This is a genomic window from Psychrobacillus sp. INOP01 (assembly GCF_018140925.1).
GTDB lineage: Bacteria > Bacillota > Bacilli > Bacillales_A > Planococcaceae > Psychrobacillus.
The window spans coordinates 2248419-2306089 of the sequence record NZ_CP073315.1 but is presented as its reverse complement, the minus strand read 5'-3'; the positions used below and the strand labels follow the sequence as shown (position 1 = coordinate 2306089).

The 57671-nt window shown below is 36.6% G+C and carries 58 protein-coding genes (1 of these 58 only partly in view); 20 read left to right on the top strand and 38 right to left on the bottom strand.

Annotated features, from left to right (window positions below; translation table 11 throughout):
* The 4 genes from KD050_RS11710 to KD050_RS11695 form a co-directional block, all read right to left on the bottom strand.
* Window positions 1-541: the 5' end (the start) of a hypothetical protein gene (locus KD050_RS11710; RefSeq protein ID WP_211892541.1), read on the bottom strand. The gene continues 1118 nt to the left of window position 1, outside the view; 541 of the gene's 1659 nt are visible here — the first part of the coding sequence; the start codon lies at window positions 539-541; its stop codon lies beyond the left edge, outside the window.
* A gap of 114 nt (window positions 542-655) precedes the next feature.
* The gene (locus KD050_RS11705; RefSeq protein ID WP_211892540.1) at window positions 656-1885 is read right to left on the bottom strand and encodes an MFS transporter; all 1230 of its coding nucleotides are present in this window, start codon (window positions 1883-1885) and stop codon (window positions 656-658) included.
* A 437-nt stretch (window positions 1886-2322) separates the two neighbouring features.
* The gene (locus KD050_RS11700; protein WP_211892539.1) at window positions 2323-3012 is read right to left on the bottom strand and encodes a GNAT family N-acetyltransferase; all 690 of its coding nucleotides are present in this window, start codon (window positions 3010-3012) and stop codon (window positions 2323-2325) included.
* 14 nt (window positions 3013-3026) lie between these two features.
* Window positions 3027-4139: a mandelate racemase/muconate lactonizing enzyme family protein gene (locus KD050_RS11695; protein WP_211892538.1), complete on the bottom strand. Its 1113-nt coding sequence runs from the start codon at window positions 4137-4139 to the stop codon at window positions 3027-3029.
* A gap of 90 nt (window positions 4140-4229) precedes the next feature.
* On the opposite strand from KD050_RS11695, the gene KD050_RS11690 reads away from it, so the two are divergent.
* Window positions 4230-5474 (top strand): hypothetical protein, encoded by a 1245-nt coding sequence (locus KD050_RS11690; protein WP_211892537.1) that lies wholly within the window; start codon window positions 4230-4232, stop codon window positions 5472-5474.
* A 535-nt stretch (window positions 5475-6009) separates the two neighbouring features.
* Here the strand turns inward: KD050_RS11690 and nhaC are convergent.
* From nhaC to KD050_RS11675, 3 genes are all read right to left on the bottom strand, one after another.
* Entirely contained in the window at window positions 6010-7446 is a 1437-nt protein-coding gene (gene nhaC / locus KD050_RS11685) for a Na+/H+ antiporter NhaC (protein ID WP_211892536.1), read from the bottom strand.
* A 105-nt stretch (window positions 7447-7551) separates the two neighbouring features.
* Window positions 7552-8649: an amidohydrolase gene (locus KD050_RS11680; RefSeq protein ID WP_211892535.1), complete on the bottom strand. Its 1098-nt coding sequence runs from the start codon at window positions 8647-8649 to the stop codon at window positions 7552-7554.
* Window positions 8650-8679: 30 nt separating this feature from the next.
* Window positions 8680-8874, bottom strand: a complete 195-nt coding sequence (locus KD050_RS11675; RefSeq protein ID WP_211892534.1) for a YwbE family protein — start codon at window positions 8872-8874, stop codon at window positions 8680-8682.
* Between the two features lie 205 nt (window positions 8875-9079).
* Between KD050_RS11675 and KD050_RS11670 the strand changes: the two genes are divergently transcribed.
* The 6 genes from KD050_RS11670 (at window position 9080) to KD050_RS11645 (ending at window position 12716) form a co-directional block, all read left to right on the top strand.
* Window positions 9080-9604, top strand: a complete 525-nt coding sequence (locus tag KD050_RS11670; RefSeq protein WP_211892533.1) for a thioredoxin domain-containing protein — start codon at window positions 9080-9082, stop codon at window positions 9602-9604.
* Between the two features lie 2 nt (window positions 9605-9606).
* Complete coding sequence (locus KD050_RS11665; RefSeq protein WP_211892532.1) at window positions 9607-10440, top strand: transporter substrate-binding domain-containing protein; 834 nt, start codon at window positions 9607-9609, stop codon at window positions 10438-10440.
* 65 nt (window positions 10441-10505) lie between these two features.
* Complete coding sequence (locus tag KD050_RS11660) at window positions 10506-11189, top strand: amino acid ABC transporter permease (protein ID WP_211892531.1); 684 nt, start codon at window positions 10506-10508, stop codon at window positions 11187-11189.
* Window positions 11186-11950, top strand: a complete 765-nt coding sequence (locus KD050_RS11655) for an amino acid ABC transporter ATP-binding protein (RefSeq protein ID WP_211892530.1) — start codon at window positions 11186-11188, stop codon at window positions 11948-11950. The genes KD050_RS11660 and KD050_RS11655 overlap by 4 nt, the downstream gene beginning before the upstream one ends.
* Window positions 11937-12089 (top strand): hypothetical protein, encoded by a 153-nt coding sequence (locus KD050_RS11650; protein WP_211892529.1) that lies wholly within the window; start codon window positions 11937-11939, stop codon window positions 12087-12089. Before KD050_RS11655 ends, KD050_RS11650 begins: the two co-directional genes overlap by 14 nt.
* 186 nt (window positions 12090-12275) lie before the next feature.
* A complete protein-coding gene (locus KD050_RS11645; protein ID WP_211892528.1) occupies window positions 12276-12716 on the top strand; it encodes a peptidylprolyl isomerase in 441 nt (146 codons plus the stop codon).
* A 44-nt stretch (window positions 12717-12760) separates the two neighbouring features.
* On the opposite strand, the gene KD050_RS11640 is transcribed toward KD050_RS11645, so the two are convergent.
* The 5 genes from KD050_RS11640 to KD050_RS11620 all read right to left on the bottom strand — a co-directional run bounded on the left by KD050_RS11640 (window position 12761) and on the right by KD050_RS11620 (window position 17280).
* Window positions 12761-13867 (bottom strand): DUF1648 domain-containing protein, encoded by a 1107-nt coding sequence (locus tag KD050_RS11640; protein ID WP_211892527.1) that lies wholly within the window; start codon window positions 13865-13867, stop codon window positions 12761-12763.
* Complete coding sequence (locus KD050_RS11635; RefSeq protein WP_211892526.1) at window positions 13864-14253, bottom strand: GntR family transcriptional regulator; 390 nt, start codon at window positions 14251-14253, stop codon at window positions 13864-13866. Before KD050_RS11635 ends, KD050_RS11640 begins: the two co-directional genes overlap by 4 nt.
* A gap of 115 nt (window positions 14254-14368) precedes the next feature.
* Window positions 14369-15670 (bottom strand): D-serine ammonia-lyase, encoded by a 1302-nt coding sequence (locus KD050_RS11630; protein WP_211892525.1) that lies wholly within the window; start codon window positions 15668-15670, stop codon window positions 14369-14371.
* Window positions 15671-15685: 15 nt separating this feature from the next.
* Window positions 15686-16132: a GNAT family N-acetyltransferase gene (locus tag KD050_RS11625; RefSeq protein ID WP_211892524.1), complete on the bottom strand. Its 447-nt coding sequence runs from the start codon at window positions 16130-16132 to the stop codon at window positions 15686-15688.
* A 200-nt stretch (window positions 16133-16332) separates the two neighbouring features.
* Window positions 16333-17280, bottom strand: a complete 948-nt coding sequence (locus tag KD050_RS11620) for an oxygen-dependent tRNA uridine(34) hydroxylase TrhO (RefSeq protein ID WP_211892523.1) — start codon at window positions 17278-17280, stop codon at window positions 16333-16335.
* A gap of 293 nt (window positions 17281-17573) precedes the next feature.
* On the opposite strand from KD050_RS11620, the gene KD050_RS11615 reads away from it, so the two are divergent.
* Both KD050_RS11615 and KD050_RS11610 read left to right on the top strand, forming a co-directional pair.
* On the top strand, window positions 17574-18344 hold the full coding sequence (locus KD050_RS11615; protein ID WP_211892522.1) for a hypothetical protein: 771 nt from the start codon (window positions 17574-17576) through the stop codon (window positions 18342-18344).
* Window positions 18345-18655: 311 nt separating this feature from the next.
* The gene (locus tag KD050_RS11610; protein WP_211892521.1) at window positions 18656-19111 is read left to right on the top strand and encodes a GNAT family N-acetyltransferase; all 456 of its coding nucleotides are present in this window, start codon (window positions 18656-18658) and stop codon (window positions 19109-19111) included.
* Between the two features lie 129 nt (window positions 19112-19240).
* Here KD050_RS11610 and KD050_RS11605 read toward each other — a convergent pair whose 3' ends face one another.
* The 4 genes from KD050_RS11605 to KD050_RS11590 are packed head-to-tail and all read right to left on the bottom strand — an operon-like array spanning window position 19241 to window position 23493.
* Window positions 19241-20608, bottom strand: coding sequence for an ABC transporter substrate-binding protein (locus KD050_RS11605; protein ID WP_211892520.1), 1368 nt, complete (start codon window positions 20606-20608; stop codon window positions 19241-19243).
* A gap of 37 nt (window positions 20609-20645) precedes the next feature.
* Complete coding sequence (locus tag KD050_RS11600; RefSeq protein WP_211892519.1) at window positions 20646-21458, bottom strand: carbohydrate ABC transporter permease; 813 nt, start codon at window positions 21456-21458, stop codon at window positions 20646-20648.
* A complete protein-coding gene (locus KD050_RS11595; protein ID WP_211892518.1) occupies window positions 21455-22366 on the bottom strand; it encodes a carbohydrate ABC transporter permease in 912 nt (303 codons plus the stop codon). The genes KD050_RS11600 and KD050_RS11595 overlap by 4 nt, the downstream gene beginning before the upstream one ends.
* The gene (locus KD050_RS11590) at window positions 22363-23493 is read right to left on the bottom strand and encodes an ABC transporter ATP-binding protein (protein ID WP_305080215.1); all 1131 of its coding nucleotides are present in this window, start codon (window positions 23491-23493) and stop codon (window positions 22363-22365) included. Before KD050_RS11590 ends, KD050_RS11595 begins: the two co-directional genes overlap by 4 nt.
* 180 nt (window positions 23494-23673) lie before the next feature.
* Between KD050_RS11590 and KD050_RS11585 the strand changes: the two genes are divergently transcribed.
* Window positions 23674-24540 (top strand): glycerophosphodiester phosphodiesterase family protein, encoded by an 867-nt coding sequence (locus KD050_RS11585; protein ID WP_211892516.1) that lies wholly within the window; start codon window positions 23674-23676, stop codon window positions 24538-24540.
* A 2-nt stretch (window positions 24541-24542) separates the two neighbouring features.
* Here the strand turns inward: KD050_RS11585 and KD050_RS11580 are convergent, their stop codons facing one another.
* The 4 genes from KD050_RS11580 to KD050_RS11565 all read right to left on the bottom strand — a co-directional run bounded on the left by KD050_RS11580 (window position 24543) and on the right by KD050_RS11565 (window position 28344).
* Entirely contained in the window at window positions 24543-24989 is a 447-nt protein-coding gene (locus tag KD050_RS11580; protein WP_211892515.1) for a YaiI/YqxD family protein, read from the bottom strand.
* Window positions 24990-25641: 652 nt separating this feature from the next.
* Window positions 25642-26727 (bottom strand): ABC transporter substrate-binding protein, encoded by a 1086-nt coding sequence (locus tag KD050_RS11575; RefSeq protein WP_211892514.1) that lies wholly within the window; start codon window positions 26725-26727, stop codon window positions 25642-25644.
* 11 nt (window positions 26728-26738) lie between these two features.
* Window positions 26739-27518: an ABC transporter ATP-binding protein gene (locus tag KD050_RS11570; protein WP_211892513.1), complete on the bottom strand. Its 780-nt coding sequence runs from the start codon at window positions 27516-27518 to the stop codon at window positions 26739-26741.
* 4 nt (window positions 27519-27522) lie between these two features.
* On the bottom strand, window positions 27523-28344 hold the full coding sequence (locus KD050_RS11565) for an ABC transporter permease (RefSeq protein ID WP_211892512.1): 822 nt from the start codon (window positions 28342-28344) through the stop codon (window positions 27523-27525).
* A 119-nt stretch (window positions 28345-28463) separates the two neighbouring features.
* Here KD050_RS11565 and KD050_RS11560 point away from each other — a divergent pair, with 119 nt between their 5' ends.
* Window positions 28464-29813: a M48 family metallopeptidase gene (locus KD050_RS11560; RefSeq protein ID WP_211892511.1), complete on the top strand. Its 1350-nt coding sequence runs from the start codon at window positions 28464-28466 to the stop codon at window positions 29811-29813.
* Window positions 29814-30721: 908 nt separating this feature from the next.
* On the opposite strand, the gene KD050_RS11555 is transcribed toward KD050_RS11560, so the two are convergent.
* The 4 genes from KD050_RS11555 to KD050_RS11540 form a co-directional block, all read right to left on the bottom strand.
* Entirely contained in the window at window positions 30722-32275 is a 1554-nt protein-coding gene (locus tag KD050_RS11555) for a histidine kinase N-terminal 7TM domain-containing diguanylate cyclase (RefSeq protein WP_235753797.1), read from the bottom strand.
* Window positions 32276-32564: 289 nt separating this feature from the next.
* Window positions 32565-33065, bottom strand: a complete 501-nt coding sequence (locus KD050_RS11550; protein WP_370627062.1) for a nucleoside deaminase — start codon at window positions 33063-33065, stop codon at window positions 32565-32567.
* A 13-nt stretch (window positions 33066-33078) separates the two neighbouring features.
* Entirely contained in the window at window positions 33079-36159 is a 3081-nt protein-coding gene (locus KD050_RS11545) for an AAA family ATPase (RefSeq protein WP_211892510.1), read from the bottom strand.
* Window positions 36156-37319 (bottom strand): exonuclease SbcCD subunit D, encoded by a 1164-nt coding sequence (locus KD050_RS11540; RefSeq protein ID WP_211892509.1) that lies wholly within the window; start codon window positions 37317-37319, stop codon window positions 36156-36158. Before KD050_RS11540 ends, KD050_RS11545 begins: the two co-directional genes overlap by 4 nt.
* Before the next feature lie 134 nt (window positions 37320-37453).
* Between KD050_RS11540 and putP the strand changes: the two genes are divergently transcribed.
* The 7 genes from putP to KD050_RS11505 all read left to right on the top strand — a co-directional run bounded on the left by putP (window position 37454) and on the right by KD050_RS11505 (window position 43901).
* Window positions 37454-38938: a sodium/proline symporter PutP gene (gene putP / locus KD050_RS11535; protein WP_211892508.1), complete on the top strand. Its 1485-nt coding sequence runs from the start codon at window positions 37454-37456 to the stop codon at window positions 38936-38938.
* Between the two features lie 456 nt (window positions 38939-39394).
* Window positions 39395-40447 (top strand): Delta(5) desaturase DesA, encoded by a 1053-nt coding sequence (locus KD050_RS11530; RefSeq protein WP_211892507.1) that lies wholly within the window; start codon window positions 39395-39397, stop codon window positions 40445-40447.
* A gap of 89 nt (window positions 40448-40536) precedes the next feature.
* Window positions 40537-41667, top strand: a complete 1131-nt coding sequence (locus tag KD050_RS11525; RefSeq protein WP_235753796.1) for an ATP-binding protein — start codon at window positions 40537-40539, stop codon at window positions 41665-41667.
* Window positions 41668-41669: 2 nt separating this feature from the next.
* On the top strand, window positions 41670-42269 hold the full coding sequence (locus KD050_RS11520; RefSeq protein ID WP_211892505.1) for a response regulator transcription factor: 600 nt from the start codon (window positions 41670-41672) through the stop codon (window positions 42267-42269).
* Between the two features lie 105 nt (window positions 42270-42374).
* A complete protein-coding gene (locus KD050_RS11515) occupies window positions 42375-42902 on the top strand; it encodes an RNA polymerase sigma factor (RefSeq protein ID WP_211892504.1) in 528 nt (175 codons plus the stop codon).
* A 2-nt stretch (window positions 42903-42904) separates the two neighbouring features.
* Complete coding sequence (locus tag KD050_RS11510) at window positions 42905-43648, top strand: hypothetical protein (RefSeq protein WP_211892503.1); 744 nt, start codon at window positions 42905-42907, stop codon at window positions 43646-43648.
* Between the two features lie 64 nt (window positions 43649-43712).
* Window positions 43713-43901 carry a CsbD family protein gene (locus KD050_RS11505; RefSeq protein WP_211892502.1) on the top strand — a complete coding sequence of 63 codons (189 nt, stop codon included), beginning with the start codon at window positions 43713-43715 and terminating at the stop codon, window positions 43899-43901.
* Window positions 43902-43948: 47 nt separating this feature from the next.
* On the opposite strand, the gene KD050_RS11500 is transcribed toward KD050_RS11505, so the two are convergent.
* The 7 genes from KD050_RS11500 to KD050_RS11470 all read right to left on the bottom strand — a co-directional run bounded on the left by KD050_RS11500 (window position 43949) and on the right by KD050_RS11470 (window position 48473).
* Window positions 43949-44746 carry a metallophosphoesterase gene (locus KD050_RS11500; protein WP_211892501.1) on the bottom strand — a complete coding sequence of 266 codons (798 nt, stop codon included), beginning with the start codon at window positions 44744-44746 and terminating at the stop codon, window positions 43949-43951.
* Window positions 44747-44756: 10 nt separating this feature from the next.
* Window positions 44757-45383: an NAD(P)-dependent oxidoreductase gene (locus tag KD050_RS11495; protein ID WP_211892500.1), complete on the bottom strand. Its 627-nt coding sequence runs from the start codon at window positions 45381-45383 to the stop codon at window positions 44757-44759.
* 130 nt (window positions 45384-45513) lie between these two features.
* Window positions 45514-45786 carry a hypothetical protein gene (locus KD050_RS11490; protein WP_235753795.1) on the bottom strand — a complete coding sequence of 91 codons (273 nt, stop codon included), beginning with the start codon at window positions 45784-45786 and terminating at the stop codon, window positions 45514-45516.
* 91 nt (window positions 45787-45877) lie between these two features.
* A complete protein-coding gene (locus KD050_RS11485; RefSeq protein ID WP_211892499.1) occupies window positions 45878-46582 on the bottom strand; it encodes a CBS domain-containing protein in 705 nt (234 codons plus the stop codon).
* 16 nt (window positions 46583-46598) lie between these two features.
* Window positions 46599-47381 (bottom strand): ABC transporter permease, encoded by a 783-nt coding sequence (locus KD050_RS11480; protein ID WP_211892498.1) that lies wholly within the window; start codon window positions 47379-47381, stop codon window positions 46599-46601.
* Window positions 47374-48279, bottom strand: coding sequence for an ABC transporter ATP-binding protein (locus KD050_RS11475; protein ID WP_211892497.1), 906 nt, complete (start codon window positions 48277-48279; stop codon window positions 47374-47376). The genes KD050_RS11480 and KD050_RS11475 overlap by 8 nt, the downstream gene beginning before the upstream one ends.
* Window positions 48276-48473, bottom strand: coding sequence for a PLDc N-terminal domain-containing protein (locus tag KD050_RS11470; protein WP_211892496.1), 198 nt, complete (start codon window positions 48471-48473; stop codon window positions 48276-48278). Before KD050_RS11470 ends, KD050_RS11475 begins: the two co-directional genes overlap by 4 nt.
* Before the next feature lie 148 nt (window positions 48474-48621).
* Between KD050_RS11470 and KD050_RS11465 the strand changes: the two genes are divergently transcribed.
* Entirely contained in the window at window positions 48622-49194 is a 573-nt protein-coding gene (locus KD050_RS11465) for a GNAT family N-acetyltransferase (protein ID WP_211892495.1), read from the top strand.
* Window positions 49195-49207: 13 nt separating this feature from the next.
* Window positions 49208-50110 (top strand): EamA family transporter, encoded by a 903-nt coding sequence (locus KD050_RS11460; protein WP_211892494.1) that lies wholly within the window; start codon window positions 49208-49210, stop codon window positions 50108-50110.
* Window positions 50111-50172: 62 nt separating this feature from the next.
* On the opposite strand, the gene KD050_RS11455 is transcribed toward KD050_RS11460, so the two are convergent.
* The 7 genes from KD050_RS11455 to KD050_RS11425 all read right to left on the bottom strand — a co-directional run bounded on the left by KD050_RS11455 (window position 50173) and on the right by KD050_RS11425 (window position 57573).
* Window positions 50173-51078: a phosphotransferase enzyme family protein gene (locus KD050_RS11455; RefSeq protein ID WP_211892493.1), complete on the bottom strand. Its 906-nt coding sequence runs from the start codon at window positions 51076-51078 to the stop codon at window positions 50173-50175.
* A gap of 65 nt (window positions 51079-51143) precedes the next feature.
* Entirely contained in the window at window positions 51144-52346 is a 1203-nt protein-coding gene (locus KD050_RS11450; RefSeq protein ID WP_211892492.1) for an alpha/beta hydrolase family protein, read from the bottom strand.
* A 160-nt stretch (window positions 52347-52506) separates the two neighbouring features.
* On the bottom strand, window positions 52507-52995 hold the full coding sequence (locus tag KD050_RS11445) for a DUF4306 domain-containing protein (RefSeq protein WP_211892491.1): 489 nt from the start codon (window positions 52993-52995) through the stop codon (window positions 52507-52509).
* Window positions 52996-53088: 93 nt separating this feature from the next.
* Window positions 53089-53490 carry a hypothetical protein gene (locus KD050_RS11440; RefSeq protein WP_211892490.1) on the bottom strand — a complete coding sequence of 134 codons (402 nt, stop codon included), beginning with the start codon at window positions 53488-53490 and terminating at the stop codon, window positions 53089-53091.
* 2 nt (window positions 53491-53492) lie between these two features.
* Window positions 53493-55457 (bottom strand): MMPL family transporter, encoded by a 1965-nt coding sequence (locus KD050_RS11435; protein ID WP_211892489.1) that lies wholly within the window; start codon window positions 55455-55457, stop codon window positions 53493-53495.
* Between the two features lie 74 nt (window positions 55458-55531).
* Window positions 55532-56899: a sensor histidine kinase gene (locus tag KD050_RS11430; protein WP_211892488.1), complete on the bottom strand. Its 1368-nt coding sequence runs from the start codon at window positions 56897-56899 to the stop codon at window positions 55532-55534.
* A complete protein-coding gene (locus tag KD050_RS11425; protein WP_211892487.1) occupies window positions 56896-57573 on the bottom strand; it encodes a response regulator transcription factor in 678 nt (225 codons plus the stop codon). The genes KD050_RS11430 and KD050_RS11425 overlap by 4 nt, the downstream gene beginning before the upstream one ends.
* Window positions 57574-57671 lie beyond the last annotated feature (98 nt).

Here is a 57671-nt window from a genome sequence, read left to right as displayed (position 1 = left end):
TGAAAAGTCCCGAAAATTCTACTGGAGCAATATAAACATACTCATCTTTTACTTTTTGAATTTGTAAGTTACCTAATTCATAATAACTCGTATTTGGTACTTGCCCAAAAGCTTTTTTCATTTTATTACGTGCAAATTTTGGTGGTACGCTAGCAGGTGTCTTCGTTTCGTCAAATGCTTCAATTTCAACCTCTTGCTGCATTTCTGCCACTTTGTATTTTTCATCTGCATTCCAAAAAGACGCCGTTAACATGAAGAGAGCTAATACCAAACTCCCTAAGAACAGAATACCTTTTGCTTTTTGCTCTTTTCCTTTTGCTAATACCATCCCTGCTAATGTTGCAATAACTAGCAATGGCCATAACGCTGTCCAATTACGATCTAAGTTCGTTACATAATATATAATCGCAAGTACGATAAAAGTTAAAACCGTTAGACCAATGATGGAAGTTACCATGTCTTTTCTTTTAGCTGTCAACGGGACTACTAACAATGCGGTAAGTAACGCTGCAACTGCCGAAATAATAAATACGCTGGTCATTTTCTCAAACCCTCTCTTTTTTTCTGTCTAGTTATTTTACGGATGAGAGGGAAAATGGTTTCACAAATATATAAAAGATACGATAGCACAGCAACCACCTAGCGCTACCTCTCGCTAGGTCTTTGCTATGACGGGACAACTTTTCTCTTTTACCTTAAAACTCTTTTTCCATGATATAACTACGAAGAATAATGATGCTAATAAAATCCCACTTAACACGATAAAACAATAAATAATGAGGTCTGAGGATACCATTTCGGTAAATAGTGCAAGTAGTAGAATTCTTATTAAGAGGCCTAATGTACGAAACAAACTATCGACCCTCCCTATTATGTTGTTAGGAATATGGTCCATTAAGAAAGAGTTTCTAGCAACCCTAGTACTGCTATTACCTATCGCTAAAAACAACATTAATGATAGATATACCGGTAAATTAACGAAGACAATTAATGATATAGCAATCGTATAAACACATACTCCTAAGATAATCGTCTTTTCATTTCCAAATTTACTTGATAATGTCGGTACGAATACCCCTGCAATTATAGCTCCTATTGCATAAATCATTCCTTCAATTCCATAGACGCTTGCGTCCGCTTCAAGTACATCCACTAAATAGACAGGAAATAAATAATTCGTTAGCATCACTCCAATGAAAGGCATGAAAGAAAATAATAAAAAAATAAACACGGAAGGGCGTGCCATCATATATCTAAGTCCTTCGCTTACTTGCGATTTAACGACTTTTCCTGTTTTTTCAATCGATAATCTCACATACGGTAACTTCAAGTAAAAATAGATGGCAGCACCGTAAGATATCGTATCTAGCAATAAAATGTAGTGTAAATCCCATTTTAATAATAAGATACTAGCTAAAGCACCCGCAATCATACTAGAAAGCTGCCCCTGCACTTCCATCGTTCCATTTAGTGATTTATATTGGTCCTTCGTAAATATTTCTTGATTTAAAGCAAACATCGTTGGATAAAAAATGGTGTAATATAAACTACCGATCATATAAATAATAATATAATGCCAAATTTCATATGATAAACCGATAAAACCTATTATAGAAAACATAAACAATAGAACAAAACATATGATTTCACTTACTATTAATAGCTTCTTTCGAGATACGCTATCTACTAGATTTCCTATAAATGGTGTAAGGATAAAACTCAATATGGTCATACCGATCGTTATATAGCCAAATACCTTATTACCGTTTTCACTTGATACAAGCATCCATGGAATCGCAATCATCGTTATTCCAGAACCAATTGAGGAAGCAATATTAGCGGATATAATGAGCCGAAATCGGGAGTCTTTGTATAGATCTTTCATTTGAAACACCCCTTAACTTATTCTTATTATTTCACTATAATTGAAAATTCATCCATTTAGTTCAGTCATAGGTCTTGAGTCTTTCTCATACATTTGACGGAAGAAATTGATTAATCTAAAACGTGAGTCAATTTCGTAATAAAGTAATTTGTAGTAAAATCGGAACAAAGTTGATTGGAGCGCAAGGAAGGACGCTTTCCGTGGGCTTGGCTTCAATCTCCTCGTCACTTCGTTCTTGCAGCGCTTTCAGCTCGTACTGTTCCCACTGGAGTCGCCGCCTTGCGCTACAATCAATGAAATCCAATTTAAATAAAGGAATAATCGAATGTAAAACAATACGAATGTTCGCTTACATTATTGAAATGAGTAATTATGAAATTGAATAACGTAAAAATAAAAAAACACTCAGTGAATTTAACTCACCGAGTGTCCTTGGTCTAGATGTATGTTCCTTTTTCTTCAAAAACAACATACCAGTTGTTCTCTTTTTGTAGAATAGCTGTAGCGATCCAACCATCCGCAATTAGCTGTTGCTGTTTTTCAATAGCATCCATAGGGATTTCTAAAAGCTTATCTTCACTAATACGATCCACATGAATTTTTTTATAAAATACGTATCGTAGCATGCCCCCGTATTTCTTTTTTAATGCGCCTATTACCATTCCTTGGCTTAGCTTGTCCTTTAAGCTAGCAATGTTGAATGGTGCAACCGTTGCACATACATGTGTATATGGTGATGCGTCTAGGAGCTCCATGACAATAACCCCAAGTTTCTTTTGCAAACCAAACCCACGATAATCAGGATGAACATTCGTGATTTCTTGATAGACTACCTTCTCAAGCTGCTCTGGAGAAAGACCAATATCATATCCTAAGTGGTGATCATCAATTGGTGGTAATGCCAAGGCTCGGAAGGCGATTAGTTCATTGTCTACGAATGCTCCAATCATTAAGTTATGAGCTATCGAATCCTCAAATTCTTCTATTGTTAGTGGAGATAAGAAGTTCTCATCTTCCATTGATCGTAAAACGATATGCTGTAAACGTAAAATACTATCCAGATGCTCTAGTGTCAATTCATGGACAACATATTCTTTCTCTCCAAGCTTACCTTTCCATTCTTTCATGCAAACACTTCCTCTTATTTTGTTACCTTTGTAGAGAACTCAGTTAGCTCTTGTAGTATTTCTTCATCTACATCAATTCCTAATCCAGGACGTTCATTTAATTGTATAAATGGAACGTCATAATGTAAATTCCCAACATCTTTAGAGAATTTCAAAGGGCCTGTTAACTCTACGCTAGTAAACACTTTTTTAGAAAATGCTACTTGAAATCCTGCCGAAGATCCAATAGAGGATTCCACCATAGAACCGATCTGACACTCGATACCTGCCATCTCTGCCATATGAGCTAGTTTCATCGCTGGATAAATCCCGCCACATTTCATCAGTTTAATATTCACTTTGTGTGCAGCTTGTTTCTCGATCAACTCTCGCATATCCCGAAAGCCTCTTAAGCCTTCGTCCATCATAAGAGGAGTACTTGTTTTTGATTTTACTTCCATCATTCCGTTGAAGTCATCGGCTATTACTGGTTGCTCCAGCCAATCTAGCCCCTCTTTTTCTAGCTGACGCATTGCCGTAATGGTAGTAGCACTATTTTTCCAGCCTTGATTTACGTCTACACGAATAGCAATTTCTTCCCCAACTCTTGCTCGGACTGCTTGTATACGTCTCACATCAATCTGTACATCTGTTCCGACCTTCATTTTAAAGGAGGAATATCCTTCTTTCATCCTTCTTTCTGCTTCTTCTGCCATGTCCTCGGGATTTCCTATACTTAATACATGTGTGACAGGGAACTTTTCGTGATAGCGTCCACCAAGTAGTTGGTACACAGGAACACCAAGTTCTTTTCCTGCCAGATCGTAGCAAGCTATATCTATTGCCGCTTTTGCTGCAGGTGCTTGATAAACCGCTTTATTCATTTTTTCATGTAAGCGCTCAAACTCCATAGGATTTTCTCCAATAAGAGCCGGAGCTAACGTGTCTTTCAATAATGCATATGTACTTTCCCAAGTTTCTCCTGTTACATGTTCATCTGCAACAGCTTCCCCGTATCCCACTAGCCCATTATCAGTGATGATTTTAACAATAATAGATGGCATATCATCGTAAGTATGGTAACTTATGATAAATGGGTCAACTAATGGTAAGCGGATTGCATAAATATCTATTTCTTTAATTTTCATGTTAAATTCCTACTTTCTTTACAATTTAATTTATCTTCGTTATAGTTGTCGTTAAATAGTCGTTAAAAAACTAAAAAAAGAGGTGATTAAATGTTAACACGCATTGCAGTACTAGGATCGGCTAGTTTCATCGAACGTTTAAGAAGTTTCGAACATGAAATTCCATCCACTCGATTGGATTATTATACATATAAAATACCTTCAGATGCAAAGGATATTGTACCAACTATAAAACCTTGTGATGCAGTATTTTTTTCAGGTTCATTTCCATTTAACTATGCAGAGGATTTAATCGCAAAACTACCAATTCCATCTTTTTATTTGAAACAAGATGAAAACGCTATCATGACTACTCTACTATCACTTAGTTTTACTAACCCAACTGCCATACATAAACTATCCATTGATTTAGTTCACCCAGAAGGTGTAAAGAGTGTATTGGAGGATATAGGACAAATCGGTGAAACACCTTTTTTGATGAAAATTGATACCTCCTTTGATTTGGAAGAAATAGTTGCATTCCACACTGATTTACAAAAGAGTGGTGCCTCTTCGCTAGCCGTTACTAGTATTCATGCTGTGTATCAAAGATTGCGAGACAATGGTTTGTCTGTCATTCGAATGATTGATCCAAAAAGCTCCATTATTAAGGGAATAGAGGATACAAAATCACTTGCTCTTCTATTCAAAAGCCAGTCTGCTAAAATAGCTGTTGGTTTTATCCAAACAAATAAAGAGCTCTCCATTTCTGAAGCAAAAATTAAACAAATTGCAGCCTCTATTCAAGCAAATATCGTAAAAGAAGCCGACAATTTGTATACCTTATTTTCCACTCAAGGTGATGTACAAGAAGCTTTAAACAGTAACTTGATTACTACTTGGATGAGCCCATCTTCTCCTGCGGTTAAAATTGCATTTGGCTATGGAAAAACAGTTTTAGAAGCTACTCAAAATGCAAGAGATGCCCTATCCTATGCAACTGATAATACGGCATACTTATTAACAGACTCTAAGGAATTACTCGGACCGTATCCGAACAGCCATAAACAGGTTCGTTTAAAAAATAATGAACCACAGCTTGTGCAAATAGCGAAAGAAACTACATTAAGTCCAGCAAACTTATCCAAGGTAATACAGTTTAGCCGTTCTAGAAAGTCCACAGAGTTTACTGCATCTGACCTAGAAGTCTATTTACAAGTTAGTAGACGTACGACCGAGCGTATTTTAAAAAAACTTGCGGATCATGGATATGTAGAAATCGTAGGGGAAGAAATGACCTATCAACAGGGTCGCCCCCGCGCTATATATGAGCTAAACTTTCCAACCTACAATTAACATCAAAGTAAGAAAAACCGGGCAAAAAGACGCCCGGTCCTTTATGTTCAAAACCTGTTTCTATCGTTTTCGAAGGGCTTTGGACAGACGTTTGCTATATTTATTACCGAGTGAATTTTTAGTGATATTGGTTGTGACCTCCGTCACAACCAATATCACTTTTTTCGGTAATCTTATGGCGTTTATCTGCCCGTCGCCATCCTACAACTTTTAGAAACAGGTTAGTGCGTTTTTGGATAACTAGAGAAAAGATACTTTCTAATTTAGAGAATAAGCTCTCGAAGATGCAATTTCGTTCGCTATTTCGCTTCTTTATGAGTCAAACACTTATTACTTTTCTTTATTTCCACTAGAATAAAAGAAAATCTGCTTTCTCCATCTATTATTGGATAATAGCATTTCTAATTCAAAAGAAAGTCCAAGTCCCAAGAGCCAAGTGTTCACGGGACATTTTTATATACTTTCTTATCTTTTTAAGAAAAGGGAGTTCCATGAGAACCCCCCTTTTTTATGTTTAGTGCTTGCGCTTTTCTAATTATGCTTCTAAAGTTTCTTTATTTAATATCGCCATCTTTTCAGATTCCGATATTTTTTGAATCGTAAAGCCTGTCATTGCATAGATGATAGAAATAACTGGTACTACAAAGTTTAAAATTGCAAATGGTGCATATTCTGCTACCCCTACACCTAATGTTCCTAAAATGAACACTCCACATGTATTCCAAGGAATGAAGACCGAAGTAAGGGTTCCTCCATCCTCTAATGCACGCGATAGATTTTTAGAATGTAGTCCCATTTTCGTATACGTCGTTGAAAACATACGAGCTGGTACAACGATAGAAATGTATTGCTCTGAGCAAGTAGCGTTTGTTGCAAAACAAGCAACAATTGTTGATGCAATAAGTGAACCTGCTGATTTAGCAAGTTTTAAGATTTGGTTCATAATGGATTGAAGCATTCCAGAGTATTCCAAGATACCACCAAATGTCATGGCAACTATTGTCATGGATACCGTGTACATCATCGAATCTAATCCACCACGATTAAACAATTCATCTACCATTGCATTTCCAGTATCAATAACATATCCACTTTGTAGAGCTCCAACTGCATCTGCAACGCTTCCACCTTGGATGAGTATTTGAGATAAAAAGCCTAATAATATTCCAACAATTAATGCTGGTATAGCTGGTACTTTAAGTGCTACTAGTACTATTACTGCAAGTGGAACTAATAATAACCATGGAGAAATGACAAAGCTTTGATCTAACATGGATATTGTTTGGTTAATACCTTCTTGGTCTATATTACTTGATTTATACCTATTTCCAAGGAACCCATATACTCCAAGAGCTATTAGTATTCCTGGTATCGTCGTAAATAACATATGTTTAATATGTACAAAAAGATCTGTTCCCGTTAATCCTGCCGCAAGATTTGTTGTATCAGATAATGGGGACATCTTATCCCCAAAGTATGCGCCTGAAATTACGGCACCAGCGATCATACCAGCTGGAATTCCCATACTAAGTCCAATACCCATTCCCGCAACTCCGATTGTTCCCATAGTTGACCAAGAACTACCGATTGCAAGAGAAACAATTGCACAGATAATGCAAATAGTCACTAAGAAGAAGGCAGGAGTAATAATTTTTAGTCCATAATAGATCATCGTTGCAACAACGCCGCCACCTATCCATGCACCAATGATTAATCCTACTAAAATAATAATAACTACTGCCGGTAATGCTAGTTTAATACCTTTATACATCATTTCTTCAATATCAGACCATTTGAATCCATGCTTCCATGCAACAATCGCAGCAACAGTTGTTCCAACGATTAATGGAATATGTGGTCCCTGTTCTAAATTTATAATCGTAATAATCATTGTTAGAACCATAATTGCTAATGGTGTAATTGCCCATATCAAAGACATCTCTTTTTTAGTAACCGCTTTCTTTTCTTCCATGTCATTTCCCCCTTACGACCCTTACGATATTAAGACAATTCTAAAATTGACGTTTAATAGTCGTTAATAGAGTAATAATAAATGGAAATGAGGCTCTAGTCAATACTATTTCGATATGATTGAAAGCGTTTTCGATATGACTTTAGCCCCCATAAGTAATGAATCTCTGTTAAAAGTCATATTAGGATGATGTAATCCCGGTGTCAAATCAGCACCAATACCAATCATAGCTGCCTTCACTTCAGGGTGTCTAATTGTATAAAAATGAAAGTCATCGCTACCCGAAGTAATCACTTCTTCAGCCAAGTTTTCCATGCCTACAGTTTCAATAATTGCAGCCTTGGAAATTGCTGCAGCTTCCATCGATACTTCCGCTCCTGGTGTAATATCTTGAAATTCCCACTCGATTTCTATATCAAATAGCTGTTGAATTGTATTCAAATCTTTATCAATTCGATCTTTCAGTTGAAATAAAACGCTATTCTTTGCCGCTCTTACATCGATAGAAAACGTTGCAATACCAGGAATAATATTCGAATTTTCTCCACCTGCTTGAATTTTCGTTAGCTTCGCAGAATATGATTCGAATGGAGAAAAATACATATTTTTCAACGCTTGATGAACGGCCATTACTACATCAATCGCATTATTGCCCTGATGAGGTCTAGCACCATGTGCATCAATTCCTTTTATCTTACCTTCTACAAATAATGCTGCTCCATGATGTATAGCTGGCGCAACTTTTCCGAAAGGAAGTTCCTCAATCGGTCGTAAATGCACACCAAAAAGATGAGTGACATCCTCCAGCGCTCCACGATCTATCATGGAATTTGCCCCATTACCTTTCTCTTCTGCTGGTTGGAAGATAAAGCGAATTCGTTTGTTTAGTTTTTCATCCTTTAATAGCAATAACGCTCCCAATACCATCGAAATATTGGCATCATGTCCACAGGAATGATTGGCGCGGAACTCCCCATCTACTTCTTGCCAAAGTGCATCTATATCGGCACGAACAGCAATTACTTCTGGTCCTTCACCAATTTCTGCTAGCAATCCAGTTACATCATCAAATCTTCGGTAGGAAATACCTAAATCGTCTAAAATTTCCGCCAGCTTATTCGTAGTTTCATATTCCTTCCAGCTAACTTCTGGATTTTGATGAAAGTGGTTAAACCACTGCAAAATTTGAGTTTCTACTTGCACTTTAACTACACTCCTTTTTCACCCTATAATTTATCCTATGATTTCACAAACCCGTCCTATTTGTCCATCTGTTAATCGAACTTTTATGCCATGTGGATGAAAGGATGAATTCGTTAATAAGTCTTTCACGACTCCTTTTGTTTTCTCCCCTGATCTTTGGTCTTTTTTTAACACTATATATACTTCTAAACCTGGTTTTACATCATTTCTATTTTGTCCATTCATTTGGTTTCACCTCTTTTTTTATCGTACCACTTTCATGGTCTATAGTTACACTATAAAACTTCATTTTACAATTTAAACCTGTCTTTAACCTTTTAAAAACCTTTAAAATACTTTCTGAAAAAAAGGTTTACAATTCCTATCTGTTTAGTTAGAATTGAGATGTAAATTAGAATTTTCAAAAAATAACAGAGAGAAGGTTTATATATTGGTAACACTCAAGAATACACATTTAACGTTAGGCAATGCAGCAGCACCGATAAAAGTGGAGGTGTTCTTAAACCTAGCTTGCCCTTATTGCGCATCCTTCTATGAACTTGTAGATGGTGCACTTCTACAATACATAAATGAGAACAAAGTTGAATTAATCGTGAAGCATTATGATAAACCACGAGAAATGCTCTTACCAGGAACACTAATTAACCTCAACTTAGACTATGGCAATCCTGCAAAAACATTAGATAACATTAAGTCGTTATTTAAAGAGCAGGAAACATGGGATAAACTTTCAAGTCACGGTATCAAGGAATACATTAAAAATAATTATGGATTGAAGGAAGAAGAGCCAAATATTGAAATTAGCCTTCAAGTCACTGCAGAAGCAATTGAACGGAGAGTCAAAATGGTTCCAACTGTATTTATTAATGATTTAGAATTCCAATACCCTCGTGAAATTTTCTCTGAAGAATTAATACAAGTGTTAGACCAACAACTGTCTAAGGAGAAGGTATAAGTATGAAATTAAAAAAGATCTTGTCGTTATTATTTATACTTTGCATTTCTATTTTACTAGCAGCCTGTGGAGATGATTCGGAGAAAACATCTGCAGGTAATAAAGATGGTGTATCTACTGACAAAAAAGTATTAAGAGTAGGTTCTTCAGGCATTTATCCCCCGTTCATCTCAGTTGATGATAAGGGAGTTCCGCAAGGCTATGACGTTGAAGTGTTAGAACTAGTAACTGAATCACTAGGTTACGAGATTGAATGGACATTTGCTGAGTTCTCAGGTATTTTCGGGATGTTAGATGCAGGTAATATTGATACAGTTTCAAATCTAATTGCAGCTACAGAAGAACGTCGAGCAAAATATGACTTTTCTTCTCCTTATGCATACTCTGGAGCATCATTAGTTGTACCAGAAGATAATACTGATATTAATAGCATCGAAGATTTGAAGGGGAAAAAAGTAGGTGTCTTACTCGGCAACAATCTACATCAATTCCTAGAAAAATGGAATGAAGAAAACGGAAAAGAAATAATTATTACTCCTTACCAAGACGTGAGCGGTACGTATAATGAAGTGGCCCTTGGTCGTCTAGATGCTTTTATTGATGTAAAAATTACTGCCGCATCACGGATTAAAGACGAAGGTCTACCTTTAAAACTTTATGGTGAGGATTACTTAATCGACTTCGATTATGCTTTCCCATTTGTACGATCTGAAGAAAATAAGGAGTTTTTAGCAGATTTCAGTGCTGAAATTGAAAAGTTACAGGAAGATGGTACCTTAAAAAAACTTTCAGACAAATGGAGTGCAATTGACGTAACCATTCCACACGAGAAATAAAAAGAGAAAGGCTACTCGCGGCAGAGTAGCCTTTCATTATTTACATAAGAAAGGTTGCCTACTTTATGAAATTCGATTTTGAGTATATGATCAGTCTCTTCCCGAAAATCATTGAATTTTTACCAATTGTTATATATATAGGGACTTTATCATTTCTATTAGCAATTTTGTTTGGATTAGTTTTTGCATTCCTCACTAACAATAAAATTAAGATATTATATCCTATTTTAAAAGTCATCATATCCTATTTCCGAGGAGTTCCAACCTTAATTCAAATTTTCATTTTATACTTTGGAGTGCCTCAAATATTCCCAAGCTTCAGTACAATGAATGCAGTCACTGCTGTCATTATTGCGCTCAGTTTACGTAATGCTGCCTATTTATCAGAGGTTTTCCGTTCTGCATTCTTAGCAGTTGATAAAGGGCAATATGAAGCATGCTTATCCGTTAGTATGACTAAATGGCAAGCCCTACGAACGGTTATTTTACCGCAGATGGTCCGTATTGCTATCCCACCATCTGGTAACTACTACATTATGATGATTAAAGATACATCTTTAGCCTTTACGATTGGAGTAATAGACATGATGGCTCGTGCAAAACTTGAAGCTGCCGTAACATACAAGTTTTTAGAAGCTTACTTGATGGTTGGTCTTATTTACTGGATGATTTCTATCATACTTTCTTTCCTGCAGTCTAAACTCGAGTATTATGTTGAAAAGCCATATCGGAAGGAGGAAGTTAAATGATTAAAATAACTAATTTACATAAAAGCTATGGCCCTACCAATGTTCTAAAAGGACTTGATGTAGAAATTGCTGAGGGAGAAGTTGTAGCTATTATTGGACCATCTGGTTCAGGAAAGTCTACATTTTTACGTTGCATCAACTTTTTAGAGGAAGCACAGGTAGGTTCGATTGAAATTGATGGTGCCAAAGTAGATTTAGAGAATTATACAAAGAAACATGTAAGTCATCTTCGCAAGAAAACAGGCATGGTCTTTCAAAACTACAGTTTATTTAAAAACAAAACTGCACTTCAAAATGTCTCTGAACCTGTACGCTTAACACGTAATACACCCCGACAAGAAGCTGAACAATTAGCCTTTAAACTCTTAGCAGAGGTAGGCCTTCAAGGTAAGGAGCATCATTATCCGATTGCGCTCTCAGGAGGACAACAACAACGGGTAGGAATTGCCCGCGCTTTAGCACTCGACCCATATGTTATTTTATTCGATGAGCCTACTTCTTCTCTCGATCCAGAATTAGTCGAAGAAGTTTTAAATGTTATGAAGTCTGTTATCGTCGATAAAAAACGTACAATGATTGTTGTGACACATGAAATGGATTTTGCACAGAGCGTAGCAGACCGCGTTATTTTTATGGCAGATGGTATCATAGTAGAACAAGGTACACCGAAGGATATTTTCGAAAATCCACAAAATGAAAGAACAAAAAGATTCTTAAAAAACTACCTAAAAAATCAGAATAAAATTAGTGAAGTACATTAATGTTGTAAACCTATACAAACTAAGTCAACGACGCTTAGAAGTCAATATACCAGATGATTTTGCGGAACAACTATTAGAGAGTATGATTGCAAAAGGTTTAAGCGGAAGAGCAGCTATTATTTATTTGGTTGGGATTTAATAATCATATCTGAAATCTCTTCCCTTATTGGAGATCAACTAACCGTTATTAGTAGATGAGCATTTGAGAACACCGGGTTTACTCTTCCTGACAACCCATCAAACACTTGTGAGTCTCTGTTTTTGGAAAATGCTTTGGGTACATGCTATACTATTGAAGGATTTATATGAAAAAGGAGTGTTTTAAATGACAAAAAAAGGTTATTTTTTAATGGATTCTGGAGAAAAAATTGAATTTGATTTATTCCCAAATGAGGCACCAAACACAGTAGCAAACTTTGAAGAGTTAGCAAACAGCGGATTTTATAACGGAGTAGTATTCCACCGTGTAATTCCTGGCTTCGTAAGCCAAGGTGGAGATCCAACTGGTACAGGTATGGGCGGTAGCGGAAAAAACATTAAATGTGAGACAGCTGGAAACCCACACACACACCAAGCAGGAAGCCTTTCTATGGCGCATGCTGGTAAAGATACAGGTTCTAGCCAATTCTTCATCGTTCATGAGCCACAACCACATTTAAACGGTGTTCATACTGTTTTCGGTCAAGTAACAAGTGGTCTTGAAGTAGCAAAAGCTATGAAAAATGGCGCTAAAATGGAAAAAGTAGAAGTTTTCGACGCTGAATAATATATAAATAAGAAAAGCAGCTCCCAACTTGGGTAGCTGCTTTTCTATAATAAAAACGTTATTCCAAATATAAGAATTAGAGGTGCTAGTAATACAATCCAGCTTATAGGATGAGCAAAGTTCAGTGTCCAACCTACGCCAAATCGCTTTTCGACCATGATGCTCGGATCATTTTTGTTCATGTAAAATAATCCGCCCTTCCAATATTTGTCCTCGTCTACGGCTATTTTATTTTCTATGGTCGGACTGTTTTTTTCTACCTTTAGGCGAGATCCACTCTGTCCTACTTTTATAGTATAAATGCCGACAACTGCAAGTGTTAATAGTAAGAAACTCAGAGGTAGAGCCCACATGATAATAGAAGAGGATATTTCTGGATGAATTGTTTGTAAGTGAAAATACCCCATCATGAGCGTTATACCAATTGTGATAAAGAGCGCTAACAAACTTGTATATTTTCGAAACGCGAGTTGCTGTGCAAGAGAAGTTTTTTTATTGGCTGGATTAAGGCGCGCACCTGAAAACTTCATCCCCTCACTCATTAAAAGGAACATCCCCTGCATCACTAGTAAAATTAGTGGCATTGCAATTACACTAAAATATGTTTTTTCGCTAAATGCATCTGCTTCTCCAGTAGGTCCCCAATGGGTAGGAATCATCTCTGGCATTTGATCATACTTCATAAATGTATAGATAATTAAAGCTACAGTAACAATCATAGGAATGATAAATATTACACGAGGTATTAGTTTGAGCTTTTCCTGAAACTTTACATCGACAACTCTCACTTCACTTTTACCACTTAACCACCCTTGTGTTTCCTTCCGTTTTTTCACTCGAAGGCGCATCATAAAATAATAACCAATGCTCACAAACATAGTGGTAAATTGAACACCCACACTAACTAGAGCCAGCTTTTCCTCTGCTGGATTTTGTGTTAGCCCCCACCATAGATACCCTCCAAAAATAATCATGCCGAATGTTAACACAAACATTGTGTATTTATTTTTTAGTTTCATCACCACTGGATCTTTTGTGTGGTTATCTGGTACATACACACCAAATGCCTCTGTTGTCTTTAAAAATTTTGGCGTAAATGCTTGTAGAACAGTGATAAAAAATAAGATGAATCCAAATAGCACAATAGTCATTCGTTCCCCTCCTCAATATTTTGCACTAGCCTACGTACCATAACTACCAGTTCTTCTTCCGAGAGCTTTAGGACTAACCCTTCTGTTATAAATGGTCTCAGTTGAGCTCCTAGTTTTTGCTTTTCTTCCTCTGAAGCCTTTGGAACACCGTTTGGTTGAATAATAACACCTGATTTTGCCACTATTTTTATAAAATCTTTTTCTTCTAGATAATGATAAGCCTTATTTACTGTATGCATATTCATCCCAAGATCGCTTGCAAATGCTCTTACAGACGGTAGCGAGTCACCTGGCTTTAATTCACCTCGTACCATCCCTTCCATAAGTTGGTGGGCCAGCTGCAAATAGATGGGGACATCAGAATTAGATTTTATTTCAATAAACATGAAGTGTCCCTCCCTTATTTTTGTTCTATATATAGCATAACACATTTGTTATATATATAGTAGAGCAAGAAGAAATAAAAAAAATCCTACTTTTAATAAGTAGGATAGGGATTTACTACATAAGATATTGTTTGCCTTTTTCATAATAATTCTTCATTTCCTGAGAAGGAACCATTCCTCCGCCAGTTGCCCAAACAATATGCGTTGCATTATGTAAGGAAACTCCATGTTTAGCTAAATGAATTGGACCTATCATTCCTGCAAGTGCAGATGGTTCTAATAGAATGTTCTCTGTGTCTGCCAATAAAGCTAATAGCTCATACAGGGATTTATCATTCACCGTGAAGCTTCCACTAATGAGCTGCTCTAGAGTTTTCCCAACAAATCCGGATGGTCGACCAACAGCTAGTCCGTCCGCATCCGTTTTGTTATCAAGTCCGATATCAGCAACTGAAACATTTTCATGCAATCCGGTCATTAACCCAAGTAGCATGCAAGGCGAGTTCGTGGGCTCTGCAAAAAAGCAATGGACATGATCACCGAATAGTAGTTTTAGTCCAAATGCAACTCCTCCTGGTCCACCACCGACTCCGCAGGGTAAGTATACAAACAGTGGGTGTTCGGCGTCGACAATGATTTGCATTTGTTCCAATTGATTTTTCAATCTATCTGCTGCAACGGCATACCCAACAAATAAGTCAACAGAATTTTCGTCGTCGATAAAAAAGCAAGACGAATCCTTTTCGGCTTGTTTCCTACCTTCCATTACCGCAATACTATAATCAAAATCGTATTCTATGACTGTTACACCTTTTGAACGAAGCATGTCCTTTTTCCATTGCTTCGCATCGCTAGACATATGGACAGTTACTTGAAATCCAAACTTTGCACTAATTATCCCTATGCTAAGTCCTAGATTCCCAGTCGATCCTACTGCAATTGAATAGTTAGAAAAAAATTGTTTGAACTTATCCGTTGAGAGTCTCTCATAATCATCTGTCTCTTTCAATAAACCTTCTCGTATCGCAAGCTGTTCTGCAATTTTAAGTACCTCATAAATTCCACCACGAGCCTTTATGGATCCCGAAATCGGTAAGACATTATCACATTTTAATAGCAATTTCCCGTCAATCTCTGTTTGATAGAATTCCTCTAAGGTGGATTCCATAGTTGGAGTCTTCACAAGTGGCGACTCAATGATACCTTTTGTTTTTGCTGTCTCTGGGAAGGCAATACGCAAATAAGATGCAAAGCGATCTAAACGATCGCTTGCATCTTGTACCATCTCAGCAGTAACAGATACGTTTTTTATAGCATCTGCTGAATTTATTTTATTTGGGTTGAACCATATTATTTCTTCTTTGTTTTGCATATTTGAGATTAAAGGAAATCTAATTTCTAATTGGTGTTTATCCATTAATGTAAACCCTTTCTATTCTAGGCTCATCACATGAGTGACGTCCGGTGATCGTTCATCAAATAAAAATCCATTCGCACGGTAAAAAGAATCTGCCTTTGCGGATTCTGTTTTAGTCGTTATTTCCTTAAAATAACCTTTGGCGTTTTCAGAAACCACCTTTAAGAGTTCACTTCCTACACCTTTTCGACGATACTCTGGTAAAGTATAAAATCGGTATAGTCGAGCCGAGTTGTCTGATTCACTAGCGGTATTTCGAAACAAACCGCCAATTGCTACTAGCTCATCTGCATCCCAAGCGCCATAAATTGCTTCTCCCTGTTCACTGAAACGATGCGTTCCGTCTTCATATTCCGACGCTAACCTTGATACGAAACGATATCCTTCTTTTTCACTTTCTTGAATTAGTTTGGATACGTTGACTGCGTTCAAATCTGAAATATTTTTCACTTCGATTGACATATACGTTCCTCCATTCTATTTTTGAAAAATGAACTCTTTGTTACTTTCTATACAGGAAGGTAAATCCCCTCTATACGTTTAATATATTTCAATCATTCCAGTATTATACTGTCACATGGTTGTTACAACTTATTTTACGCTAAAGGATTAACTTTACAAAATAAATCCCATGCCAGTAAATCGGCATGGGATATCATTCATTATTTTATAGCAGCTAGTCTAGCTTCTACTTCTTCTTCAGATAGTTTATGTTCTACGATGTAGCGGTTGCGTGGATGCTCACGGCATTCATCGGAACAGCTGCGTAGATACTTGTGTTCGTTTTCCTCTGAGCAAAGAATTTTATCATTACAATCAGGGTTAGCGCAGTTTACATAACGCTCACATGGCTCTCCTGTGAAATGATCCTTACCAACAACGACATGCTCTACTTGGTTGATCGGCACAGCTATGCGCTCATCAAATACGTACATTTGACCATCCCATAGCTGTCCACGTACTTCTGGGTCTTTGGCGTAAGTTGCAATTCCACCGTGTAGTTGACCTACACCCTCAAAACCTTCCCTAACTAACCAGCCAGAGAATTTTTCACAACGTATTCCACCAGTACAATACGTAAGTACTTTTTTACCTTCGAACATTTCTTTGTTCTCTATCATCCAGTCTGGTAGATCACGGAAGTTGCGAATTTCTGGACGGATTGCTCCGCGGAAATGGCCTAGGTCGAATTCATAATCATTACGAGCATCAATAACAACCGTATCTTCTGCTTGCATTTGTTCAAAAAACTCTTTTGGAGAGAGGTATTGACCTGTTAATTCATTTGGATTAATATCATCTGCTAATCCTAAATACACAATCTCTTTCTTAGGACGAACATGCATTTTTTTGAAGGCATGTCCTTCTGCTTCATCTATTTTGTACACCATGTCGGCAAAACGTTCATCTGCCTTCATCATGTTCATGTATGCGTCAGTTTGTTCAATCGTTCCTGAGCAAGTTCCATTTATTCCTTCGTCTGATACTAAAATACGCCCTTTTAACCCAATTTCCTTACATGCTGCAAGATGTTCTTGCGCAAAAGTTACCGGATCTACAATCGGGACATATTTATAGTAAAGTAATACTCTGTATGCATTTGTTTCCATTTTTTACTCCACCTTTTCTAATTTTGTCCACCGTCTAATATACCAAAAAACAAGTCAAAAGTTAAATAGATTGTTTCTTTTTATAATTTAAAAAACCGTAGAAAGACTTGAGATAGAAAGTTCTCTTTTAGGTTCTCTGTTTAAATGAGCCACAAAAGAAGTTACTGAAACTAACGCAGGTTAGTAAGAAGGTTTTACAGTATCAGTAGAGAATTTAATAAAGAGGTATTGAAGATTATTTTAAATAATTGGCGAAGTAGATAATAACAATTTTAGAAGTAGGTGATTTTATTATGTTGGCCCCCAAAAGCATTCTGAATACCTGGATGAAGTTTGATGATTTCCCTATGGAGACATTAACAAAAGCATGGTTTTATAGCAAAGGTAGTGTTACAAAACAAAGAGATGTTTCTCTTATAAGAGAACACCGACATCAATTTGGTTTATCGGGTAATTGCTTTGACCTTGCAATTTTTTTACTTGATGAATTTCAAAAAGATGGAATCACTGCCTATCCGATAGGTCATAACTTAAATTCCCCTAACGCTCATGTCGCAGTCATTGCTTTAGACGAATTAGGTAACCGTTTCTTATGTGATTTAGGAGACCAATGGTTAAGACCAATCTTAATTGATACAGATACCCAAGAATATACCGATGAAAAACTTAATGGTTTTTTTCCTGCTGCAACGATTCAAGTGAAACCAAATGAAGGCAGTACAGAGATCCTCTACCACAGACCAAACGGTAAAATATCGAAACAAATATTTGATACTAAACCAATAGAAATGAGTTACTTTATGCAGGCGGCTGAGTTCTCTCAAAATTTAATTAAACCGCGACCTTTATTAGAATGTAGAATCCCTTTTAAAACTGAAATTGCACATTGGGAATTCTATAACTGGGAAAGTTTTCTAAGTACAAGTGAAGGGTTGTTTAATGAACCAAAGTTGGAGTCAATAGAACATTGGGCTGTAAAAATAAATCAAAAAACTGGTTATGACAAGCAGTTTTTGGTGGATGTTTTAAAGTTATATAAAGAATTATCTACTCTGGAATCATAGAATTTTTGTTGAACTATCGTGGTGCTTCAGTGAAAGAGGGTGGAGTAGCTTAGGTAGATCTATTTTTTCTTTCTCCAACGAGTAGGTTAGTTAAATGAGAAAGTAAAATTATTGTAAGAAGGAATTAATCGGGGAAAATTAGTATAATTAAAAAGTCTATAAATTCATTGATATAATTTTTAGGCAATAATTGTTAGAGGAGGCGTTCATTATGACAAATAAAAAAAATTCTATTATTAATGACTATAAGGGGATAACGACTAGTTAACAAAGTTGTTTAGCATTTCCCCAAATCTTGAAAGGGGAAAATTATGAGTACAGAAAATGTGAAAATCGTAGAATTAAATGCAGAAAACTGGTACGAATGTTGTGAATTAGAGGTATCAACAGAACAGAAAGAATACATGGAACCCAATGCTATATCCATAGCTCAGTCAAAGTTTGAGCCTACATTAAAGCCATATGCTATTTATGCTGAAGATAAGATAGTAGGCTTTTTGATGTACAATTCTGTTCAAGAAGAACTTGATGCCTATTGGGTATATAGAATAATGGTGGATAAGGAATTCCAAGGCAAGGGTATAGGTAAAGCTGCAACTAAGTTAATGATTTCAGAAATGGCTAAATTACCTAATGCGCAAAAAATTGTTGTAGGTTATCATCCTGAAAATTTGGGGGCACATAATTTATACTCGAGTTTGGGATTTGTTGATAATGGTGATAGGTTCGGTAAGGAAATGGCAGTTATAAAAAATGTAACTGATTGATAGGGCGATAGAATATTTAAATAAGAAGGAACCATACTTTGGACCATTCTTATGGTGCTAACGGGGGCTTTAGTAAAAAACGAACAAGAGAGCAAATGAATGCCTCTTGTTCGTAAAGTACGTTCTATTCTATTTTGTCTTATTGGCAATTTCTATTGCACGATTGGTTCCTTCTACTGCTGCATCTAGTGCTTCTTGTGGATCCATTCCTTGATATAGATTTTCTAAGGCCGTTACAATTTGTTGACGTGATTCAGGGAATACTGATATTAAAGCACCTTGTGTTGCAATAGAAGCCTCAGTATTTTGCAATTGATCTACAGTTACTTTTAACTGCGGTGTAACATCCCATGCATCCTTGACGATTTGTTCGTCATATGCCGATGGGTTGATTGCAAAATAGCCTGTTTCTAAATGCCATTTTGCTTGAACCTCTGGAGTAGTTAAGTATTTCATAAATTCCCAAGCTGCCTTTTGTTCTGCTTCTGCAATACCTTTAGACATCCAAAGAGATGCTCCACCAATGACGACCCCGTTGCGTTTTACTTCGTCTGCATACGGAATATATGCTGCACCGACTTCAAAAGGAGCGTTATCAATAATTCCTTTTACCCCCGCAGAGGAATCCATGTACATCGCAACCTTTCCAGTTTGGAATGCTGCGCGGATATCATCCCAGTTCGTTCCGAAGTTTCCGAAAGTCCCTGCTTTGTTCATCGTATCTAACAGGTTAAATACGTTTAGTCCTTCAGGTCCATTAAAGGTTGCTTCTGTTGCATCCCCAGCACGACCATTTTCTTCATTTACATATAATCCGCCTTGTGTCGCAACCAATTCTTCAAAAAACCATCCATATGTTAGCATGGAGAAACCTTTCATTTCATCTGTTTTCAATTTTGCAGCTGTATCAATAACCTCTGAAAATGTTTCTGGAGCTTTCTCCGGATCAAGTCCTGCTGCTTTAAATGCATCCTTGTTATAAAGCATTACCGGTGTAGATGAGTTAAACGGCATAGAATATAACTGATCATCGACCGTGTAGTAATTTAAAATATTTTCTTCAAGCTGTGAAATGTCATAATTATCTTCATCGATAAATTTTTGGATGGGCTCTACAAAGCCACTATCAATCATATACTTTGTTCCAACTTCAAATACCTGCGTTATGGCTGGGGCATCCTTTGTACCTCCAACACTACGAAGCTTCGTTAATGACTCTTCATATGATCCTTGGAATTCTGCCTGCACTTCATATTTATCCTGAGATTTATTAAAATCTGCAACAATTGCATCTAAGGAAACCTGACCTGCTCCAGACATTGCATGCCAAAAAGAAATGACTGTTTTGCCTTCTTCATTGGTAACTACTTCTTTTTCTGTTTCTGCCTCATTACCATCCGTTTCAGACGAACTACTATCACTGTTGGTACATGCTACTAAAGCAAAAAGACTAAGTAATAATAAAGCTAAAAATGCAAATTTCGATGATTTCCTCATATTTAACGTACACCTCTTTTTTAGTTTTGAACAACCGTTATTTTAGAGCTCCTTGCGTTAACCCTTTTTGTAATTGCTTTTGACCTAAAAATAATAGTAGTAGTGTTGGTATGATAACTACAATTACTCCTGCCATAACCACCCCCCATTCTGTTGCTACTTCTTGCGATTGAAGTTGCTTTAAACCGATTTGGACGGTCCGAACAGAATTATTGGTCGTCACTAGAAGTGGCCATAAATACATATTCCATGTCGTCAAAAACCCATAAGCACCTAGTGTAACAAGACTTGTTTTAGAAACAGGTAAAACTACTCGAAAGAAAAATCCAAATTTACTTAGTCCTGCTATTTGCGAAGCCTCATGAAGCTCTTTCGGGATAGTTTTAAAATGCTGTCTTAGTAAAAACGTACCAAATGCCAATGCAAAAAACGGCAATGTCATTCCTTGGTAGGTATTAATCCAATCTAGCTTTTGAATGGTAAAAAAGTTAGGGATCATCGTCGCTTCCCACGGAATCATCATCGTCGATATAAATAAGAAAAAGATAAAATCTCTACCCTTAAACGGGATAAATACGAATGCATACGCAGCTAAACTACAAACGATTAACTGCCCAATCATTACCCCAAGTGAAACGACGAAACTATTGATCAAATAATTAAATAAAGGAAGTCGATCAAACACCTTTACATAATTATCTAAACTAAAGGTTGACGGTAGTAATTTTCCTGATAAAATCTCTCCGCCAGTCATAAAACTTATCATAAATGCATAAATAATTGGAAAAAAAAGTATTAACGAAGTGGCAGTCAATAAGAAGTAAAGAATTAGCTTTTTCCATAATCTCATTGGTAATGCACCTTCTTTTCGCCAAGCTTAAATTGTAAAATCGTTACGATTAAAATACATATAAATAAGAACACGGCCTGGGCACTTGCGGTTCCGAATTGATAATTGATAAATGCTTCCCTGTATATGGAGTATACGATTAAATTAGTAGACTGAGATGGACCACCTTTAGTTAAAATATCTATTTGTCCAAACGTCTGAAATGCATTAATCAGTGATATGGTAATGATGAAAAACAAAGTTGGAGAGAGCATTGGAATAGTAATTCTCTTTAAACGATACCAATAGCTAGCACCATCAATACGCGCACTCTCATATAAATGCTCATCTATATTTTGCAAACCACCAAGTATTATCAGGAAGGAAAACCCTGTATTCAGCCATATAGTTGAGAGTGACACTGAAAATAATGCCCATGTTGGATCTAATAGCCATTCAATTTGTGGAAGATTAAAGATATTTAATAATTTGTTGAACATCCCTACACTCGGGTGAAATAAGAACAGCCAAACGACAGAGGACGCTGCAACGGAAACCCCCATTGTGGATGCGTAGATGGTCCTAAAAAAACCAATTCCTCTCAGTTTTTCATTGGCAAGTAGTGCTAAAACCAGCGCAATTATAATCCCTGTTGGAACTGTATATAAAACAAATAGGAACGTTGCTTTAATACTATTGCGAAATGCATCAGATTCTAGTAAATAAGCATAGTTTTCTAAACCTACGAAAATTGCAGCTTCACCCGCTTGATCCGTTAAGTAGAAGCTCAAGTAAATGGTCCGAAACATCGGATAAAAAACAAATACAGAAAATAATATAATAGAAGGCAATAAATACAATAGGGCGGTTCTCGCGTTAGAGGAACGTTTCCAATTGCTCATCTTTCTAGTTTTACTTACAGTCGTCATACAAATACCTCTTTGCCAAATACATGGTTTTCAACTTCGGAGGGAGTTTTAATAATTTCCTTTGTTTCACTATCAAAGAAACAAAAAGATTCATAGTTCATAATTAAAGGGATTTTATCACCTATTTCTATTTGCCACTGCCCGCTCCATTTAACTTGCCAGGATTCCTCATTAAGTAAAAATGTAAAAATTGTTTCATTCCCTAAAATTTCCACATTTGAAACTTCCACCATAACTTTGTCTTTCTCTTCTGACTCTTTTGTTGCTGCTTTTATATGTTCAGGACGTATGCCTACAAATACTCGCTCTGTTAAATAATGTGCATCCTGTGTTGGAACCGGAATTACAATAGAATCACTTAACCGAATCGTACTTGTCAATTTGTCCCCAAAACCGGGTGCTAGATTCATAGGAGGTGATCCGATAAATGTTGCTACAAAAGGGTTGGATGGGTTGTTATAAATCTCGATAGGTTTGCCTATTTGCTGAATAGACCCTTCATGGAGAATCATAATTCGATCACCCATAGTCATAGCTTCGATTTGGTCATGTGTTACATAAATCATCGTAATACCTAAGCGCCTTTGAATTTGTCTTATTTCAGAACGCATATGCGCTCGTAGCTTTGCATCTAAATTAGATAGTGGTTCATCCATTAAACAAATAGGCGCTTCGCTCACAATTGCTCGAGCTAATGCCACCCTTTGACGTTGACCACCAGATAACTCTCTAGGTTTTCGCTTTAAATAATCCGTCAAACCAAGCATTGCTGCCACTTCATTTGTACGTTTCGCTCGCTCTTTTTTATCGATTTTTTTTACATGTAATCCGAATTGAATATTTTCTTCTACCGATAAGTGAGGATATAATGCATAGTTTTGAAATACCATCGATAAATCCCTTTTACTTGGTGGTAAATCATTCACTTCTGTATCGCCAATTTTCAAAACTCCACCTGTTATATCTTCTAGTCCTGCAATCATTCGAAGCATTGTACTTTTACCGCAGCCAGAAGGACCGACGAGAACAAAAAATTCCCCCGGTTCAATTGTTACGTTAATATTAGAAATAACATTAGATTGTTTATCATACGATTTGGAGATATCGATCAGTTCCACCCTTTTCAAGCACTTCATCCTCTCTACCAATCTTCAAATTATAGTGTTATCAATCGAACATACTAAGTAATGCCTCTAGCAATTTCATTTTACAAGACATACCGTTGATGTATATAGAAATACTCAACTTTTACATAATATTTACATTTTAACTAAAACTTATAAATTCTTTACAAGAAGGAGTCTCTCATGCGGTTATTATTTTTTATACTAGTTATTTTATGTTTAGTTGCAGGCTGTGATAACCAGGACAGCAATACACAACCTATTGCCAATGACAAGTTTTTAATCATCGCGCACCGTGGGGCTTCTGCCTTTGCACCCGAGCATACGATGTTTGCCTACGAAATAGCTCATCAAGCAGATGTAGACTATATTGAAATTGATTTACAAATGACGAAGGATGGAGTCCTAGTTGCCATGCACGATGAAAAGGTGGATCGTACAACAGATGGAACTGGATTTGTGAAGGAGTACACTTTGGAGGAATTAAAACAGTTAAATGCAGGGAAATGGTTTAATGAAGCTTATCCAGGATTGGCTAATAGAGAGTTTGAACAAGTTCAAGTGCCTACTTTAGAGGAAATCTTTCTGCATTTCGGAGATGAGGTGAACTATTATATCGAATTGAAGTCACCACGTATTTATGAAGGGATGGAGGAGGAACTTTTTGCTTTATTAAAGAAGTATGATTTAATTCGAAAAGACCAAGACCTACCAAAAGTAATTGTGGAGTCGTTTAATGAAGATAGCTTAACAAAGTTTCATGCTCTAGAGTCGACGCTTCCTCTTATTCAACTATTTAGTTTCAAAGAGAAAGCCGCTTTATCCCATTCTGATTATAAACGATTACAAACTTATGCTAGTGGAATTGGGGTCAATATAAAATCAGTTGATCAAGACTTTATCCATGATGCACAATTAAATGGATTGCAGGTTCATCTTTATTCTATTAAAACTGAAATAGATATGAAAAACGCGTTCCGTCTTGATGCAAATGGGGTCTTCGTAGATAGTCCAACCTTAAGTGAGCTCCTATTGAAAGAAGAAAGTTAGTTTCAGACTTGAAGTGCATGCTCGCATAGTTTATGGAAGCTTGCTTCAAATTTTTCATTGTCTTCTTTTTGACGTTTTTTGGGTCCCTTCAAACGACCACCAGCCTGCCTAATTTTCTTGGATATATGGCGACTATCGAGAAGCTGGTCAATATTTTCTGGAGTATACCATCGTCCGTTTTGATCGATAGCAAAACCTTGTTTAGCTAAAACCATCGCAGCTAAACCATAGTCCTGTGTCACGACTATATCACCTTTTTTCACTCTATTAACTAGAACAAAATCTACCGCGTCTGCTCCTTTAGATACCATTATTGTATCCGCACCTTCTCGTTGCATATAATGAGCCGTATCACATAGTAATGTTACCTTCATTTTAAACTTTTTTGCTACATCAATAGTCAAATCAACTACTGGACACCCATCTGCATCCACTAAAATATTCACCATTTTACGCACCTCTTTTTTTACTTGCTTGCCTTCCATTGTATTATATCCAATCTATTAAAGTACAATGTATGAGGAAAAACGAAGTGCTTTGGGAAGATTTGACGCAATATTATTACCCACTGAATTTTTAGAGAGGCAGATCGTGACTGAAGTCACGATCTGCCTCTCTTTTTTCAGTAATCTTATGGCGTGTATCTATCCATCGTCCTTCTTCAATTTTAAAAACAGTTTTAGCACATTTTTTTATAATGAAAGAAAAAAGACTTTCTAATATATAGAACAAGCTCACGAAGATACAATTTCGTTCTCTATTTCGCTTCTTTACTTAATAAATACTTACTATTCTCATTATATTTCCACTACTAACAACAGCATCCGTATTTAAACAATGATTACTTTATATGATAACCACTACACACTTCTTTGATTGTAGTGAAAGGTGGCGACTCCGGGGGGATGAGTGAGACAAGTGAAACATCAAAACGCACCCGAAGTGGCGGTGGTGTTTCATCGCTCACCCCATGGAACGCGTCCACCTAAACGGAATTATATTATTGATAGTTCATCAAAATACCTAGAACATTGGATTTTTGGAATGGAAAATTATAAACTTTCTTATCATTTGAAATAAACGTCCAAGATTCTGGACGTTTTACTTTTCGTATGCTCCTAATATTTCTACCGCTTTTTCTGTCATCGACGTATCTACCGCCTTATCAAAGTCTACTTCACCACTAATAGCTCCATTTTCTTTGTATGCATTGTATTGCTTTAATACATCATCTAAAAACATTTTTCCATCTGGGTTTAATCCAGTTACATATACTTTTTCCCAAAGCTCAGAATCTTTTAGCGATGTATGCTTTGTCATAATTTCTATAATTTCAGCTTTATTTTCACCTTTGATAAAGGCATCGTTGTAGTCTCGAACCCCTTTTAAATAGGCAGCCATAAACCGGAGAGATACCTCCTGTTCATCACTCATAAATTGTGGAGAACCTAAAACCATGGCAATTTGAGATTCTGGTGCATAATCCGTTGCATCTCCAAAACGTTGGTGAAATCCATTTTCAATGCCTTGTGCTATTAAAGGCTCAATTTGTAACGCTGCATCAATTGATCCATTTTCAATTGCACCTAGCATACTTCCGAAATCGGCAAGTAATACAAGCTCTACATCCTCAGAAGTTAATCCGGCATGCTTTAGCATTTCCAAATAGATATATTCATCAATTGAGTTTTTAGAGGATATAGCAATTTTTTTACCCTCAAAGTCTTCGTAATCTTTTATTTCATCTACCATTTGATTTCCAATAACAAATGAAAAATAGGATTTTCCTGGAACATTATGCCCTTTGTCTGCGATAATCTTCACGTCAATTCCTTGTGCAATTGCATTGAAGAATGACGCAGTCGATACCCCTCCTGCGATATCTACATCTCCAGACGCAAGGGCTGGCAACATCTCATCACTATTCGAGAACACTGCAAACTCAACATCTATATTGTAATCCTCAAAGTATCCTTTTTCTTTTGCAATATAAAATCCAGCCCCAGAGGCTGAGCCATCCTCCGCAATAATAACCTTCACCTTCTTATTTAACGGTGCAAGATCTCCTGAAGGATTGTCTTTACTCACTTCATCATTTACTTCAGAGGTACCTTCCTTATCCTTAGAACTACATGCACCTAGTAGAAGTACAATAGATGCTATAATTATAATCCACCATTTTTTCACATATTTCCTCCTTACTTTCTCGACTTTTGAACTTCCTGTTGCAGGTGATTCCAGATCGCTATAAACTGCTCCGCCATTTCTTGATTCGCACGAACTTGCTCCATCGTGCGTGGTCTTGGAAGAGGAACTTTTATTTGTTCTACTATTTCTCCTGGGTGAGCGCTCATCAACACTATCCGGTCGCTTAATAGCAAAGCCTCATCAATACTATGCGTAATAAATAACACAGTTTTTTTCGTTTCGGACCAAATAGAAAGTAGTTCCTCCTGTAATATGAATTTGTTTTGTTCATCAAGTGCAGCAAATGGTTCATCCATTAGTAGTATTTCCGGATCATTTGCAAATGCCCTTGCAATGCTTATACGTTGTTTCATACCACCAGAGAGTTCTTTTGGGTAAAGCTTCGAAAATTTAGTAAGACCGACTTTTTTCAAATAATAATTGGTTTGCTTACGAACAAATTCTTTCGGCAAATGACGCATATTAAGTCCGAATGCAACATTTTCTTCTACAGTCAACCAAGGAATGACTCCCTTTTCTTGAAAGACCATCGATTGTAGCGGTCGAAAATCTGTATCCGATTCTATTGAGAATGTACCCGAGCTTGGCTGCTCCAGCCCGGCTAGTATTCGCAATAAAGTGGTTTTCCCACATCCACTTGGGCCAACTATACAGACAAACTCACCTTCTTCTACATTTAGAGTAATGTTTTGTATAGCTGTTACACTATTGTTTTTCTTATAAAATACTTTCGTTAGACTATCAATAGAAATTTTCACTGGTTGGTCCATTTATTCACCTCCACGGGACAATTTTTCTTTGTATCCCACGTAAGAAAAGAGAAAACAAAAATCCAAAAAAAGAAATGAGTATTAATCCGACAAACATCTCTTTCAACATAAATGCTTTATAGGAGGTCCAGATTAAATATCCAATACCCGATGTAGCTCCCATCATCTCAGCTGCAACAATCGTAAGAAGTGCAATCGCCTGCCCCATTTGAATTCCTTCTAACATAACGGGAAGTGCACCTGGGAATGCAATCCTGAGAAAGAAATCAGTCGGACTCGCTCCATAATTTTTGGCTACATCCAAATGAACCTTTTCTATATTTAACACACCTGCGACAGTATTGATGACTACCGGGAAAAATACACTTCCTGCGATGGTAACAACTTTTGAAAAATCTCCAATACCAAAAAGGATAATTATGATTGGAAGTAAAGCCAAAGTTGGAATAGGCATAAATGCCATGACAATCGGCGAGATAAAATGACGGATCGGAGCGTACAATCCCATTAGAAGCCCAATAATTATTCCTGGTATTACCCCTAATAAAAATCCAGCGGCTATTCTATATAAAGAGACGGAAATATGTGTCCATAACAACCCACTTGTCATCAATTCGAAAAACGTAGAAACAATGGCAGATGGTGGTGGAAAAAATCGTATATCGAGTACACCTGTTCTTGAACAAATTTCCCATAGTAAAAGAATGAAAATAGGAGAAATAATAGTTAGTAACTGCTTTCCCCGTTCTTTTACCTGTCGCTTCTTCCATTCCTGTTGTTCCGTTTCGTAGGGATTGTATAATTTGCCCTCTTTTTCTTCGTGCATTTTTCACCACCTCTTGTAAAAATAATATGACGACAGAGGAAATTGTGTGAAAAACATCCATTTATTAAATTGACTTAAACTGTATCATTTGGTAACTTAATGAAAGTGGGAGGTAGAATATGACAGATACACAGTTAAGATCGAGTCGCGAAATACCATATTTTATATTAAGTATTATATTCAGTGCTCTAATTTACTTTATTGCAATTGCATCTTTAGTTGGAATAGCTATTTTACTAGTAGTTTTTTTAATAAGTATTTATGCACTTTTCATGTCGTTAGGTTATATTCGGGCAAATGGGATTCGTATTAGTGAAAAACAATTTCCCGATGTATATGAACGAGTTATTCATATTTCTCAAGAGATGGGCTTAAAAAGGGTGCCGGATATATTCGTAGTTTACTCGGAAGGGGCATTCAATGCTTTTGCGAGCTTTTTTTTAGGAAAACATATGGTTGTTCTTTACTCAGAAGTTTTTGAGCTTGCTAGAGAGCAAGGTAATGCTGAACTCGATTTCATCATTGCTCATGAGCTTGCGCATATAAAACGCAATCATATTTGGAAAAACATGATTATCATGCCTGCACGTTTAGTACCTTTTTTATCACAAGCGTATAGTCGTTCCTGTGAGTATACTTGTGACAGACATGCAGCATTTTTTATACGAGATGGAGCTGCTGCAAAGCGTGGGCTAACCATTTTGAGCATCGGGAAAAAATTGTATAAAGAGGTTAATGAGGATGCTTACTTAGAACAAATTACTACCGAATCGAATGTGATTGTCTGGTTGAGTGAAGTACTGTCATCTCACCCGACTACTCCAAAACGGGTCCAAGCAGTGGGGCATTTCATGCAAGTAGAGGGAACTCCACATCATTATCCTAATACTTCAAAAATCGCACTTGGCATTGGTGCCCTAGCTGGTATTTTCATCATTGGATATATAGGAGTAATAGCAATTATGGTAACTGGTGCAGTAAAGTATGAACGCTTCTTTTCTGGGGACTTATTGCAGGAAGAATCGTTTTTACCGGAGACCACTACAGAGACTTCCACATTAGAGAGTACTAATCCTTTAGCTGAGGAGTCACTTAATTTGACACCACTTATGGAAGCAGTTTTAGCTGATGATGAGGAAGCGGTCCGTGAACTTGTGGCTAATGGGGTAAATTTAGAGGAAAGAGATGCAGAAAATACGACGGCTTTACACCATGCGGTTTATACGGATAATAATGCAATTGCAGAGTTATTATTAATATCTGGTGCTAATCCAAACACAGAAGATCACTACACAAATGCATTAACTGCTTCCTTTTATTATGAGAATTATGACATGGCAGCTACACTATATAAGTATGGTGCTAATCCTGCATCCATTGATCCAGAAGGATATTCAGGTAACAACATAATGGGAGTCAATAGTGATGAATTTCTCGATTCAATAAGCGAATTTACCAGCACACCTTAGTAGAGTTGTCTGTCTTCTCCATGTTACGACTTTCTTTTGGGAAATTTAAGGTTAGACTCATTCTTAAGTATAAGAAAACTAGGCAAAAAACATGCCCAGTCCTCTAAGGTAAAAACCTATTTCTATCGTTTTCGAAGGACTTTGGACAGACGTTTTGCTATAGGATTACCGAGTGAATTTTTAGTGGGTATTGGTTGTGACGATTGTCACAACCAATACTCACTTTTTTCGGTAATCTTATGGCAGTTGCTGTCCGTCACCCTCCTACAACTTTTAGAAACAGGTTAGTGCGTTTTTGGATAACTAAAGAAAAGACACTTTCCTATTCATAGAGTAAACTCTCGAAGATACAATTTCGTTCGCTATTACACTTCTTTATTCGATACATACTAACTATTTTTCTTTATTTCCACTATTAAAAGGAAAATTGTCTGCCACCATCTATCATTGAATAACAGTATTTCTACTTCATCAGCGATTACAAATCATTCCCTACATTCACTTGAGTTAATCTTATTATCTAAGTGATATGCTATGCCAAATCTTCTAATGTAGTACTACGCGCCTAATTGATTGTATTGCAAGGTGGTGACTCCGGCGGGAACAGCGCGAGCTGAAGCCGTGCCCGCGGAAAGCGTCCACCTGAAATGAAAATCATAGGATTATTCGTTCTCTTAAGTTTCATGAACCCAGTATTCATAGGACATTTCTATATACTTTCTTAATCTTTAAAAAATCCCCCCAAAAAAACACCCGTTCCTTTAAGGTCAAAACTTGTTTCTACTGTTTTCGAAGGGTTTAAACAGACTTGTCGCTATATAATTACCGTTTGATTTTTTATGAGGTTGGTCATGACTGCGTCACGACCGGTCTCCCATCAATAAACACTTTAAGGTGAGTTGTTTATACTAAGTTTGCATAAAGATCTCATTTGCCTCATAGACCTCCACGCAATTTCTACCTTTATGTTTGGCAGCATATAAAGCTTGATCAGCTTGTCTAATTAGCTGTTGGACAGAGTATCTATTCTCTCCTGCTTCCATGAGAACATTGGATACCCCAAAACTTGAAGTTACAAGAATTTCCTCTTCGTTGAAAATCGTAAAACTTTCTTCTACCATTTGCCGAATTCTATTCGCTCTATAAGTAGCCTCCGTTAAAGAGGTTTCAGGCATGCATATTATGAATTCTTCCCCGCCGTATCGGCCTATAAAGTCTATAACTCGTAGGTTTTCCTTTGCAATACTTGCAACATTAGTCAATACTATATCTCCTGCCGCATGTCCAAACGTATCATTTACCCTTTTAAAATGATCGATGTCAAACATTATTATGGAGACACTCCCCCCATCCAACATCAAGTCATCAAATATCATTTCAGATTTTCTCATAAAGAATGTGCGATTAAACAACTGTGTTAAGCCATCTAAACTTGCCAACTGCCTTAACTTTTCCTCCATCCGCACTTTTTCAGTAACATTGACAAAGGTAATAATTTTACCTACATGTGATCCATTTTTATTCACAACTTCTGAAAAATTAATCCGGAAGTGTGTAGCCCCCGACTCTAGAAGATTGGTGTAATCGCACTCCTGTTCCTCTTCTAACTTCTCTGTAAGTAAGGGATTATGAACGAGAACTTCAGCAATTGGTTTACCAATATAATGCGAGCTCATGGTGGGAATCACATTTAATACGGCTTTATTATAGTCAACTACTACCCGATTTTGGTTTAACACAATCACGCCTTCTTTTAAACTTTCAAATACACTTTCCCTAGCTATAGGTGCCACATTGAACATTTGTAAGGTTAAAAGAGCCACACCGTGGAACATAAAAGTGATACTCAATGATATTGGTCCAAGATCAATGCCATTACTCCAATCATTTAGATAAAAATAATTTGCTATGATTGGAATAAGCAAACCTGCCACCATCAATAAAATTTGCATGCGGAACATAAATAAGGATTTTTGAAATTCCTTTAGCAATATTAGGACCGATATTATTAAGCATACAAATAGGAAAATGGCATGAACATAAAACCAAGGACCCCATTCTAAATCTAGTACAGGGAATAGACCACTCCTATCTACCTTTATCGTTCTGTAATAAAAATGATGTAGTTCATTTGTTTGCATCATAAAAATCGTAGTGAGGGGAATGACAAAAAGTCCATAATTCCACGTTTTTATTTTATGCCCGACATACTCCATACACATGAATAGGACAAATATTGGTATAAAAGGCATAACAAGATACTCGATACCAAGCCAAAACTTCATTTCTTTTAAGGATGTACTTGCTAATTCAAAAGCATAAGCATAGGTGAAGATCGATGATAAAAATGTAACTCTAATATACGACTTTCCGCCAGGAGCATCTTTAGCTTTTACTAGTATGTACAAGCTAAGAAATAAACTTATTGTGCCCGCCAATATAACTACTAGAATGTATGACAAGTATATTTCTCCATTTCCAACTATTTCATTTTTTAATACTTATTATATAGCAGATTATTGTCCAATGACTAGATAGTTTAATACAGGTTCTAGCCACTTGCACCAGTTTTTCAACCAGGAATTAGGATTCCTTGGTTAGTAATAGATATTGGATCTTCTACTACAGGAAACGTGCAATCTGCAGTATTATTCATTTGTTAAAGTCCCATGAACTCAATGTTCATGGGACTTTTCAAATACTATTATTCTTTAAAAATAGAAGTAATTATCTTTATAAGATTAACACATCCTATTGCGCCTTCTTACGTAGCGAAATCACATTGTTAGGATTCGTTGCCCAGTTAGCCATTAAATCTAGCTGTCTCTTTTTCAAATCTTCCCATGGTTCTTCAATCATTTCAATACGAATAAACTTTTCCCCAAAAATGGAGGAATCTTTAATCTTCTTATATCCACCAAACCCTTGGTCGTCATTTAGTAGCCAAACGACTCGTTGAATTTTAGCAAATAAAATTCCTCCCGTACACATAGGACAAGGTTCCAGCGTGCTATAAAGCGTGAACTTTTTGTTGTTAATTTTGGCATCAAACATAGTGGACCCTGCGTTTCGCATAGCATCTATTTCAGCATGTGCTGTAATATCTTGGCTAGAGTGCACTCTATTTCTCCCTTTTCCGATCACGTTGAAATCTTCATCTACAATAACCGCACCTACAGGATACGTGTTCTCCTGCAATGCTTTCTCCGCTTCTTCCAATGCCAGCTCTAAAAAGAATCTATCCTGATCCATTTGAATATCTCCTTTATTTAATGACAAATTTTGTTCTACTATAGCCTTCTTTTTGTTTTTCTACTTCTAAAATGGCAGGGATTGCTGCTTTTAGCTCTGCTACATGGGAGATGACGCCAATCATGCGACCTGACTTTTGTAGATCAATTAATGTATCAATTGCTTTGTTTAGAGATTCTTCATCCAGAGACCCGAAGCCTTCATCGATGAACATTGTCTCGATGCGGATGTTACCTTGGAAGCTTTGGATAACATCTGCCATTCCTAGTGCTAAACATAAAGAGGCATTAAACTTTTCGCCACCAGACAATGTTTTTACGTCTCGTTTTTGACCAGTATATGCATCGTATACATCTAACCCAAGACCACTTTGTTTCCCATGCGTTTCCTGTCTTTCACTTCGAAGCAATTGGAATTGGCCACTCGACATATGTTTTAAGCGTTCGTTTGCTGCCTGGACAATTTGCTCTAAGTACTCAATTTGGACATATCGCTCAAATGATATTTTTAGCTGGTTATGTCCTCTTAATATGTCATAAAGGTCCATAATTCGATATACTTGTTCCTCCAACAATGTAATTCGATCACTTGTAGTTGCAATCTTTTCTTCTATCTCTCTTCCTGCTTTTTCGTATTCCCTCGTACTATTGCATACTGCTAAAGCTTGCTCATAAGCGGCTTTCAACTGATGCAGTTCTTCTTCTAGGGGTGTCAGATCCACTTTTGTTTTGTTTTCCAGTTGGACTTTCCCTTCTCTTACTTGTTCCGTTACTGTATGAAGCTGTTGTTTGTACTCTTCACATTGTAATTTAAGTGCTTCCCGTTCTGATTCAGCTAGTTTGGCAGCTATATAAGAGTCTATCGTTGCAAAAGATGCTTTACTTAAAGCTTTATAAAACTGCTCTAGTGCCTTGTCACGCTTTAGTTCTATTTCCTTTAAAGATGCTTGTGTATGCTCAAGTGACAACTGTGCTTTTGTACTTGCATCTTGGGCAATTTTCATCCTGTTTTGTGCTTCTTCCCAAGCTTTTTCTAATTGTTCCTTTTGTTTCGTTGCCTGAGTGATTTCTGATTTTAAATGCTGTAAGGTTGGTATATGACTAGGTATTGAGGCTAGCTTTGATGCATATACCGCTTTTGCTTGCTTTGCTTGGCTAGACTGCTCCCTGTATAATGCATCGACCTCTAGTTTTTCCTGTTCTAGCCTTTCAATCTTGGCTAAGGTCTCTTTAAAAGGTTGTTTCAATGAAGATAGCGTATCTTTTTCTAAACGAAGCTGTTGTACTTCTCTTTGCATATCTAGCAGATCCGTTTCTACCTGCTCCACTAATCCAGCATCTACTTCGTATTCCTCTAATTGAACGAGCACTTTTTGTATTTGCGCTTCCGCTGTCTCTTTTTTCGCCTTAAAGGTTAATAGTGTAGATTCTTCCTTATTTAACGTTGCTTTTGCCATTCGAAGCTCACTTTCATCAACCTTCAGCTCCCCTTTAGCGATATGTGAATTTGAATGATCCTTACTTCCACATACTGGACAGGGCTCTCCCATTACTAGTTTAGATGCTAGTATACTTGCTTGATTTCCTATCCATTGTTGTTCAATGACTTCATAAGTTTCTTTACATTGTTGGAACTTATTTTGCTGTTTTGTTTCCTCCGTCATCAGCATATGTAGTTCCTGATCAACCACCTTATACTCCTGTAACTTACTATGTTGTGTTTGTAGCAAAGCAAGGTGTTGCACTCTGTTGTCTAATGGTTCTACACGTTCTTCTAACACCTCTATTTGTAGCTTTTGTTCTTTACTAGATTCTTTTTGACTTTGAAGACTTGTCGTAATTATCTCAAGCTTTTGTTCCAACTGGGAGCTATTTTTTTCTAAATTTAGTAGCTCAGTTCTTTTCGTCTCTAACTCTTCCAATGTAGGCAATAGGCCATTTAAGTGAATAAGCATCTCTACACTTTTTTCTCGCGCTTCCTTATTATTAGATTCTTTTATAAAGATAGCCTCTACTTGTTGTAACGTTTCTTCTGCAACTACCTTTCCTTTCTTGGCTTTCTCAAATAAATCCTGTTTCCCTTTAACCTCTAGCTCTAGCTCATTGAAATAACTTTCGACAGGCTCTATAATGCTTGCACGGTCTGCAGACTCTAATTGTTGTTGCTTCTGTATGAATTCATCCTCACGTTCTCTTAAAGCTTTAAGTTGTTTCTCTTTTACTTCTAGCTCAGTAAAGCGGTCATTGATAGTTTTTGATTCATGGTAAGCCTTTTGCTTGTTGATATGTTTTTCATACGCTTCTTCACATTTACGTTCATCTAGTGTGATCTTCTCTTTATAAAAGCTAGTCTCTTCTTTTAATGCTTCTACTAATTGAAAAGTATTAAAGTTATTTTCTTCTATCATTTGAAAAAGATTAGACTCTCTATTAGGAAATGAAGCAATAATTTTTTCCGTAAAATTATTCTGCGTCAATTGTTCTTTTTTTAGTTCTGCCTCTGCTACTAGTTTTTTTTCTTTTAACTTTTCGTGAATCATTTTATATGGTTCTGTTTTAAAAATCTTACGTAATATCGCCTCTTTGTTTTCTGTAGTAGAGGTTAATAGTTTTCTAAATTCACCCTGTGGTAGCATGACAATCTGACTGAACTGATCTAAAGTCAATCCAATGATTTCTTCTATTTTTTTATTAATCTCTGATACAATCTGTCTTTCAACAGCAGGTACTTCTCCATCTGCTTGTACCTTAAAAAATTCGTATCGTTCACCTGTTGCACCTTTATTACCTTTTTTCACATGAGCTAACTGTCTCAAAATACGGTAACGTCGATTATTTATCTCAAAGATTAACTCAACAGATGTATGTGTATCATCTGTTGCGAAATCGCTACGCATCATTTTCGTATCGCGACGATCCTCTCCGCTTCCTGCCCCATAAAGCGCAAAACAAATCCCATCAAATATAGTCGTTTTTCCTGCTCCAGTTGCTCCAGAAATAACAAATAGCTGATTTCCGTTTAGCTCCGTAAAATCGATCGTTTCGGTAAATTTATAAGGACCAAATGCACTCATTTTCAATTGAATTGGTTTCAATTAGTTTTTCCTCCTTCCCGCTCTTCCTGTGCTAGTAAAGTTAGTACGTCTTTAAAAATTTGTTCAGTTTCTTCAGATGCTTCTTTTCCACTGACCTCTGTATAAAACGAACGAAACAATGTAAATTCATCCTTTTTCGTCCGTCTAATTTCTTGTTCTTCTGACAAACCTATTAATTGAAACGCTTTTCTTTCCACATGCATAGCGTTGGGATAGACAGTACGTATTTGTTCCATTGGTGATAAAATTGGCGTGTCATCCAATAGTTTCACGAACACATAGTCTTCACTAACTGGTTGTTTTAAAATATCCTGTAAGAATCCCTCTACTGTTCGCATATCCCGAGTAGGTTCAAGTAACCTTTTTTCTACAGTCGTTTTACCTTCTGCATCCATCTCCACGATGAAATAGCCTTTTTTATGGTGCTCCTCCGAAATTGAATATTTCAATGGAGATCCCGAGTACCGGATTGTTTCGTTTAATACATAGTGTGCTTGATGTAAATGACCTAGAGCTGTGTAATGAAACGGTTGGAATAGATTTGCATCTACATATTCTGCTCCACCTATAGCTAAAGGACGTTCAGAATCACTCGTATTTTCCTCTTCTTGGCCATGGGGAGTTACAAATGCATGTCCTATAAATACATGTCTTTTCGTTTTGTCCATCTTCTCTTCTATTGATTCTATTATTTTTTTCATGGCTTGGTTATGTGTAATAATTGTCTCTTCTTCCATAAGGTATCGGACTTGAGAAGGATCTGCGTATGGCACAAGGTGGAAATGCACCTCTCCATAAGTATCATTTAAAACGATAGATTGCATATTTCGACTTAATTGACCCACAATATGTAAGCCAGCTTCTTTCATCAGCTTGCTACCAAAATTTAAGCGACCAGGACTATCATGATTTCCTGCAATAGTTAATAAGGGGGTTTTGCGTTTCAACACAATCTCTTCAAACATTTCATCTAGTAGATTAACCGCTTCCGTTGGAGGAACGGCTCGATCGTACAAATCTCCTGCAATAATTACTGCATCTGGTTTTTCTATATCGATTGCTTGGAGAAATTGTTGTAATACAGCACGTTGATCCTCCGTCATGTATACACCCTGTACCAATTTACCAAGATGCCAATCAGCTGTGTGAAAAAACTTCAAAGAAATACACTCCCTCTTTTTATATACGTTTAATTGATAATTCTAAAGTAATAGGAAATTATGGATATTGCAAAATTTTTGATGCACCTAGTTAATCACCATGTTATGATGACAAGAAGGAGGAGGATGTTAACATGTCAGCAGAAAATTATCAACTCGCGGCCATTATTATATATATGATCGCTATGTTAGCAATTGGCTGGTACTCTTACAGAAAGACCGCCAATTTAACTGATTACATGCTCGGCGGACGCTCACTAGGTCCCGCTGTTACTGCACTTAGTGCCGGAGCTGCAGATATGTCTGGTTGGTTACTTATGGGTTTACCAGGCGCAATTTATTTATCAGGTATGGGTGAAGCTTGGATTGCAATCGGTCTTACAATCGGTGCATATCTAAACTGGCTTTACGTAGCACCTAGACTTCGTGTATACACAGAAGTATCAAGCAATTCTATTACAATTCCAAGTTATTTAGAAAGCCGTTTAAAGCAATCTTCTCGATTATTACGTGTTGTATCTGGTTTAATTATTTTACTATTTTTCACGTTTTATGTATCCTCTGGAATGGTAGCAGGAGGAGTTTTCTTTGAGAGCTCATTCGGTCTAGACTATCATACAGGACTTTTAGTCGTATCAGGGGTAGTTGTAGCCTATACATTATTTGGAGGATTCCTTGCGGTTAGTTATACAGATGTGATCCAAGGTTTACTGATGTTCCTTGCTTTAGTATGTGTACCAATCTTTGGTGTATTTATGACTGGCGGAATAGGTGAAACAGTAGAGTCTATTAAAGCTGTGAACCCTACTCACTTAAGTCTTATTGCTGGTACAACAGCAGCAGGTATCATTTCCTCAATAGCTTGGGGACTAGGCTACTTTGGTCAGCCACATATTATCGTTCGCTTTATGGCTATTAGCTCGGTTAAAGAAACAAAACAAGCTCGTCGAATCGGTATCGGTTGGATGATTTTAAGTCTTGTAGGGGCAATGGCAACTGCGTTAGTTGGAGTTGCTTATTTCCAACAAAATCCGGATGTAGCATTATCAAGCCCTGAGGCAGTATTTATCGTACTAGGACAAATTGTGTTCCATCCATTTATTGCTGGTTTAGTATTAGCAGCTGTTTTAGCAGCTGTTATGAGTACAATTTCTTCTCAATTAATCGTTACTTCTTCAGCTCTAATAGAAGATTTATACAAAGCAGTTATCAAAACAGATGCATCTGATCGAACATACGTAAATTATGGTCGTATTGCCGTTCTAGTCGTTTCTATTGCGGCTGCAATACTTGCTTGGGAACAAAATGAGACAATCCTAGGTCTTGTAGCATTTGCATGGGCAGGTTTCGGTGCAGCATTTGGTCCAGTTATCTTACTAACACTTTACTGGAGAAAAATCACTGCTACTGGGGCATTAGCAAGTATGTTCGTAGGTGCTGTAGTTGTAGTAGTTTGGGGCACAAATGATACACTTTCAGGAGCATTATATGAAATCGTCCCTGGTTTTGTACTAGCATTGATCGTAGCGGTTATTGTCAGCTTAATGACGTACAAACCGAATGCGGAGATTGAGAAAGAATTCGATGAAACATTACGTTTGTTGAAAAAAGATCGTTAATACGAATATTTAACAACTGAACCACTTTTAGAGTCTCATGAATCTCACTTTACTACTAGGTAGTATTAGTAAGAATCATGGGGCTCTTTTTTAATTTATGAAATGCATTTGAAAAGGAAAATCATACGATTTCTTATTTCGAAATTAGTGTTGTTTGGCGAGTATATACAATGGAAGGTAAGACCAAAATAATGATTGGGAAAATTCCGAGAGATTTTCGTCTGGCAAAAAACTAAAATGAAGTCGTAGCTTCAAGTACGCCTACTACAAAGCCCCTATTATGCCTCAGCAAGCCACCTTTGGCTGTTCATTCAGTCGATTTTTACTTCCTTCATTTTGGTATAACCTATATGTCCTATATGACACTTGTCATACTTATGACTTGACGTTTATGCCTACTACTAATTTGTAATTTTCCTTATTATTAAGATAATAATTCACATCAGGAGGAATAAAATGAGCAGAGAAAAAACACTCGCATTACGTAAAAATGTAAAACCCTTTGAAAACTCCGAGCTTAAAAAAAGTATTATTCAACTAATCAACACTATCCCACCATTTTTTATTCTATGGTTTTTAGCATATATAAGTTTAGATGTATCTGTATGGTTAACCGTTGGGTTGTCTGTCATCGCAGCTGGATTTGTCGTTCGGATATTCATCATCTTTCATGATTGTACACACGGTTCATTCTTTAAAAATAAAAAAGCCAATGATATTACTGGTACAATTACAGGGATTATTACGCTCTTCGCTTATGAAAAATGGAAACGTGAACATAATATCCACCATGCTACTAGTGGAAATCTAGATAAACGTGGTGTCGGCGATATTTGGATGATGACCGTCGAAGAATATATTGAAGCATCTCCAATGAAGCGACTTTCTTATCGACTTTATAGAAATCCGATCGTTATGTTCGGTTTAGGACCTGCGTTACTTTTCTTAGTTAGCAATCGCTTTAACCGTAAAGGTGCTCGTGGTAAAGAACGTAATAATACGTATTTCATCAATATTTCTGTAATTGTTATTTACGCGTTGATGATTTGGTTAATCGGATGGCAAGCTTTTGCGATTATTCAAGGCACCATTCTATTCGTAGCAGGCGCTTTAGGTATTTGGTTATTTTACGTACAGCATCAATTTGAGGATTCGTATTTTGAAGATGAATCGGAATGGGACTATGTAAAAGCTGCTATAGAAGGAAGCTCTTATTACAAGTTGCCCCGTGTTTTACAATGGGTAACTGGAAATATCGGATTCCATCATGTGCATCACCTAAGTCCACGTGTTCCTAACTATAACTTAGAAAAAGCTCATAATTCTACACCACCTTTACACAAGGCTACTACGATTAACTTACGTAAAAGTTTAGAGTCGATCCGTTTCCGACTATTCGATGAAGATAATAAAAGTTTTGTAAACTTCAAAGAGATAAAACACTTATTAAAGAATCCTAAGCAACCTGTTAAGTTAAATTCTAAAAATACAACCTTTGAAAGTAAGTAAAAATTCCGCAAAAACCATTCCAATAATTACTTAGGAATGGTTTTTGCATTATAATGGAGAAAGTATACATAGGTAAGAAGGTGAAGCAAGTGTCCAAATGGTATCAAATATTCCCCAAATATCCTTGGCTAAGTATTTATGCATGGATTGTTTTTTGCATCTTCCCGTTCTTTTTTATATTCAAATCCACGGGGCTTGTAGAGATTGTTGTAGGGTTAGCACTGACACTACTATTTTTTATTGCCTACCGATTATCTTTTTCAAGTAAAGGCTGGTTATTATATTTCTCCTTTGCATTAGAAATTTCCATCAGTGTTTGGATGACTTATTTATATGGTTACATATATTTCTCCATCTTCTTATCCTTTTTAATCGGGAATATAAAAAGACGATTGAGCTTCTTTGTTATTTATAGTATTCATTTAGTAGCGACCATTGCCGCTGTTATTATAGGGTTTTTCATACAAACTGAGTTATTCCTCTCTCACCTACCGTTTCTTATTATTTGTTTGATCGGGGTTATCTTGTTGCCCTTTAATACATATACTCGAAACCAGCGTGAGGCCCTTGAAGGTCAATTAGAAGAAGCACAAATGAAGATTTCTCAGTATATTATTATTGAGGAAAGAGAACGTATTGCAAGAGATTTGCATGACACACTTGGACAAAAACTCTCACTAATAGGACTGAAAAGTGATTTAGCTAGCCGATTGATAGAAAAAAATCCACAAGCTGCTAAAACAGAAATAGTGGATATTAACCAGACGGCACGTTCTGTATTAAAAGAGGTTAGAGAACTCGTAACAAATATGCGAGGAACGAAACTAGAGGATGAACTTTACCGGATCAATCAAATCCTAAACGCCGCACAGATAAAATGTAATGTAAGTGGCACACCGGTCTTGGTAAATACTCCTCTACTTGTAGAGAACGTACTAAGTATGTGTTTAAAAGAAGCAGTAACCAATGTCGTTAAGCATAGTGGTGCTTCTACCTGCTCGATTTCTATTAAACAATCGGCAAAAGAAACATTGCTAAAGGTATATGATAATGGCAAAGGGTTAGAAGAGAGAACAAATCGTTCAAAGGGGCACGGTCTTCTCGGTATTAGAGAACGACTAGAATTTGTGAATGGAACGATAGACATTCATTCAAAAAATGGGACTACTTTGAATATACGTGTCCCTAATGTTATTCAACAACCAAGTCAGGAGGAATAGACATGATACGAATTGTCATTGCAGAAGATCAACGAATGGTGCTAGGTGCTCTAGGCTCGCTACTCGATTTAGAAGAGGACATGGAAGTTGTCGGAAAAGCTAATAATGGGGAAGAAGTGTTAAAGCTAATTGAACAGTTGCAACCAGATATTTGTATCATGGATATTGAAATGCCTATTAAAAGCGGGCTAGACGCTGCTGAAGAGTTAAAGGAAAATGATTGCAAGGTGATCATTTTAACAACATTCGCAAGGTCCGGTTATTTTGAGCGTGCACGTAAAGCTGGTGTTAATGGGTACTTATTAAAGGATAGCCCAAGTGAAGAGCTAGCAAATTCCATTCGTGTAATTATGGATGGGCGTCGGATATATGCCCCTGAGCTTGTTGATATGGCTTACGAAGAGGAAAATCCACTTACAGACCGTGAAAGTCAGGTACTCGGGTTAATCGCAAATGGAAAAAATACAAAAGAGATTGCCAATGAGCTATTTATCACAACAGGTACTGTCCGTAACTATATCTCCGTTATTTTAGATAAACTTGACGTTGGAAATCGAATTGAAGCCATCTCTAGGTTTAAAGAAAAAGGATGGTTTAAATAATAAATGTACAAGCTTAAAGCAAATTGCTTTGAGCTTTTTTTTATGTTGATAAAACTTTTTGTCAACTTGGTGGGTATATATAGTGAAAGGAGTGAAAAAGCGTACATGAATGATGACATCTTAGAAAAAATTAGAAATGGCAGTCGTGATGCTTTTAAACAGTTTTACGATATGTATGAAAATTATGCGATTCGAACAGCAAAAGCAATTACGAGAAATGATGAACATGCAAAGGATGCTGTTCAAGAAACTTTTATAAGAGTTTACCGCAATATATCTTCCTATAATTCCACTTTATCGTTTGATGCATGGTTTTATCGTATTTTAGTAAATGAGTGTTATCGTATTTTAACTAAAGAGAAGAAAAATATCGCAGTGGATACTTCTATAATGGAAAATAACGAACTACTGACAGAGCATTCAAAAGAGAATCTGTCCGACTTGTATAGCATGATTCAAAATATGGCTGACTTATATCGCATTCCTATATTACTGAAATATATAAAGGGTTTTTCTGAAAAAGAAATTGCCACTATATTAGAATTGAATCAGAATACCGTAAAGTCTAGGCTGTTTAATGGTCGAAACTTGTTAAAAACTCAATTAGAGATGATGGAAATGGAGGGAAGCTAATAATGGACCAATTAGATAATCGAGTTAAAAAAGAAATTTTAGTCCATACAGAGGACACTCCTTCTACATTAAAAGATGATATTTGGAACCACATAGATCAAGAGCTTTTCCAAACGAAAAGCAGAAAGGAGAAAAAGATGAAAAAGAAATCCAAGATAATTCCAATTGTTATTGCAGCAGCTGCAGCGGTAATGATTCTATTTAGCACACAAACGGAAACAGGTAGTGCTTTTATCAAACAAATTAAGGATATGTTCGTTCCGGAGAAAGAAATTATTCAAAGTATCGAAGGAAACGAAGAAGAAACTAATGTAAACCTGCAGGAAGGTAAAGATTCCGATTATATTATTTATATCGATGAAGAACGATATAAGCTTGTGAAAGGAGAAGAATCGGATATTATCACAACTAAAGAGCCATTGGAAGAAAGGTATCCAGAAGTTTCAATGGAAATTAAACAATTTACAGATATTGCACCACAAGAAATGGTCTCAACCCTAGAAACAGAGCTTGCTTCAGAATATACAAAGGTGACAGAGACAGAATCTGTTACAGAACCATTAGAAGGCTTTAAATTACATGGCATTAGCGGATCGGAATGGAATAGTCCTGTAACAAACGTATATGTTGTAGATAATCTTAATGGCGGAAGCTTTGTCATTACAGAAAAGTATTTTTTAGAAGCTGCAGAAGGTCATGGTGCAAGATTCTATGCTATGTTGCAAGAGTTTGAAATAATAGAGTAAGTTTAGACTTCCTCTTCCGGGGTAAATATACAGTAGAGTTAATAAATTCGGAGGAGGAATATACATGAGTGGATTATCTGACAAAGTAAAAGGTGCAGTGAACAAAACTAAAGGTGAAGCAAAAGACCAATTTGGTAATGCAACCGACGACCATAAATTACAAGCAGAGGGTAAAATAGATAAATTAAAAGGTGAAGTTCAAAAAGAAGTTGGAGAATTAAAAGATCGCTTCGACCGTAAAGATGAACGTTGATAAAAGCAGGACCGCTGACAATGTATTCTAGTCAGCGGTCCTTTCATTTACAAACTCTTTAAGGTTACCAGGACAATCTCCGGTGAGTTAAATACTCTTACAGGAATAACACTATTACCTAGTCCCCTACTCACAATCATATGTGTAGTGTTTTCGGTGTACATTCCCGCTGTATAACTAGGAAATAGACCCTGTCCCGGAGCAACTAGTCCGCCTAGACCTGGAAGTCGAAACTGTCCGCCATGTGCATGTCCAGAAAAAACAACATCCATTTCATAGTCTACGTAATCTTGAAAGGTCTCAGGTCGATGGGATAGCACTAAAGTGAACAAATCATTGTCCTCAAATTGACTTAAAGCCTCATTCACTAGAATCCCATTAAGAGGATCTTCAATACCAATAATACGAATTTGTTCTCCATTATGCTCAATTATTTGTTCCTCATTAGAAAGTACATTTACCCCTAGTTCAGTTAAAGAATTCTTTATATTCTCGGTATCATTAGTAGCGATTTCGTGGTTTCCCGTCACATAGTAGATGGGAGCAAGATCCATAATCTGTCTTACCAATTCTAAACTTTGATCTAAGTTATATCGGTTACTATCAATAAGGTCTCCAGTTATAAAAATAAGGTCCGGGTCTGTGTTCTTTATTTTCTTTACTAGTTTTTCCTGATTGTCTCCGAAGGTTGCATCATGTAAGTCGGAAATTTGCAGAATCTTTACCCCATCGAAACTAGCAGGAACTCTATCTGACTCTACGGTAATTTCAGTAGTTTGAATCCAACTATTGCTTATGTACAATAACACGATAACCGCTATGACAAACATTAAAAATTTCTTCATTTATTTTCTCCTAATATTGTGGGCTCATGATTCCTACTCGGTAACCAGTATGTTCATTTTTCAAAAGCTCATTTACGGTGAATAAAGCAGTATCACCTGTTGTAGTTTGCACCGCATCTTCTGGCAGCTTATCTCGCAATACAATAAATTCATCCGTTGAAGTTCCCGTTGGCAAATAGGTCGGGCAAACAATAGTCCAGTCAAGTAAAGTATCTTTTAATAAATCATACACTTTATGGTGTTCCAGCGCAGCCGCTATGGATTTACGCTTTGATTCGGATGATTGATAACGAAGTAATCCCGGTTCTGCTCTACTATCCAATATTCCCGCAGTACCAATTGTTATAATTCGCTTTAGCTGCTGCTTTTGCATAATAGAAATTATATGTGTGATGGATTCTGTTAATACGTTTGTTTTATCGGTGCCGAGTGCACTTATAACTGCATCTACTCCAGCCAGTGCTCCTTCTACATCTGCAGTATTTCTTGCATCGCCTTGTAGGACGGTTAAACCAGCCTGAGGTTGCATCTTTTTAGGGTTTCTTACCAATGCAGTAACTTGTATATCTTTTTCTAGTAATAACGTGAGTATAGCATGTCCCACGCGTCCAGTTGCTCCAAAGAGTGCTATTTTCATCTAGGTCAGCTCCTTTTATTCATTATGTGTCTATCTCCAGCGCTTTTCTTAGTATAACATCAAAAAGAGCGTTCCTTGCTTTACAAGGAACACTCTTTCATGTCGAACTATGTTATTTCCCAGGAAATAATTAATAAGTATTTAAAGAAAAAATAAATGCAAATACTGCTCCGTAAAAAATAATCATTAAAACAATGCAAATCGCCATCCAAATCAATGAAGCTCGCGCATAATTACGTCTTGGATCGGAATTTCCAAACCCCCAGATGAACAGCATGACAATATTGACGATTGGGATGATCAAAATAAGCATTGTAATTAACCAATCTCCAACTGTCATGTCTTTAGCTGACTTTTCATGGGTATCATATCCCTGTTCTTGAACCTTTTCTAAAGAATCCACTATAATCCTCCCTTTTTCGACTTTCCTTAGACATTTTAGTGCCTACCTTAATATTATGATAGTTCTCAAGAAAAAGACTACCTTATATTAATTATTCTACCTTTAATAAACTCAAAGGAGTTACAATTCCAATTAATTTATCACTTGCTTTTCCATCTTCCGTTATCAAAAGTGCTTCTAAGCGCCTCCCACGTATTACTGAGGACTTAAATATTTCTACTGCCTCAAATACAGATGCCTGAGCCTGTATAAATTGATGATTATTTCTATTACTTTCATGTGCTAATATTTCCGATAACATTGTTCTTTTTCTCGAAAAGGATTCAGAATCCACTTTACTAGCCATCCACATAGTAATGCCCACCGGTGTGATAAGTCCTTTAAATGTTCTCCCTTTGTATACGGGAAATTGATTGTACTTTTTATCTTTTATCACCTTTAAGGCGTAGCATAGTGAATCCGTCTCTTGAAAAATCGTTACATTCGTATGGAACATTTTAGCAACTGTAATCGGTTTAACTAATGCGTCTTCAATTTCCTCCATTTTTGCCACAACTTCATCATGTGGTTCAGCAATGGCAAATTCCAAAGACGTACGATGATGTATAATGGCGTTTCTTAGATCCCCATATTCTCGTAAATCTGCCTCGTACCTTCTAATAACGGCGTTTTTCTTTTTAGCAAAATCAATTAATCGAAAAAACGCCATATGTTCATTCGTACCAATCAGGTCCTTCATCAATTGGTCTATTCGGTTGTAGGATACAATAAAACGATCAGAATTACGAGCTACCACCTAAATCACCCCACCATTATATTTTTGCATTAGCTACATTTCGCTTAGCTATATAAATTGCTCCTACTACTAACAACACTACTACCGCTAAAGTTACAGTCAAACTCCAGAAAAATGGTGTTTTGTCTATATTTCCACTTAAAATTTGCCCTGCATACATCGGTAACTTCCAAGGTGAAATGGCCCAGTAAGCACCTAACAGACTATCCACTAATTGTACGACTACTAACAAGAAAATCGATATAACAGAAGCTATTCCCGTAGAAAAAGCCGCACTGGAACAAATAACAACACTAATAGCAAATAACAACCAGATACTATACGTTCCTAGGAAGCCAATAAACGCAACTACATCTACTGCTCCATACAAAATATACGTGTAATAGACATTCGCCAAAAGGCCGATACATGCGCTTCCTATTATTAAGATGCCCATAATAGCTAACTTGCTAAACACATAACCGGTATAAGAAATCGGTCTTACATATAACATCGTAGCCGTTCCATTTTTGCGCTCCCTAGCAATGATGCCTGCAAATCCAAATGCTACAATTAACATCCCTATAAATTGATATTGACCAACTGTTGACATAATTATTTGTTCAGGTGTATACTCTGGCAGCTGAAAGACCATATCATCCGGCATATTTCCTACGGCATTCAAAATCTGTGGTAAATAATGATAAGTCAAAGGTTCGGAAATACCAAATAATATAAACACTAGAGGTATCCATAGAATTTTAAAGTTACGAACATTTTCACGCCATTCTTTTTGAAACAGTATAGAGAAATTATTCATGCTTATTCACCACCTGCAAAAAGATTTCTTCTAAGCTGGCAGATGCTCGCTCTACCTTTGATAATCGTAGATTGCTATTAGCAAGTACTTGTAATACTTCATTCATCATTGGTTTGTTTTCCTCAAGGTGTATAAAAACAACCTCATTTTCCTGTCTAGCAGGCCACGGGCTGATTTCGACAAACTTTGCTGCTTCTTCTGTGTTTGCAAAGAGAATTTTAAACAGAGGATTCGCATACTTGTCTCGTACTTCCTTCAACGATCCCTGCTCCACTAATTGACCTTTTCTTAAAAACAACAACTGATCAGTCATTTCTTCTGCATCATTTAAAATATGAGTGGAATATAAAATAGTCGTATGTTCTTGCAGTTCTTTTAGTAGATTCAAAATTTCTCTTCTGCCAACTGGATCTAATGCGGATACAGGCTCATCTAGCAAAAGCAATCCAGGTTTATGCACAATTGCTTGCGCTAATCCTAGTCGCTGTTTCATACCACCAGAAAATGTCCCTGTTTTTTTGTTTTTCGCATCTCCTAAGCCAACAAAGTCTAATGTTCTTTCAGCTTGCGATTTAGCAAATTTTCCATCTAACCCACTTAACTTCGCTACCATTTCAGTAAATTCAAGTGCTGTTAACCACGAGTAAAATTGCGGGTACTGTGGCAAGAAGCCTATTTCTCTTCGAAAGTCTCCTTTCATATCGCCATCAATCACTACCGTTCCACTCGTTTGTCGTAAGAGTCCCGCTAGCATTGACAACGTAGTCGTCTTACCAGCACCATTTGGTCCTATCAAAGCAGTTGCAGTGTTTTTATTTAGTGAAAAAGTAACCTCATTTACTGCTTTTTCTTTCCCGTATTCTTTTGTTAGCCCCTGCACATGAAGGAATGTTTTCATTCATTTCGTCTCCCAACTATAAAATAAATAACAGGTCCAATTATATTGATAAAAATAATAATAAGTGCCCACATCCACTTTGGTCCATTAGTGTACTTAACTCGTAACAAATCAATCACTGCAATAACTACTAATAATAGTTGAATGATAAGCACTGGTAAGATAAGCATCCAAGGAATTGAATCCAAGTCCATTGTTATTCCCCCTTTGAGTATTCTACTGTATATAGAACAGAAAAGTTTCAAATAATTTTTTATTTTTTTATTATTAGTTTTCCTATATTGTCTTTAAGTGCATTTGGAAACACTATGGTATAATTACGAGTTGGAAGGTGAATATAAAATGGAAATATTAATCAGAAAAGCTTACAAAGAAGATGCAACTGAGGCTATTCCACTTATAATGGAAGCCATTGGAGACATCTCAATGCAGATGACTGGAGAAACGGAAGATGCTGCAATTACCAAAGAGTTCATACAACTATTTACACAGACAGATAATCGACATTCCTATTTAAATACGTATATTGCTGAAATGAATGGACATGTTGCAGGAGTATTGGTGTTTTATACTGCGGAACAGGCAATTACTCTAGATGCAAATTTAGAAGCATATTTATCTAACAAAAAGGGTACTGTTGTCACAATAGATCCTGAAGCTGCCCCTGGAGAGTGGTATATCGACACGGTTGTAGTTGACCCGACATATCGTGGCCATGGGATAGGCACGAAATTATTAAGCTATGCAGAGCAATTAGTAAAGAATTCAGGCGGCGGGAAACTTTCCTTGAATGTGGAACTTGAGAAAGATGCTGCAATTCGCTTGTATAATCGTCTAGGATTTGATACCCTATGTCCTTGGACAATTATTGGTGAGCCTTTTCATCATATGGTGAAAACTGTAGTTCCAGATTAAAGGAGAAACTTATATGAAATTATGGATTTACCCCCTAATGGTTGTGTTTGCAGCAAGCAGCTATGGGACTTTATCAACTATGGTTAAACTAGCAATCGGTGACGGCTATACAGCCTCTGAAGCGATTTCTAGTCAATATATTGTAGGATTTATGTTGGCTTTTATTTTATACTTAATTACACAACGAAAGCTTCCACGTTTATATGGAGGCTTTAAGATTATTTTGTTAGCAGGTGTGTTTACCGCTACTACGGGAATTGTTTATGGGATGTCGCTTATATACTTACCTGCTTCTCTTGCAGTTGTTATGCTATTTCAATTTACATGGATTGGAACGCTGATCGATTGTATTTTGAGAAAACGATTGCCAACAAGACCAGAAGTTATTTCGCTTATTATTTTATTTGTCGGAACGATTTTAGCGGCTGGTGTTCTTGATGTTGATTTGAGTGGAATTGACTGGAGAGGTTGGGTTTATGGTTTTGCCGCTGCTGTTTCATTCTCCTTGAATATGAATGTTAACACGAAGCAAGTCGAAGGTATGAATACCACAACTCGTCTATTATTCGTCTCTTTTATCGCAATGATCATGATTGCCATCTTCCAAAGCCCAGAAATTATTTGGAACGGAAAACTATTTACCGAACCACTACTATTTTATGGACTGGCTCTCGGATTATTAGGAATCATTATTCCAATCTACTTCTTTGTAATTGCAGTGCCTAAAGTGGGTGGCGCGGTTTCTTCTATATTAAGTGCGATGGAGCTACCTGTTGCTGTTATCGTTTCGGTACTTGTATTGAGCGAAGCGCTATCATGGCTACAAATTTTTGGAATAATCGTTATTTTAGCTGGAATGTGTATTCCAACGCTCGCTACTATTTCGAAGAACAAAAAACGGAAAACTGCTTCATAAATTACTTGGTAAACAGATAAAAAGAGTCTAATTCGCACAAGAATTTAGGCTCTTTTTGTTTTTTAAATTTTTATGTAGATTGAAAAATCACTAATTCCAGCATATGGGTTGTTATTTTTAATCTTTTCTTCCAAGTCTAACAAAGTAAACTTTTGCCATTCCTCCAAATTGTTCTTATCCCATTTCCTATTGAATAGCTGGTATAAAAAAATCTCCCTTAGCTTTAGGAATATAGGAATTTGTTTGACAATGTCCTCATGAAGCAAATTTTCCGATTGATACCCGGCAAAAAAATGATTCATAAATGTCTGAGGAAAAGCTTTTGTTTCGCCATTGTAAGAACTATGTTGCCAATATGCATGATAGAAGGCCACCGCAATATCTTGTGCATACCAATTAAATGCACAATCATCAAAGTCAATCGTTGTAATAGTGCCATCCTCTGTAATGATTAGATTCCCTTGATGAAAGTCATTATGAATCAGACCAAATGTGCTTTCCGTGCTATCAAACGCACATAGATTTTCCAACAGCATGTCGTAAGGATTCTTTAACCATGAGGATAAGTTTTCCCTTATACCAAACACATCAGTATTCTCAACTGTCCAAATAGGTCGATGTGTTTTTACTACTTTGAAACTCTTAGATAGAACATGCATCCTTCCTAAGGCCTTTCCCCATTGTTCAAATACTTTTTCATTCCAATGTAATACGTTTTTCACATCCATCATATCGCCTTTAACATAACCGAAATATGCCCTTACTAACCCGTTTTCATCTTCCACATGTATTTCCGGTTTAGGAACAGCAACCTCCTGTTCATATAAGAAATTCATCCATTCAATTTCCTGTAAAACCATTTCCTTCGTTTTTCTAGCATTAGATATTCTTACTACTATTTCTTTTTCCTCAATATAATAAACCTCGTTATGAAAACCTCCATCTAGTCGGATATGATTTTTTCTCATCCCATTTCCCCCTATAACAAAAACGCTGAACTCCAAAAAGTTCAGCATTGTGTTCAAACATTTCTTCATTTTACATGTTCTTGCAAGAAATCGACTATTCCATCCACTAATCCGTTCGCTAATGGAAGATTGGGATTTGAATACGTAGCGACATTTCCTTCTCGATCGGCAGGCGCTTCTTTCAATATATGATTCATCTTATCAACAATCAGTATTTCAGAATCTTTTTTCGTTTGATGTAATAGCTCTGCATCTTTTACAGGGACTTGAATATCGAGATTTCCATTCACTATAAGTACTGGTCCATTTAACTTCTGCAGTTGCTCAGCTGGGTCATATTTTAGCCAAGATATCATATATGGTTGTACCGATGAGCGGAACACACTTTGCAATTCCTGGCTTACTGTTTTCACTTGCTCACCTTGTTTTAATTTTTCCAAAATATCGGTGGACTCTTCCATTAGGTTTGCTGGAAGTTGTGCTTGGAGTTGTTCAAGGAGAACCTGATCGATAGGTCTTCCTGCTCCAGCAATGGAAATGAATACGTCCGTATCTACTTTTTGGCTAGCCACCATCCCAATTAAAGAACCCTCACTGTGACCGATTATTCCAACCTTTGAAAAACGTTTATCATTTTTTGCGAATTGTACCCATGCAGCAGCATCATCAATATATTGGTCAAATCGCAAATCTTCTTCTTTGCCTGCCAAACTCGTATTTTTTCCAACTCCCCGCTTGTCGTAGCGGATAGTTGCCACACCATTACCTGCTAAATCTTCAGCGAGCATTTTCAAACTATTATTTTTTCCGGGCAATGCAATTGAGTTTCCGTTTCGATCTGTAGGACCAGAACCAGCAATGATGACCAGAAGAGGGAAAGGTCCCTCCCCTTGTGGGATTTCTAATTGACCAGACATCGTTCCATCCTTTACCTTCACTTCAACTAAACTACCTTTATCTACTTCCACTTCTTTACTTCCCTTTACCAATTCAAAAGGGAAATTTTGCCCTTGCTGAGTAAACGTTCCCATAATTTTTTCTTGTTCCACTTTACCAACAAACGTTAGCTTCTGGCCTTGAATATTCATATTAAAAAATACGTCCGATTCTTCTAATTTCACACCTGTAAGTGGATAATCGCTTAATCCTTGTACTGGAATACTAATCGTCCCTTTGTCTTTTTCGAATTCAACGATAATTGGCAGGGGTTGTTCGGGTATATTAATGGATCCTTCCCATACACCTTCTATATTTTCTAATGAACTCATCTCTGACGCCTCCTCTTTTTCCTTACTACACGCTGTAAGTAATAAAAAGACCATAGCTATTAAAGAAAAAACAATTCGCCGTCTCCTCATACAATCCCTCCACTTTTGTTATACGACCAATATAACAAAAGTATATTGGTGTGTAAAGAATGATAAAATATCATACTTCGCTAATAAAGTATTCATCTTTTTTATAATTTTTGACGGTCCAAAAAGTCATTATCATTGAAAAAATTATTAGTATACCAAAAAACATGGAAATTAAATGCAATCCAGTCGTAGGCGAATCTTTTAGTACTATCAAAATAATAATTGAAAATAAAATTACCATTGTACAAAAAGTAATTTTCACTTTTGGATTGTTTTTAAACAGCCAAAAAACTAGTTGAAAAAAAATTGCACTTGTCGAAAGCAACATCAGCAGTGGAAAGAATGGAGAATGCTTTGCTGCATATAGCAGATAATCAATTGTTAAAATATCACTAGAAACAGTCACATCTCCTTTTATCCAATGAGAAAAAACCGCTGTATGCTCCCACACCAAAGGATTTGTTAATATTTGTGATCCTTCATAAAAACTAATGAAAGTAGAAAAAAGCAGTAGTGAAAAACTACAAATAAGAACTAATACTCTAGTTATTTGAAACACCCCTTCTAATGTTGATATATTATTCCAGTTATTTTAAAGTATACATTAATTGGAAGGTTATTAAATTAAAAATAAAAAAAGCAGAAGCACAGATTAGACTGCGCTTCTACCTTTTTCTACTCTAAAAGTCACTAAAACAAATATAGCAAAACTGATCAACAATATCGTTCCACCTACAATATACGTGATTAATGCAAACGTCTCATTTACTTGGAAAGGGTGTATAAACTGTAAATACATACCTAATGTCAATCCAATTGCCCCAATAATAGCGGACCAGCCATGGATTGCTACTAACTTAGGAGACTTAATCTTATACAACTTATAAAATAGCCCATAAACAAATAACGATAACCATCCAACCAACAATATATGTGCATGAATTGGGCGAAGTGCATAAGATCCGGCCCCGGCCATATGAGAACCAAGGTATGCTCCCAATAATCCAAATAATGCTCCTAACCTAACTAGTCGTAAACTCCATTTTTCTTGCATAGTCATTTCCCCCTATTTGTAATTATTAATAACGCTGGTAATAATAATGGTCGAACGATAAACGTATCCAGCAGTACACCAACCGCGACAGCAAAACCAAATAGTTTAAGCTCCATGACTGGCTGCGATATTAAAACAGCAAATGTAGCAGCAAGTATTAACCCTGCCGAAGAAATAACACCGCCTGTTTTTTCAACCGCTTTCGCAATTGCTTCCTGTTCTTCATACTCTTTTCGTTCTTCTTTCAACCTACTCATTAACATAATTGAGTAGTCCACACCTAGTGCCACTAAAAATACAAATGTGTAAAGCGGGATTCGATAACTAAACGACGTATAACCAAAGAACACATCGAAAATCCATGTAGAGAATCCTAAAGCCGCTCCGAATGACAATAAAATGGATAACATCATTAACAAAGATGCCCGAATCGATCTAGTTTGGAAAGCAAGCATTAATCCGATCAATACCGTCATTAACCCCATTACGAGTAATGTATCTCTACTGTTAATATCCCGGATATCTACTTGCTTTACTGTCTCTCCACTTACTAAAACATGTTGATTTTCCAATTCATCTCTTATCATTTCCACTTCATTTAAAGCTTCTTTGCTATAAGGATTCGCTTTTAATATGATAGAAAACTGTGTGTATTTCTCGCTTTCTGAAGTCGAAGGTCGTACCTGACTTACCATTGGTCTATCTTCTAATTTCTCTTGAATATCTGCAATCACTTTCTCGTCTTTTGATTTTATGAGAATCGTCGTTGGTGCTATTTCACCTTCCGAAAATGCCTCTCCTAACTTTGTAAAACCTTCTCTTGAAGATAACTCTTCTGGGAAAGATGCCAGTAAATCATATGAATAGATGATTGTCGTTGCATGCCATGTGCCAATACCTAGTAGTAACAAAATCGGTATTGCTACTTTCCAAGGCTTTTTCGTACTTACATTTCCCGCATTTGCCCAAAGCTTCGTTGTTTTTTCTTTCCTTTTCGGTGTTTTTACTAGTGCAAACAAAGCTGGCAATAACGTAAGTCCCGCGATTAGCATGATGACTACTGCAATTGCAAACACTGGAGCAAAATTACGGTACGGTTCATAAATAGCAAAGGCAAGTGTTGCTACCCCCGCTAAAATAGTACCACCACTAAACAGGATAGTTTCTCTAGTTTTAGCAAGTGCTATTCTCATATCCTGCTCTTCTTTATAACGAGCATAAAGGAGTAGAGAATAGTCGGTAATAACGGCAAACAATAAAATCATCATGATGGAAAGTGCTTGGTTTTCAATCGTGATAGAAGTAAATTTACCAGTTAGTCCTATCAGTCGATCCACTACACCATATACAATTCCAGCGCCAATTAGTGGAATGATAGCTAATAACAGTGAGCGATAAATAATGATTAATAGTATAAAAATAATCCCTACAGTTGCTAGAAGTAAAACTACATCAGCCTGTGAAAATAGGTCAATTGTATCACTTGCTATACCAGCCGGTCCCGTATAATAAATCGTAAAACCTGCCGGGATAATGTTAGATACATTCTTTTTAATCTCTTTCACTTGCGCATGAATCTCTTTACTTTCTAATTGTCCTTCTAAAATTAATGGCACAAAGAATGTCTTCTTATCTTCCGACACAAAAGAATCTCGTTGCTCCATAGGTATTTTTGAAAACTTCGGTATACCTGGATAATTCTTCTCCATTAATGTAAGAATGCTTTGTATTTCTTCATCTGTGGCAGCCTTATTTTTTTCAAAAACTATTAGGAGAGGTATCCCCTCACTACTAGAGAAATTTTCTTTTACTACTTTATCAGCTTGAATGGATAAAGCTGTTTCTGGAAGACCAGCATTTTTGGATGTACTTGCGACTTCTTTACTGGATGGTGCAAGAAAAGAAAGTAATACTACTATAACCAACCAAATCGTTAAAGTTATAAGCCAAGTACGCTTGTTTTTCATTTCGCTACCCCCTATTAAATTTCCTTACAGGGGTAACTATACATTTCGAAAGTGAACTGAAGATGAACGGGGGATTACATCTTCTGTAGCTGGACACACACCTTTGTTCCATGGGGTTCTACATTTTCAAATGAGAGCACGCCATTATGCGACTGAATGACTTCCTTTACAATTGCAAGACCTAGCCCACTGCCCTCGATTTGTGTAGATCTCGCTGCATCCTCTCGGTAAAATCGTTCCGTCCATTGTCCATAGTCCGTATTTTTGTTTCCGATACCAGTGTCTTCTATGATAACCTGTACATATTCCGTAGTTTCTGTCATTTCTACTTGTATTTCTCCCGGAGAGTAATTGTATTTAATCGCATTAGAAATGAGATTTTCCCAGACGTATTCTAACATCTCTCTATCTCCCAATACCTCTACTTTTTTCAAATGTAATTGGATGGAAATATCCTTTTCATCTAATAGCCATCTAAATTTCAACACAACTTGTTTCAATTGGTCGTCCAGTTGAAATAACTCTTTTTTCGTTCGAGTATTCGCTTGATCGAATGAAGTAAGTAATAATAATTGCTTCATTAATCCCGATAAACGCTTTGCTTCTTTTTGAATGATTTCTGCGTAATTTCCATTTAAATCTCCACTCTCTAGCAAAGCGGCATATCCTTGTATATTTAATAATGGTGTTTGAAAATCATGCGACACTCTTGCGATAAAATCTTTTTTATAGCGGTCACTAGCTTCCAATTGCTTCACCATATTCCGGAAGCTGTCCGCCAATTGTCCAATTTCGTCTCGTTGGTTTACTAGTATTGGCACTTGGAAGTCTTCATTCGCAATTTTATTTGTAGCAATCGTCAGTTTTGTTAGCGGATCAATCATCCTTTTAGCAACGATTAACATAGCAATAACACTAATGAATATCATTGCTCCTGCAAGACCTCCTAAAAGGAGATGAATTTCATTAAATAGAAATTTAATATTAGGTCTTTGAAAAAGTGCGTAACTTTTATCCTCATACGTGAATGGGATCCCTACTGTATTTGTTAATTCATTTGAAAAGTATCCAGTTATAAACGTCTCTTTTGGAAACTCTCGCATTCCATGATATACCTCGCCATTTAGAACCTTCTTCACAATAGAATCACTAATTTCACGAGCCCTGAAATCCCCTCCATAAAAGCTCTCTTCGCCGTCCTCACTCACAATATATATCTGGTACCCAGTATCTCCAATTGTCTGTAGAAGTGACTCTATGCTATTTAGATTAGACGATTCGATAAGCTCTACTATAGCGTTGGCTACTTCTACATTTTTCTCATCATTTTTCTCCTTCAAATTTTGATGATAAAACGTATTTACAATCATAAAACCGATTGTTCCACTTGCAAACATAATAAGGAGTGTCATCCAGACAAATTTACTATATAAGGTTTTCATACATGCATTCCTTCTAATTTATATCCCATTCCGCGAACTGTCTTAATCTGTACATCTGTTTGCGTTTTGGCTAAGCGTTCCCGAATCCGTTTTATATGTACACTTAATGTTTGTTCCTCCCCTTCAAAATCAATCCCCCAAACCGCTTCGATTAATTGATCACGAGTAAAGACTTGGTTTGGCTTCGATGCAAGCTTAGAAAGCAATTCAAATTCCTTTAAAGGTAGGACTAGTATCTCTTCTCCTATTTGCACCTCAAAACTCTTTCTATTGATCAACATATTTCCTACTTGTATATTGACATCACTTGTTTTGTCGTATCTTCTTAATATTGCGCGGATACGAAATAACAACTCTTTCGGTTCAAAGGGCTTTACTAGATAGTCATCCGATCCTGCTAAGTAGCCCTTTTCTTTATCTTCTAGACGTCCTTTTGCTGTTAGTAGTAGAATTGGAAAATCATACTGTTCTCGAATAATCTTTGTTAACGTTAAACCATCCATCTCTGGCATCATCACGTCAACTATTGCAAGATCAGGCAGTTCCTTTTCGATTAATGCTAAACCTTCTTTCCCATTCCTAGCCTTTACAACTCGATACCCTGTGTTTGATAAAAAAATAGATATTAACTCTAACGTATGCATATCATCATCTACTGCTAATATTACAACCACATATAACCCCCCTCTTCACCTATATTGTGTCTCCTTCTTTCCCATTCGGCAAGTGATTTATATTGTTGTGAATCCTATTGTTTAGTTTATTTACTTTT

Excerpts from the sequence above, each read along its gene's own strand:
- KD050_RS11705 (WP_211892540.1), bottom strand. The coding sequence starts at position 1,885 with ATGAAAGATCTATACAAAGACTCCCGATTTCGGCTCATTATATCCGCT.
- KD050_RS11700 (WP_211892539.1), bottom strand. The coding sequence starts at position 3,012 with ATGAAAGAATGGAAAGGTAAGCTTGGAGAGAAAGAATATGTTGTCCAT.
- KD050_RS11695 (WP_211892538.1), bottom strand. The coding sequence starts at position 4,139 with ATGAAAATTAAAGAAATAGATATTTATGCAATCCGCTTACCATTAGTT.
- KD050_RS11690 (WP_211892537.1), top strand. The coding sequence starts at position 4,230 with ATGTTAACACGCATTGCAGTACTAGGATCGGCTAGTTTCATCGAACGT.
- nhaC (WP_211892536.1), bottom strand. The coding sequence starts at position 7,446 with ATGGAAGAAAAGAAAGCGGTTACTAAAAAAGAGATGTCTTTGATATGG.
- KD050_RS11675 (WP_211892534.1), bottom strand. The coding sequence starts at position 8,874 with ATGAATGGACAAAATAGAAATGATGTAAAACCAGGTTTAGAAGTATAT.
- KD050_RS11665 (WP_211892532.1), top strand. The coding sequence starts at position 9,607 with ATGAAATTAAAAAAGATCTTGTCGTTATTATTTATACTTTGCATTTCT.
- KD050_RS11660 (WP_211892531.1), top strand. The coding sequence starts at position 10,506 with ATGAAATTCGATTTTGAGTATATGATCAGTCTCTTCCCGAAAATCATT.
- KD050_RS11655 (WP_211892530.1), top strand. The coding sequence starts at position 11,186 with ATGATTAAAATAACTAATTTACATAAAAGCTATGGCCCTACCAATGTT.
- KD050_RS11645 (WP_211892528.1), top strand. The coding sequence starts at position 12,276 with ATGACAAAAAAAGGTTATTTTTTAATGGATTCTGGAGAAAAAATTGAA.
- KD050_RS11640 (WP_211892527.1), bottom strand. The coding sequence starts at position 13,867 with ATGACTATTGTGCTATTTGGATTCATCTTATTTTTTATCACTGTTCTA.
- KD050_RS11635 (WP_211892526.1), bottom strand. The coding sequence starts at position 14,253 with ATGTTTATTGAAATAAAATCTAATTCTGATGTCCCCATCTATTTGCAG.
- KD050_RS11630 (WP_211892525.1), bottom strand. The coding sequence starts at position 15,670 with ATGGATAAACACCAATTAGAAATTAGATTTCCTTTAATCTCAAATATG.
- KD050_RS11625 (WP_211892524.1), bottom strand. The coding sequence starts at position 16,132 with ATGTCAATCGAAGTGAAAAATATTTCAGATTTGAACGCAGTCAACGTA.
- KD050_RS11620 (WP_211892523.1), bottom strand. The coding sequence starts at position 17,280 with ATGGAAACAAATGCATACAGAGTATTACTTTACTATAAATATGTCCCG.
- KD050_RS11615 (WP_211892522.1), top strand. The coding sequence starts at position 17,574 with ATGTTGGCCCCCAAAAGCATTCTGAATACCTGGATGAAGTTTGATGAT.
- KD050_RS11610 (WP_211892521.1), top strand. The coding sequence starts at position 18,656 with ATGAGTACAGAAAATGTGAAAATCGTAGAATTAAATGCAGAAAACTGG.
- KD050_RS11605 (WP_211892520.1), bottom strand. The coding sequence starts at position 20,608 with ATGAGGAAATCATCGAAATTTGCATTTTTAGCTTTATTATTACTTAGT.
- KD050_RS11600 (WP_211892519.1), bottom strand. The coding sequence starts at position 21,458 with ATGAGATTATGGAAAAAGCTAATTCTTTACTTCTTATTGACTGCCACT.
- KD050_RS11595 (WP_211892518.1), bottom strand. The coding sequence starts at position 22,366 with ATGACGACTGTAAGTAAAACTAGAAAGATGAGCAATTGGAAACGTTCC.
- KD050_RS11585 (WP_211892516.1), top strand. The coding sequence starts at position 23,674 with ATGCGGTTATTATTTTTTATACTAGTTATTTTATGTTTAGTTGCAGGC.
- KD050_RS11580 (WP_211892515.1), bottom strand. The coding sequence starts at position 24,989 with ATGGTGAATATTTTAGTGGATGCAGATGGGTGTCCAGTAGTTGATTTG.
- KD050_RS11570 (WP_211892513.1), bottom strand. The coding sequence starts at position 27,518 with ATGGACCAACCAGTGAAAATTTCTATTGATAGTCTAACGAAAGTATTT.
- KD050_RS11565 (WP_211892512.1), bottom strand. The coding sequence starts at position 28,344 with ATGCACGAAGAAAAAGAGGGCAAATTATACAATCCCTACGAAACGGAA.
- KD050_RS11560 (WP_211892511.1), top strand. The coding sequence starts at position 28,464 with ATGACAGATACACAGTTAAGATCGAGTCGCGAAATACCATATTTTATA.
- KD050_RS11550 (WP_370627062.1), bottom strand. The coding sequence starts at position 33,065 with ATGGATCAGGATAGATTCTTTTTAGAGCTGGCATTGGAAGAAGCGGAG.
- putP (WP_211892508.1), top strand. The coding sequence starts at position 37,454 with ATGTCAGCAGAAAATTATCAACTCGCGGCCATTATTATATATATGATC.
- KD050_RS11530 (WP_211892507.1), top strand. The coding sequence starts at position 39,395 with ATGAGCAGAGAAAAAACACTCGCATTACGTAAAAATGTAAAACCCTTT.
- KD050_RS11520 (WP_211892505.1), top strand. The coding sequence starts at position 41,670 with ATGATACGAATTGTCATTGCAGAAGATCAACGAATGGTGCTAGGTGCT.
- KD050_RS11515 (WP_211892504.1), top strand. The coding sequence starts at position 42,375 with ATGAATGATGACATCTTAGAAAAAATTAGAAATGGCAGTCGTGATGCT.
- KD050_RS11510 (WP_211892503.1), top strand. The coding sequence starts at position 42,905 with ATGGACCAATTAGATAATCGAGTTAAAAAAGAAATTTTAGTCCATACA.
- KD050_RS11505 (WP_211892502.1), top strand. The coding sequence starts at position 43,713 with ATGAGTGGATTATCTGACAAAGTAAAAGGTGCAGTGAACAAAACTAAA.
- KD050_RS11500 (WP_211892501.1), bottom strand. The coding sequence starts at position 44,746 with ATGAAGAAATTTTTAATGTTTGTCATAGCGGTTATCGTGTTATTGTAC.
- KD050_RS11495 (WP_211892500.1), bottom strand. The coding sequence starts at position 45,383 with ATGAAAATAGCACTCTTTGGAGCAACTGGACGCGTGGGACATGCTATA.
- KD050_RS11480 (WP_211892498.1), bottom strand. The coding sequence starts at position 47,381 with ATGAATAATTTCTCTATACTGTTTCAAAAAGAATGGCGTGAAAATGTT.
- KD050_RS11475 (WP_211892497.1), bottom strand. The coding sequence starts at position 48,279 with ATGAAAACATTCCTTCATGTGCAGGGGCTAACAAAAGAATACGGGAAA.
- KD050_RS11470 (WP_211892496.1), bottom strand. The coding sequence starts at position 48,473 with ATGGACTTGGATTCAATTCCTTGGATGCTTATCTTACCAGTGCTTATC.
- KD050_RS11465 (WP_211892495.1), top strand. The coding sequence starts at position 48,622 with ATGGAAATATTAATCAGAAAAGCTTACAAAGAAGATGCAACTGAGGCT.
- KD050_RS11460 (WP_211892494.1), top strand. The coding sequence starts at position 49,208 with ATGAAATTATGGATTTACCCCCTAATGGTTGTGTTTGCAGCAAGCAGC.
- KD050_RS11455 (WP_211892493.1), bottom strand. The coding sequence starts at position 51,078 with ATGAGAAAAAATCATATCCGACTAGATGGAGGTTTTCATAACGAGGTT.
- KD050_RS11450 (WP_211892492.1), bottom strand. The coding sequence starts at position 52,346 with ATGAGTTCATTAGAAAATATAGAAGGTGTATGGGAAGGATCCATTAAT.
- KD050_RS11440 (WP_211892490.1), bottom strand. The coding sequence starts at position 53,490 with ATGCAAGAAAAATGGAGTTTACGACTAGTTAGGTTAGGAGCATTATTT.
- KD050_RS11435 (WP_211892489.1), bottom strand. The coding sequence starts at position 55,457 with ATGAAAAACAAGCGTACTTGGCTTATAACTTTAACGATTTGGTTGGTT.
- KD050_RS11430 (WP_211892488.1), bottom strand. The coding sequence starts at position 56,899 with ATGAAAACCTTATATAGTAAATTTGTCTGGATGACACTCCTTATTATG.